Origin of the sequence: Rhizobium pisi (genome assembly GCF_003938655.1) — a bacterium.
GTDB classification, from domain to species: domain Bacteria; phylum Pseudomonadota; class Alphaproteobacteria; order Rhizobiales; family Rhizobiaceae; genus Rhizobium; species Rhizobium pisi.
In genome coordinates, this window is sequence record NZ_RJJT01000017.1 from 1 (window position 1) to 56,790 (window position 56,790).

Genomic DNA, 56,790 nt, shown 5'->3' on the forward strand with positions numbered 1-56,790 from the left:
GAGTGGCTTTGGACGTATAACCACGAACGGCCCAACATGGGCATTGGCGGCATCACACCCGCTCAGAAACTGAAAATGGCCGCGTGAATTCTACCGCTGAACCCCGCTAAAACGGGGAGGACTACCGGAACAGGAAGCGGTTCTGGTGTTCCTCGAATTGTTGAAACAAATGCGTGCTCGCGGATATTTGCCAAGAATAGGGGTTCAGCACTCGCAAAGCTGACCTTATGGCATTCCTGCGGTTAAATTCTTCAACTATCTGCGCAACGGGATTGTAATGCTGTGCCGGGGATCTTCGATCCCTTTCAACGCGAAAACAACGTCTGCGATCTGACGAATAACCGATCGACAATCTTCAACCCGCGTGATTGGGTAAGTCTTGTAGACGTGCCACGTTCCCCGCAGCGAGAAAATCCTCCTTATGTAAGGATTCCGAGGCAATGCCTGCCAGTTCGCGGATGAAGAGGTCGAGAACGGTCGAGGGCTTTTCTGCGGAACGCGTGGCGATGACGAATGCGGAGTGAATTCGAGTTTCGTCCGGAATAAGCGCCCGGAAACAACCTTTCTGAACCCAGTCGCGTGCATAATGGTCCGGCAAGTAACCGAGATAGTGTCCGGACATCACGAACATTGCCTGTGCCTCCATATTGGAGGCGACAGCGCGAGCTCGTGCCTGCGGAAAGAATTGCAATTCACGCATGTTGGCGTATGGCCGTACAACGAAATCGAAGGCCTCGATGCGTTCTATCGTCAATTCGGCTTCCACTTGCTCAAAGAGCGGGTGCCCCTGGGCGCAGTAGAGCGAATGGATTTCCTCCCGAAGTCGGGAGAGCTTCAGACCCTGATAGGGTTGCGTTTCCGGTAGAAGCGCGATGTCTAGTCCGCCATTGGCGATTTCGGAAAGCAGTGCATCCGGAGAGTCGATTGCCAGTTCAATTCGCGCTTCAGGTGCCTTCTCGCTAATACGAGCGATAACTCGATGGATCGGCAGATCGCAGTCAGTGATGGTGTTGTCGATCAAGCCGAGCCTCAGTGTGCCGGTAATCCGGTTCTTGAGCGCACCAATGTCGCTCTCGAAGGCATTGAGCGCCAGAAAGAGTCCTTTCGATCGTTCAAGCACGATAGCGCCACGATCCGTCAGCTCGAAACCCGAGCGGCCGCGCCGGCACAGCTTGAAACCCAAACGATCCTCCAGAGCCTTGATGTGAAAGCTGACGGCGGATTGGCTAAGGCCGAGCGCGATCTGTGCGCCGAGAAAGCTCTTATGCTCGACGACTGCCCGAAACGCCGTCAAGGAGCGAAGGTCGGATTGAGCCAACAGCATCCGTCTTTCCTTACATTAATAATTCTGATGTAGACTTTATATCTTTCCTATTTTTCTGCGCTATTGTCCATGCTTTTCTCTTCTGCGGAGATCACTTAGCGATCCGAAAAAACAGGGGAAGGAAACTATGAAAGCGATTCGGAATTCGAAGATCGTTCTGGTGGGCGCGGTGCTTGCTGTCGCCCTTGCTGCGCCTGGCGCGCGCTCCGCCGATCTGCTGGAAAAGATCAAGACTGCAAGGGTTTTCACCGTTGCCACCGAGGCACGCTTTGCGCCGTTCGAATTTGTCGAGGACGGGAAGATCGTTGGCTATTCCGCCGACATCATGGAAGAAGTCATGAAGGCAATGCCCGGCGTCGAACTGAAGCGGCTCGATCTGCCTTGGCAAGGTATCCTGCCGGGTCTTGCGGCTAGCCGCTTCGATTATGTCGTCACTTCGGTCACGGTTACGCCGGAACGTATGAAGGCCTACCATCTTTCCGCACCGATCGCAGATGCCACGATGGCTGTCCTGAAGCGCAAGGGTGATGCCGAGATTACCAAGCCAGAAGCCATTGCCGGCAAGCCAGTCGGCTCGCAGGCAGGCTCGGCCCAGCTTGCAGCGCTTGAAAAATTCGCCGGCGAACTGAAGGCGGGCGGCAAGAGTGAGATAGCGGTTTCGACATACACCGACTTCTCAGAAGCCTATGCAGACCTCGGAGCCGGTCGTATCAGCGCCGTCGTCAACTCGTTGCCTAACCTCCTCGAAGCAGCGCGTCAGCGTCCGGACGTCTTCGAAGTCGTGCTGCCAACTTTCGGTCAAAAGACCTATTTTTCCTGGGCTGGCCGCAACGATGCCGACAGCGCCTCGCTCAACGCCCTGATCGATGCGGAGCTCGTCAAGCTCAACAAATCCGGCAAGCTTGTCGAACTGCAGAAGAAGTGGTTTGGCGCTCCAATGGAACTGCCGGAATCCCTTCCCGCCGCAGAGTAAGCCGGGCGAAGAGAACCGGTAATGAACAGGGAACTTGCAGGCGTTTGGCCACCGCTTCTGGACGGCCTTGTCACCACCGTCACGGTCAGTTTTTCGGCACTTCTTCTCGGTGCGCCATTGGCCATTCTCCTTGCCGCGGCTTCCCGCGGCGGCAAGGTCGTGAGCCGCGCGGCAGGGCTTTATATCTCCTTCTGGCGAGGGACCCCCATCCTCGTGCAACTATTGATCGTCTTCTATTTTTTGCCCTTTCTCGGACTGGTGATGGAACCCGCCGTCGCGGCAACACTGGCACTGGCATTGAACACCGCTGCCTTCCAGTCGGAAATCTACCGCGCCGGACTTCAAGCGATCCCGCAGGGGGAGATCGAGGCGGCTGAAATGCTTGGTCTGTCCGCCAGCCAGACGTTTTTCAGGATCGAAGCACCGCAGGCGGTGCGTCTGATGCTGCCGGCGCTGGTCGGGGAGATGCAGGCCCTCGTCAAGAACTCTTCGCTCGTCTCCGTGATCGCCGTTACCGACATTGCCCGCCGGGCGCAGCAAGTGGCCGCGTCTACGTTCCGTCCGCTGGAAGCCTATGCCTCAGCGCTGTTGCTTTACGTGACGATCGGAGCGGTGCTGGCATGTATCGGTCTTTTGCTCGAACGCCACTTGGCGCGGAGGGCAAAACGATAATGCCCGGTTTCGTCAACGATATTCCACTCTATGCCGCCGGCCTCGCCACGACGGTTGCGGTTTCCCTGCTCGGCATTGGCATTTCCATTCTCGTCGGCATCGTTCTGGCACTGGCGCTGCGTAGCCGCTTCCAGTTCATCGCGCTGCCGGTTCGATTCTACGTCGAATTTGCCCGCGGCGCACCGCTCGCGCTGGTGCTTTTCCTTCTCTATTACGGCGGTCCGCAATTTGGTTTGTTGCTCAGCCCCTATGTCGCTGGCATCGTCGGTCTCGGTCTTTATGGCGCGGGCCCTTTTGCGGAAATCTTTCGTGCCGGCTTCAACGCGATCCCGACGGGTGAGCGTGAGGCGGCCGAAATGCTCGGCCTCACGCCGGGCCAAACCTTTCTCAACATCGAACTACCCCAGGCACTGCGCCTCACGCTTCCTGCCTCCGTGGGGCAGACGATCAATCTGGTGAAAGAGTCGGCGGTCCTATCTGTCATCACGCTTGGCGAACTGACGAAGGTTGCCGGCATGATCAGTTCCATCACCTTTGCCGTCGTCACGCCCTATCTTACCATCGCCCTCCTTTACTGGGCGCTCGTCGAAATTATTTCGCGGTTCGGCTTTTATGCGGAGCGGCACTTTGCGGTGAAAGGCTCCTGACATGACGGCAAGAACAGCTGCGATCTCGGTGCGCGGACTTCAGAAGCGGTTCGGTGCGAAGACGGTGTTGTCCGGCATCGACCTCGACATTCATACCGGCGACGTCACCTGCATCATCGGCCCCTCCGGTTCGGGCAAGAGCACGCTGTTGCGCTCGATCGCCTTTCTCGACCCTTACGACAGCGGCGACGTGCAAGTTTTTGGAAAGATGATCGGCTGGCGGGAAACGCCACTCGGGCGGGAACGGGCCGGTGCGAAAGAACTGGCGGAAACACGCCGACCGCTCGGCATGGTGTTCCAGCATTTCCACCTCTGGCCGCATATGAGCGTACTCGACAATGTCACATTGGCGCTTCGGCTGGCGCATGGCGCTGCTCGAAAGCAAGCGGAGGAAACCGGGCGTGCAATGCTGGAAAAGGTAGGGCTTGCCACCTTCGCGGACCGCCGTCCCGACAGTCTGTCCGGGGGGCAGAAGCAACGCGTGGCGATTGCCCGGGCGCTTGCCTGCAAGCCAAAGGCAATGCTGTTCGACGAACCGACGTCCGCGCTTGATCCCGAACTGGTAGGCGAGGTGCTTTCGGTCATGAAGACGCTCGCGGCGGAGGGCATGACCATGGTCATCGTCACGCACGAGATGGGTTTCGCTGCCCATGCGGCCAACCGCGTCGTCTTCATGGATGGCGGTCGCATTGTCGAGGAAGGCTCGCCGCGAGCGCTTTTCGCCGAGCCGAAGAGCATGCGTCTTGCGCAATTTCTACAAACCTGGCGCGAACGCGCGCTTTGATACCTTGAAAGGAACGATCATGGCTGCTCACGGTTACGACAATGGCCGGCTCAACCTGCCCTTCGTCGGCATTTCTACCTTTGCCAAGAGCCCTTATGTCGAGAACTGGGATCAGATCGCAGCGGATGTCGCTATCCTCGGCGCGCCCTTCGACTTCGGCACGCAGTGGCGTTCCGGCGCGCGCTTCGGACCAAGAAGCATCCGCGAGGCGTCTACGCTGTTTGCGTTCGGCCACGCGGGAGCTTACGATCATGAAGACGACGTAACCTATCTCGAAGGGGTCAGGATCGTCGATATCGGCGATGCCGATATCATTCACACCGACACGATTTCGAGCCACGCCAATATCGAAATCGGTGTCCGCAAGATTCTTGCGGCGGGCGCGCTCCCGGTCGTGCTTGGCGGCGATCATTCCATCAACATACCCTGCATCAATGCCTTCAGTGACCAGGCGCCGATTCATCTCGTGCAGTTCGACGCGCATCTCGATTTCGTCGACGAGCGTCACGGCGTGCGCTACGGCCACGGCAGTCCCATGCGCCGTGCGTCGGAAAAGCCTTGGGTCACCGGCATGACGCAGCTCGGCATCCGCAATGTGTCATCCACCGCCAAGGAAGGTTACGACCATGCCCGCGCTCAAGGATCGGACATTCTATCGGTGCGTCAGATCCGTAATCTCGGCGTCGAAGGCGTTCTGAACCGAATTCCTGCAGGTGAACGCTATTACCTCTCCATCGACATCGACGGTTTCGATCCATCGATCGCGCCAGGTACAGGCACTCCAAGTCATGGAGGCTTCATCTACTATGAGGTGTTGGAACTGATTGCCGGTCTTGCGAAGCGTGGCACCATCGTCGGCGTTGATCTGGTCGAAGTCGCGCCCGACTACGACCATACCGGCACAACCACTATTCTCGCCGCCCAACTTCTGCTCAACACCATCGGCCGTATCTTTGCGGTTAGCGGCAGAGCGGTCGTCAAGATCTCGCGGTGATTAGTGCTTCCGCGAAAATCCTGATTTTTCTGGGCAGATTTTGCAAGGCCTAAATTGCTCACCAATTCCCGTCGCAAATGTCAGACGCAAAAAGTCCGGCGATTGGAGGAGGCTTTTGCGACAACCCTGTAGCCATGTAACTTTTGGGTTGCGGGGGAAGTGCCCTAGCCCCCGCGCCGGCGCTTTCCCATCCCTCCCCGAGCTCGCTGGCGAAGCTGGCTCATTGGGTCAGGCGGCATATCTCCGACGACGAGTTGCGGACGTCGCAATTGCCGGATGTCGTCCCCGGGGCGTCGGCGGGCCAGCATCAAACCGCATTCATGGTGAAATCACATCACCTCGCGAAGATACTGGAGATGTCCGGCCCCGTGCTGCGCACCGAAGGCGAAGTCCTGAAATGGGCGCGCAGAGAGAGCGCATGCGGTCGAGGTTTTCGACTACATCGAAGCCTATATACGCGACCAGCTCGACAAGGCCGGCGATCAGGACGATTTGTCCTCGAAATCCTGAATTTCACGGGTGGGAAGGGAGTGCCAGGGATGGGGCTTCGGGGCATCCCTCGTCCTGGCACGCGCCGCTTGGATAGCGGTGAAGGACAGGCAAACGGCAAACATCGGTGGCCAAGGCTCATCATCTTGCAAACAAAAGGGACCGCGCGCGGGGGCGTTGCGCCGCCTCTTGTGGCGGCGCATGTGCTTGCCCACTCACGCCTTCAACGCCGCCATCCTTTCGCCGAGGAGCCAAAGGGCTTTGTTGAGTTTGATATCCAGATCGATGCCGTTCACGGCGCGGGACTTCACACGGCGCGGCCTGCCGAGATCGTCGCGGCCCACGCCACGCAACCCGCCTTTGATGGCGTTTTCCTGAACCACGTTCCACACGGTCCAGAGATCATTGGCGCGGTCGTCGTGCCGGCGGGGAATAAGTAACTGTTGCGCCCGATCGGCGTGGTCGTCTCGCCTTCGTTGTCTCCGAAGCGCAGGACATGGGCGGCGTCTGCAAGAATATCGGCTTCCTCATGGTCCAGCCGCAAAGTCGACCAATCCTGCGGAGCGGCGAGGGTGCGTTCTCTGGCGGATGCCTGCACCGAAAGAACCCGGCCGCCGGATAGCCTGACGCGATATCGCACGGTTCGGCACCATAGCTCGGAAAGTTCCTTAGAAACATTGTCCGGGAGAAGAACGGCAAGCCGTCCTGAACACCGCAATGAAGGCGCTGAGCCGAGCGAGAAGGCGATATCGCCGACGCTTCGGCCGGCGGCGAGCCACTCCACTGCTTTGAGGAGTTTCGCCTGCTAGGCGCGGAAACTCATGCCGAAGCGCGTTTCCTCGGCCACATCGAATGGGGTACGGAGGGGGAAGACCGGCTCCGTACCGCCGATGGTCAGAATTTTGTCGCGAAGTTCACCCAGACGGCATCGCCCTGGGATCTGTTCTCGGCAATGACGTCGTGCTGCCACGAAGCACTCAATTGCATGCCGGGATTGAAGCTGTAGGTAAGGGACGGGCCGATTGCGAGGCCCTCGCCTCTGTGTCCGTCCGAAGCGACAGCCGGGCCTTCATCGTCTGTCAACTGCTTCAGGTAGTAGCCGGTTGCCCCGATCTTCACCTTGCCCAGATTCCAGCCCACTGCGTAGTCGATGACGAGTTCGGTGCCGCTTGTGTAGTGGGTATCGGTATTTTCCGTGTTGAAGATGAGGCGCGACGACAGCGAGACATCGAGGCCCTGCGGATCGAAATATTTGTAGGCGATCGTCGGCTGCACCGACCAGTGATTGAGGCCGGTGTTCGCAAAACTGTCGGCTTCGTAGCTGCCGGTCGGCATCGCCAGATCAACGCCGAACGCGAATGTCTGCATCCGATCCGGATGCCATGCCAGCCCGAGGGTGGCAGTGACATCGGCGAGACCAAATCTATCGTCGCTTGCAAAACGCGAGTCCAGATCCAGATTTAGCAAGGGAATGATGAGCTGGCCCCAGAGCGTGGCATCGCCGATGTGAATGTCGCTGACGTAGAGAAAGCGCAGGGTTTCGGCCGTAGCCCGCACCTTGAAATCGATGGGAACTTCGTTCCCCTTGCCGTCATTCACCCGATCGGCACTGAAATGGCTGGTCTGCGACAGAAAGAAAAGACCTTCCATCGGTGGGATGGCGCCGGCATAAAATTGGGATGCACCGGGTGCATACTGGGTGTTGCCGTTTTCGGCGGCCTGCGCCTGCGCTGCCGCAAGACATGCGATCGCCGCTGCCGCGATAGATATGTTTTGTCATGCTTCTCCTCCTCCGCAATCGATGAAGGCATCAAGACCCGGCGACGGAATCTCGCGCTTCGTGGCTTCGGAGGGCAGCGCATACGCAAGGCCACAGCGATGCCTGCGTCCCATCGGCACAACCCCACCTGGCGATTAGACTCGCGATTTTTCGGATACGTCTAAAAGAGTTCCGCCCGCCCCGTCGAAGCAACTGCCTCCCTGCATAAGGTTGCTAGGGAACGGGGCGCTCTTCGAGTGACCATCGAACCTTCAGCCATATGATCGCGACCAACCCCGATGGCGGTGCTTGCCGATGATTTGTTGTATCAAAGGAAAATCCCGTTGATTGTGACCCGGCATTGCCGGATAGGGGATGCGGACGAAAACTTGGACCACCAGGAGGTAGTTCATGTCTTCCTACGCAGACAGGATCCGAGCGGTTGAGTTGTATATAAAGCTTGGCAAGCGGGTTAAGGCGACTATTCGTCAGCTGGGTTATCCCACCAAAAATGCTTTATGGAAAGCGAGGGAGAGAATCCTGATGGCGGGACAAGATACAAGCCACCTCTTGGAGAGGTTTACGATAGTGGGTGATCTCGAGGCAGCCTGCTTTGTACCCTGGATCCGCCGCCACGCAGCCAAGCTTGGGCTCTCGCCCACCATCGCATATACGAGTTCGAGGCGGATCGAAATCGAGGTCGCCGGGCCGGAGGAGCTGATCGATATGATGGAGATGGGCTGCTCTCTTGGACCCATCGAGGTATGGGTCGAGAGGATAGTTCGCACGGCGATCAGCGGTGAAAGGACCTAGTACCGGACTCCGGTGCATTTCGGTCGTGCATATTATTTACTCAATATTGCCAATGCGAAAAAATTATGCAAGCCTGATAAGGTTGAGCGGAATTGCCTCGCTGCGGAGGTGAGGCGTGCTCGGCAAGCATATGATTTTGTTTAGGAACTTTGCCATGCCATCCGATCAGGCCGGCTTTTGGGCGCCAGTCGCCTTTTCTCGGGATTTGCCGGCCGGTACCGTCATGCCGGCACGGACGGCAGCCGGACCAATTGCCCTGTGGCGCAGCGTTTCGGGGCGAATATCGGCATCGGCGGATCGCTGTCCGCATCGTGGCATGCGCTTGTCTCATGGCTTCGTCCGCGGCGAGACGCTCTCCTGCATCTATCACGGCTGGAGCTACGGACAGGCCGGAAATTGCCTCCGCATTCCGGCCCATCCGGGGCTGACGCCACCAGAAACCATCCGCGTCGCCACCTTTGACGTCGAGGAAACGGACAGCGTGATCTGGGTGGCCGTGGGCGCGCCTGTTGCGAAACCGCCGACGCTTGAGGGCCTCATTCCCCTGCGCTCCCTGACAGTGTTTGCCGGCATCGCGGCGATCAAGGCGGCAGCCGGTGCGGAGGCAAACCTTGAAGGTTTGCTTGAATTCGACGCGTTCAACGGGACCATCTGTTTGTTATTATCCTCGTGGGAAGACGGACAGACGCTGATCCATGTGCTGCTGAAGGGGAACGCCGGTCCCGCGGCGGGCATTAGCGCTTCGCGAGCCGCTGAGAGTCTGCGCCGCCGAGCTGAGGATCTTCAGAAAAAGGAGATCGCGCAATGACCGTGCAGGCGATGATCGACGAATGGTATCCGGTTGGGATTTTCAGCCAGCTCGACGGCGCAGGCCGCACGACGGCGCTGATGGGCGAGCCGATCGACGTAGCGTGCGATGCCGATGGCAATGCGAGGGTCACGACCGGCGACGGCCGTGTACTGCCGGTGCGCATGCGTTACGGTCACGTCTGGTCCTCCCTCGGCGAGCCGAAGAAGGAACTTTTCCCGATTCCCGAGGCCGATCAGCCCGGCCGCCGCTTCGTGGCTGTCGGCGTGGTCCGGGTGCGCTGCTCGCCGCTGCGTGCGGTCGAGAATTTTCTCGACATCGCCCATTTCCCCTTCGTCCACACCGATATTCTTGGCGCTGAACCGCACACCGAGGTTCAGAATTACAAGGTTGAGATTCGCGAGGAAGAAGACGAGGTCTGGGCAACGCAGGTAAAATTCTACCAGCCGCAGGCCGCCAAGTCGGCAAGCGGCGGAATCACCACCGAATATATGTATCGCGTGCCGGCACCGACCTGCTCTGTACTTTACAAGACCTGTCCGCCGCGCCCGAACGAATGGGATGTCATCACGCTCTTCGTGCAGCCGCTGGCCGAGGACCTCTGTGACGTCTGGCCATGGATGGCGCTCTTCGACGACGAAACCTCGATGACCGACCTCATCCATTTCCAGCAAACGATCTTTCTGCAGGACCGATCCATCCTCGAAAACCAGATCCCGCGGCTCCTGCCGCTCGACCCCGGCATGGAAATCCCCACGCGCGCCGACCTGACATCGATCGCCTACCGGCGCTGGCTGAAGCGTCACAATTATACCTACGGTGCACAGCTGGTGGCGCAATGAAACTCTACGACTACATTCTCTCGCCGAGCTGCTACAAGGTTCGCCTAATGGCGGCGCTGACCGGTGTGAAGCTTGACCTGCGCCCGGTGGATTTTCATCCCGGCGGTGAGCATCGCAGCCCCGAGCTGCTTGCGCTCAACCCGGCAGGTTCCATTCCGATCCTTGAGGATGGCGACCTGATCCTGACCGAATCCTCGGCGATCCTCGTCTATCTCGCCGCCAAGGCAGCACCCGAATGGCTCGGCAGCGGCAAGGCAAAGGAAGCGGCACGAGTGCAGCAATGGCTGTCATTCTCCGGCCGGCTGACGGCAAGCCTCGGGGCAGCGCGGCTCCATGAAATGCTGCTGCGGCCGGGCGATATCGGCGCGCTGCAGGCCCAGGGCACCGCCGCCCTTCGCGAGCTTGAAGCCGGGCTGGTCGAGCAGGGCCTTCGCGGCATGCGCTTCCTCGCCTCCGACCGGCCGACAATTGCTGACATCGCCTGCTTTCCCTATGCGGCGCTGGCCCCTGACGGCGGCGTCACGCTGGACGCTTATCCTGCGATCCGGCTCTGGTCCCGCGCGTTGCGCGCCCTCGACAAGTTTATCGAGATGCCAGGCATTCACCGGCTGCACGAATTGAAGCCGGAACCCCAGATCGAAGCGGGCGAGGCGTGACATGGCTGGATATCTCCTGAAGAATTGCGCAGCCGTGATCGTCGATGAAGGCAACGGGCCGGTCGTTCACCGCAATGTCGATCTCCTGACCAGCGGACCGGCGATCGTGGCGATTGGCGGAAATCTCGGGGCGGACGCGCTGCCTGCCGGCACGATCCTTGAGGATGCTGCCGGCTGGTTCGTCTATCCCGGTCTGGTCAATACCCATCATCACTTCTTCCAGTGCTTCGTGCGCAACCGCGCCGATCTCGACTGGACGAAGCTCTCGGTGATCGAGTGGCTGGACCGCATCTACCCGATTTTTTCGCAGCTCAACGAGGAGTGCTTTTACCACTCCTCCGTCACGGCGATGGCCGAGATGGTCAAGCATGGCTGCACCACGGCTTTCGACCATCAGTACAATTTTCCCCGGCACGCTGGAAAGCGGCTGATCGACCGGCAGTTCGAGGCAGCCGAGCTGCTCGGCATGCGTTTCCACGCCGGCCGTGGCGGCAACACCCTGCCGAAGTCGGAAGGCTCGACCATCCCCGATGAGATGCTGGAAACGACCGACGAATTTATCGCCGACTGCGCCCGACTGATCGACACCTATCACGATACCAGCCCCTACAGCATGCGGCAGGTCGTGGTTGCGCCCTGCCAGCCGGTGAACTGCTACCGTGAGACCTTCGTGGAATCGGTGGCACTGGCGCGTGATCGCGGCGTCATGATGCATAGCCACGTGGGCGAAGGCGAAAGTCCAGTCATTCAGGCTCGCCATGGCATGCGCACGGTCGACTATCTGGAAGAACTCGGCTTTGCCGGACCCGACGCCTTCTATGCCCATTGCTGGGAGTTGACCCACGACGAACTCAGGAAGATGGCGGCCAGTGGCACCGGCGTCGCGCATTGCCCGGAACCGGTCTATCTGGTCGGCGCAGAAGTCACCGATATTCCCGCCATGGCCGCTTTCGGCCTGCGTGTCGGCCTCGGCTGCGACGGCGCTGCTTCCAACGACAATTCCAACCTGATGCACTGCCTGCACTCCGCCTATATGCTGCAGTGCCTCGTATCCTCCAGCCGTGCCCATCCCGTGCCGCCTCCGGTCGATTTCCTCGGCTACGGCACCACCGGGGGTGCCAGCCTGCTCGGCCGGCGCGATATCGGCCGGCTCGCGCCTGGCATGGCCGCTGACCTGTTTGCGATCGACACACGCCGCATGGACTATGTCGGCACGCGGCACGACCCGCTGAGCCTGATTGCCCGCGTCGGGATCGGCATGGCGACCGACATGACCATGATCAATGGCCGCATCGTCTGGCAGAAGGGCGAATTCCCCGGGCTCGACGAGGCCAAGCTCGCTGCCGATGCGGAGGCCGCACTATCCGCCGTGGAATTTTAAAAAAACCAAAAGAGGGAACTGAGACCATGACCAAACTGACCCGCAGAAACCTGATGACGGCCGCTGCCGCCACCGGCCTTGCCGGTGTGCTCGGCAGCCGCCTTGCTTTGGCCGCGGACGAGCCGCTCGGCATCACGCTCGTCGTCCCGTCGCCGATTGGCGATGTCGGCTGGGGGCATGCACTGGCCGCCGGTCTCGAGCCGATCAAGGCTGCTTACGGCGATAAGGTGAAGGTCACCGTGCTTGAGAATATCGCGGAGGGTCCGGATGCGGACCGCATCATGAACAAGACGGTCGCCGACGGAAACAAGTTCCTGATCGCCGGCTCATTCGGTTATCAGAACGGCGCCCTGCAGATCGCCCGCCGCGATCCGAGGGTTACGGTCCTGCATGCTTCCGGCTTCCAGGTTGCTCCGAACTTCTCGCCTTTCGCCGCCAAATATTTCCAGGGCACCTATCTGCTCGGCATGGCTGCCGCAGCACTTTCCAAGACCGGCAAGCTCGGCTCTGTGTCCGCTTTCGCCATTCCCGAACTCATCACTTCGATCAACGCCTTCACCCTCGGAGCCCAGGCCGTCAAGCCCGATATCGAGGTCTCGGTGGTGTGGGTGAACTCCTGGTTCGACCCGGCCAAGGAGCAGGAAGCCGCCAAAGCCCTGATCGCGCAGAAGTGTGACGTGATCTTCTCAAACGCCCAGGACACCCCGTCCGTCATCTCGGCCTGCGAGGAAGCCGGCGTCTACGCCTTCAACCTCAATTCCTCGATGAAGAAATATGCACCGAAAACCTATCTCGGATGCATCTCGACGGACTGGTCGCCGTTCTTCAAGGCATCGGTCGACGCCCACCTTGCCAGCACGTTCAAGGGCGCCAATGCGTTCCTCGGCGTTGCCGACAAGGTCGTCGAAGTGGTCGACTGGAGTGCGGATGTTCCGGCTGACGTGATGACCAAGATCAAGGAGATCGAGGCAAAGATCGCTGACGGCAGCTTCTCGCCCTTCACCGGGCCGATCATCAAGGCCGACGGCAGCGAAGGTGTCGCATCCGGTGCAACCATGGCCGACGCCGAGATCATCGCCATGAATTGGCACGTCAAGGGCGTGTCCACGCCACTGCCGAAATAAGTCATGACGACCCCGCTCCTGTCGCTGCGCGGCATTTCGAAGAGCTACGGCCAGATCCACGCCAATCAGGCCATTGATCTGGACGTGGCTCCGCAATCGATCCATGCGATCCTCGGAGAAAACGGGGCGGGAAAATCGACGCTGATGAAGCTGATCTACGGCGTCGAGCAACCGGATGGCGGAGACGTCATCTGGGAAGGAAAACCCTTGCGCCTTGCCTCACCCGCTGAGGCAAGGCGCAAGGGTATCGGCATGGTCTTCCAGCACTTTTCGCTGTTCGAGACCTTGACCGTCTTGGAGAATATTCGGCTGGTCGTGCCGGGGCGGAAGGCTGAGCTCAAGGAACGCATTCGGGCTCTTGGACGGGAGTTCGGCCTTGAAGTCGATCCGCTCGCCCATGTGCATGCGCTGTCTGTCGGCGAGCGGCAGCGGGTGGAGATCATCCGAAGCCTGATGACCGATCCGAAGCTGCTGATCCTCGACGAGCCCACTTCCGTCCTGCCGCCGCAACTGGTGGAGAAGCTCTTCGATACACTACGCCGGCTACGCGACGGCGGCGTGTCCATACTGTTGATCTCCCACAAGCTCGAGGAAATCCGGGCAATCTGCGACCGGGCGACGATCCTGCGCGGCGGGCGGGTGACCGGGGACGTCGACCCGCGCGAACATGATGCCCATGACCTTGCCCGCATGATGATCGGCCGCGACATGCCCGCCCCCATCTCGGCGCTACCGCTGTCTGGTGGCGAAAAGCGGCTGGAGATCATCGGTCTGGACTATCAGCCCGACGATCCCTTTGCGGTGTCGCTCTCCGGCATCAACCTCGAAGTGCATGCCGGTGAAATCCTCGGGATCGCCGGTATTTCGGGAAACGGCCAAAGCGAGCTCGCCACGTTGATTTCGGGCGAGACGGTGCTGGGGCGCGACCAACGCGATCGGATCTACATGATGGGGATCGACGTCGGCAGGCTCGATGCCGCCGCGCGACGGACGCTGGGATTTGCCTTCGTGCCGGAAGACCGGCTCGGACGCGGCGCTGTGCCCGAAATGTCGCTCGTCCTCAACAGCCTGCTGACGGCCCATCCGCTCAAGCTTTTGCGATACGGTCTGGTCGACGGGACGCGAGCCACTGCGTTCACCCATGATTGTATCCGTCACTACGATGTCCGTACACCCGGCCCGGATGCCGAAGCCGGGACGCTTTCCGGCGGCAATCTACAGAAGTTCATCGTTGGCCGGGAAATCATGCTGGCACCCAAATTACTGTTCGTGGCGCAACCGACGTGGGGTGTCGATATTGGCGCCGCATCCGCCATCCGCAGCCGCCTGGTCGCATTGCGCAATCAGGGGATGGCGATTCTGGTGATTTCCGAGGAGCTGGAAGAACTGTTCGAGCTCTGCGATTGCATCCAGGTACTGTATCACGGCCGGCTCAGCCCGCCGCTAAAAACGCGGGACACGGAGCCCGAGGAGATCGGCCGATACATGATCGGGGCACAAGCCTCGCCTGAGAAAGTCCAATGATGAGTGCTTGGTTCCTTGCTTTCGTTCCCACCCTGGTCCGCCGGGAGCGCGCTTCGCTTGCCGCGACCTTGCTCGCGCCCGTCATGGCGCTTGTCATAGCGATCGCCCTCAACCTCGGCCTTTACATCTTGATGGGCCGTGACCCCGTCGCGGTCGTCTATGCGATGCTTTTCGAGCCCTTTCTCTCCTGGGCGTCATTTTCGGAAGTGCTTTTGAAGGCAGGTCCGCTGCTCCTGATCGCCCAGGGACTGGCGATCGGCTTTCGCGCCAAGGTCTTCAACATCGGCGCCGAAGGCCAGTTCATTCTCGGCGCGATCTTTGCCTCTGCCATTCCGGTCTGGTTTCCTCAGGCAACGGGCCAGTGGATTTGGCCGGCAATGCTGCTGCTCGGCGCCATCGGGGGCGCACTTTGGGCTTCTCTCACCGCCTTCTGGCGCATGCGCCTCAACGCCAATGAGATCCTCGTTTCGCTGATGCTGAGCCTCGTTGCGGCGCAGCTGTTGAACTACCTGCTGCTCGGCCCCTGGAAGGATCCGAACGGCTTCAACTTCCCCCAGTCCGTGATGTTCCAATATGATGCGATGGTGCCAACGCTGATTTCCGGCACGCGCCTCAACGTCTCATTCCTGATTACGCTCGCCTTGTCGGTTGCGGCCTGGGTTTTCATGCAGAAGAGCTTCATCGGCTACAAGCTACAGGTTGGCGGTCTGGCTCCTCGGGCCGCCGGCTATGCCGGCTTCAAGGAGGATTGGGCAATCTGGCTTTCGCTGCTGATCGGCGGTTTTGCTGCCGGCCTTGCCGGGGCCGCCGAAGTTGCCGGTCCACTCGGCCAGCTGCAGCGTTCTGTCGCGAGCGGCTATGGCTATGCGGCCATCATCGTCGCCTATCTCGGTGGCTTGAATCCGATCGGCATCGTGGCCTCGGCGCTGGTCATGGCGGTCATTTACATCGGTGGCGACAATGCCATGGTCTCGGCCAACCTGCCGATCGCCGCTGTCCGGGTCTTCCAGGGCAGTCTGTTGCTCGCTTACCTGATCGCCGTCGCCTTCGTGCGCTACCGCCTTGAATGGCGCCGCGCCGCCCACCGGAGCCCGTCATGAACGCCATCGAGTTCATTCTTGCCGGCATGCTTGCGGCTGCGACACCGTTTCTTCTTGCGGCCCTTGGCGAACTGGTGGCCGAGCGCGCCGGCGTTCTCAACCTCGGGGTCGAGGGATTGATGGCCTTCGGCGCCGTGCTCGCCTTCATCGTCGTCTATCAGGGCGGCGGACATCTCCTGGGCTTCGTCGTCGCTGGGCTCGGCAGCGCTGTCCTTTCCCTGCTCTTCGCCTTCGTCACGCTCGGATTCCGGGCAAATCAGGTGGCAGCGGGCCTTGCCATCGGCATTCTCGGTCAGGGCCTCTCCGCGCTTTTCGGCAAGACCTATGAAAGCCTCACGGTCAGGGGACTTCCCAAGCTTGCCCTTTCCGGGCTTTCGGAATTGCCGGTTGTCGGCGGCCTCTTCGTCCAGGACATCGTCGTGTGGATTTCGCTCGCCGCGACTCTCGCTCTCTGGGCCATATTTGCCCACACCAAGCTTGGCCTCATCGTCCGCGCCGTTGGCGAGAACCCCAAGGCCGCCCACGCCATCGGCTATTCGGTAATCTCAGTCCGCGTCCTCGCCATCGCCTTCGGCGGTGCGATGGCCGGTTTCGCCGGCGCCTATGCGTCGGTGGTCTATACGCCACTCTGGGCCGATGGAATGATTGCCGGGCGCGGCTGGATCGCCATCGCCCTCGTTGTCTTCGGGACTTGGCTTACCGGCCGGATCTTCCTCGGAGCCTGCCTCTTCGGGGCGGTCTCGTTGATGGGGCTTGCAGCCCAGGCAACCGGACTGGACGTTCCCTCGCAACTGCTCTCGAGCCTGCCATATCTCGTCACCATCATCGTGCTCGGCATCATCTCTGCGGACCGTCGTCTACTGAAACTGAACGGCGTCGCTTCGCTCGGCGAACCATTCGAGCGATAAAGACACGGGCGCGCTGTGGCACGCCTGCAAGACGCCCCTGGTTAGCCGCGATCACGCTTCTTTCGGCCGTGCGCCTCAAATTGGACGAGCAGTGATTTGAGTTCGATCTCACGAATGCGTCGCGCCGCTTCATCAGGGCTTACCCATTCGAGAACACGCTGGCCCTGCTCCTTGAAGTCACCCCTGATCTCCGTGACTTCAACCTGAAACACGTCGACGATGCAGGGCGCTACGTCGCCATTCTCGAGTTCTTTCAGATAGGTATAGTAGCCAACCGGCTTCCTCCTCACCGCCCCGCGCACGCCTGCCTCCTCCCACGCCTCGATCGCCGCAGCTTCGAAGGGTTTCTTCCCTTTCATCGGCCAACGGTCGCAAGCTGCCGAAGCAATGTCTGGGACTTGTCTGGTCGGGGCTCCGGGCTTTTTTTGGTAGACTTCATAGTGATTGGCTTGCCGATTTGCCCGTTGCTTCAATTGCCTGAGCGTGTTTATGACAGATTTATGACAGTTAGCCACACTGAAGGGTCCGTTGGCATGATGAGTATTTCTCGCAAGCTGATGCCACGGGAGGACAGGTTCTTTGAATTGCTCACCGCTTCGTCGAAGCCGCGGAGGAGACGCTGCGAAACAACTGGGCGTTCTTCGTAAGAGGGCTAATGGGGCCTGATTTTAGGCGTCAACCCCCTCTACTCTCCGGCCGTTGCAAATACCGCGCTGGCATCGCTGACAACTTCTACATGAGCATATGCCGCCTGCCCCGCGGCCGCGGCTTCCGCGTGAATGATCGCGGTCACGATCCGGCCGTGCTCCTCATAGGATTTTGCCAGACGCCCGGGTAAACGGAATTGTGCCCGTCGAAAAGGTGCCAGGCGCGCCCGCGTCTGCATCACCATCTCGAATATATGATGAAACAGATCGGACCGCTGGCGATATTGAATCGTTGGAGGGAGCCGACCAATCGCGGCATCGCGGTTGGCAAGTCTCGTCCCGATTTGGCCCTGTCACTCAAAGAGGTCTAAGCGGCCTTCATTGCCAATGCCAGTTGTCGATGCGCAATAAGATCTTCGATCGTGATGAGATGCAGGCCGTGGCGTTTTGCAAACACCTCCAGATCCGGAAGGCGGGCCATACTGCCGTCATCGTTTGCGACCTCGCAGATGACGCCCGAGGCAGAAAGACCGGCGAGCTTAGCAAGATCGACAGCCGCTTCTGTATGTCCGGGGCGAGAGAGCACGCCGTCTGGGTGCGCCCGAAGAGGAAAGACGTGACCAGGACGCGCGAACTCTTCAGGACGTGACCCATCGCCGACCAGCGCTCGAACCGTCGCGGCGCGATCGGCGGCCGAGATGCCGGTGGTCGTCTCGGGAATGTAATCAACCGAGACGGTGAAGGCAGTCTTCAACATTTCTGTATTATTGGGCACCATCAGCGGGATCTGCAGTTCGTCCAGCCGTTCGCCTTCCATCGCCACACAGATGAGACCGCGGGCGTAATTCATCATGAAAGCGATTGCCTGTGGGGTAATTGCTTCGGAAGCGATGACGAGGTCGCCCTCATTCTCCCTGTCGCGATCGTCTACGACGACGACGATTTCGCCGCGCGCAATTGCGGCGACCGCATCTTCGATTTTGGAAATTGCCATCTTCTCTGCCTTTCAAGGGTTAGCCGCAGCGTGCGGCATACATGGCCTATCAAAAGCCACCAATTTCCCTTGGGCGAACAAGCATATGAAACACCGCGAGCCGAGCGGTGCCCTCTGCGTTGCTCTCTTCCATCCGGACTATGACCGTCGGCTCCGGCATCTCACCGGATCTGCTGACCCTTCGCTTTCACGAAGGCGCTCGCGGGCTCCGAGTTGCCTCGATACCGCCGGTGGGGAATTGCACCCCGCCCTGAGAACATTACCTAGATAGATGATGAAGGCCTTGTTCTGCAAGAGGTTGTGTATAGATTTCGCCGCGGGAATTGCCTCGCAGGGGTGAAAGCACCGTTTCCTATTGCCGAACGGAGCTAGGACATGATCAGGCCCCCATCGACATTGATGGTCTGACCGGTAATGTAGGCTGCATCGTCGCTGGCAAGGAAGGTGACGAGACCGGCGACGTCTTCGCCGGAACCGGCGCGCTTCATCGGGATGCCTTCGACCCATTCCTTCATCAGTTCGCCGGGTCCGTAATTGCCGAGCAGCTTGCCCCATGCGTGGTCGTTATAGGCCCACATGTCGGTCTCGATGATGCCCGGGCAGAAGGCGTTGACGGTGATGCCGTCGGTCGCGACTTCCTTGGCAAGGCTCTGGGTGATGCCGACGACGCCCATCTTCGAGGCGGCATAATGCGGCGTATAGATGAAGCCGTCGCGCGCCTGGCCGGAGGCAGTGTTGATGATACGGCCGCCGCGGCCGTGCTTGCGTATGCGGGCGATCGCCTCCTGGGCGCAGAGGAACACGCCTTTGGTGTTGACGGCCATGACCTTGTCCCACTCGCCCTCGGTCAGATCCTCGATGCGGGCGATAGTGATGACGCCGGCATTCTGAATGGAAACGTCGACAGCGCCGAATGCCTGCTCGGCTGCGTCATATAGGGCCTTGACGCTAGCCTTGTCAGTGACGTCGCCAACGAAGGAAATTGCCTTGCCGCCATCGGCCTTGATCTGTTCGGCCACGCCATGCACGCTGTCTTCATTGGCCGAAACGACGAGATTGGCGCCTTCGCGCGCAAAGCGTTTGGCGATCCCAGCCCCGATACCGCGGCTTGCGCCGGTAATGATGACGGTCTTGCTTTCAAATCGTTGCATTCTCTTTTCCCTTCAACGGTGCCGGCATGAGCGCGCCGATCTGTAGGTCGGCGGTACATGCCTGCTCACTCAGGCTTCAAACGGCCGCAGAAATAATCCCAGCGAATTCCGACGCCTTCAGCGAAGCGCCGCCGACCAGCGCTCCGTCCACATTGCGAAGCCCGAATATCGCTTGGGCATTGGATGCCTTGACCGAGCCGCCATAGAGGATCTTGACCGAACGACCATCGCTGCCCAGCCGCTCTTCGAGTATCTGCCGGATCGCGGCATGGACCTCCTCGATCTGTTCGTTGGTCGGCACCAACCCGGTTCCTATCGCCCAGACGGGTTCATAGGCGATGACGAGATCCGCACTCGTCGCTCGCTCTGGGATGGATTCCCTCAGCTGCCCGCCAACCACTTCGATCGCCCGGCCCTCGTCTCGCTCATGCCGCGTTTCACCGACACAGAGGATCGCAATCAAGCCCGCTCTATGCGCGGCAATAGCCTTTGCAAGGACGATTTCATCATCTTCGCCGTGAGACAGACGGCGCTCGGAGTGTCCGAGGATGACATAACGCGCACCGATATTGGCGAGCATTTCGGCAGAAACATCGCCCGTATGGGCGCCTGACTGTTGAGCATGGCAATCCTGCGCGCCAATCGCCAGTTTCGAATCCTTGGCGCGTTCGACAGCGCGGTCGATCAGCGTGAAGGGCGGGCAGACGACGATATCGCACGCCGCCTTGCCCGTTAGTTCCCTCAGCGCCGCGATCTCTGCCAGGGAGGAGGCGAGACCGTTCATTTTCCAGTTGCCTGCGATCAGCCTGCGCATGGGCATCACCAGCAGCAGAAGCCACCGTCGACGAGCAGATCGACGCCCGTCACGAAGCTTGCGGCATTCGACAGCAGGAAGACGGCCGGACCGACCATCTCGTCGACGCCAGCCATGCGCTGCATCGGCGTCTGCTCTTCAAAGAGCTTTGTCTGATGCACCATCTCCGGCCGGGTATTCATCGGCGTTGCGGTATAGCCTGGCGAAATCGTGTTGACGCGGATGCCACGCCCCACCCACTCCATCGCCAGCGATTTGGACATGTGGATCACGCCCGCCTTGGAAGCGTTGTAATGGGCCTGACTGAGACCTCGATTGACGATGACACCGGACATGGAGGCGATGTTGACGATTGAACCGCGGCCGTTCTTCAGCATGGCGCGTGCTTCGGCCTGGCAGGACAGGAAGACGCCTTTCAGGTTGATGTCCATCAGCGTCTGATACTGGTCCTCTTCCATTTCCTCGGCGGGGTTGGCATTGGCGATGCCGGCCGCATTGACGGCAAGCGAGAGGGCGCCGAGATCGGATTCGGTGCGGGCGACAGCATCGGCCAAAGACGACTTGCTGGTCACATCGGCGGCGATTTCAATCGAGCGGCGGCCGACAGCCCTGATATGGCTGGCGGTATTGGCAAGACCGTCATCGCTGCGGCGATCGAGAAGTGCCACGTCGGCGCCGCACTGGGCAAGACCGATGGCGATCCTTTGCCCGATGCCGCTGCCGGCGCCCGTCACGATGGCAACCTGGCCACTGAGATCGAATAGTTTCGGTGCGTTCAGAGAGATGTCGGACACCGCTCTTCCTTTCTGTCTTTACCTAGATTGTCGCCAGTTCCATGACCGAAACGTCGTTCGCTTCGTCACGCTTCAAAATGCCTGCCTGTTTGCCCTGCGCCAGCACGAGAATCCGGTTTGATACGCCGAGAACCTCTTCGAGATCGGAGCTTACGACGATGACCGCGACGCCCTGTTTGGCGAGGTTCACAATAATATCGTAGATTCCGGCGCGGGCTCCGACATCGATGCCTCGCGTAGGCTCATCCAGCACCACGACTTTCGGATCGCGCATCAGCCATTTGGCGATGACGACCTTCTGCTGGTTGCCACCCGAGAGGTCGGAGGCAAACTGCTCCGCACGCCCCTTGACGCCGAATTTCGTCACCGCCTTTTCGGCGAAAACGCGTTTCACGCCGGAGGTGAGCCAGCGCCCGCCAAGCTTGTCGAGATTGGCGTAGATGATGTTTTCGCTAATCTTGTGCGCAACGACGAGGCCCTGGTCCTTGCGATCTTCCGGGACCATCACGATGCCCTTGGCGATCGCATCCGCCGGGCTGCGCAGCTTCAACGCCTGGCCTTCCAGCCGGACCGAGCCGGCGCTGATTGGATCGGCACCGGAAATCGCACGCACGAGCTCGGTGCGGCCGGCACCGACGAGGCCGGCAATGCCGAGGATCTCGCCCGCATGAACGTCGAAACTCACATCCCGGAAGGAATCGTCCGGCGACGTCACCCCAGAGACCTCAAGGACGGGCCTGCTGGTCGGCTCGGGAAGCGTCGGAAACATGCGATCGAGCGAGCGGCCGACCATGCTTTCGACGATCGTGCGCACCGGCGTCGAGCTGTCAGCAAATTCATGGACACGCTCTCCGTCGCGAAGCACGACGATACGGTCGGTGATCTGCTTGATTTCCTCCATGCGGTGGGAGATGTAGATGATGCCCACGCCCTCGGCGCGGAGCTTGCGTATCTGCTCGAACAGGGCTTCCGTCTCAGCCCCGCCAAGGGCTGCCGTCGGCTCGTCGAGGATCAGGAGTTTTGCATTGTGCGCCAGCGCCTTGGCGATCTCGATGAGCTGCTGGTTGGCGGTCGAAAGACCGGCGACCCTTCGGGTCGCGGAAATATGCAGGTTCAGCCGCGCGAGCTGTTCCTGGGCGCGGCGGACCATCTGGGTGCGGTCGACTACGCCATTCTTCATCGGCCAACGTCCGATAAAGACATTTTCAGCGATGGATAGATGCGGCAGAAGCTGCAGTTCCTGATGGATCAGTACGACGCCCTTGTCGATCGCCTCACGTGGAGCGGCCGGGGCATAAGGCTGCCCCAGCCATGTCATCGTACCCTCGGACGGTGTGCGTGATCCGGCGATGATGCCCGATAGCGTCGACTTGCCGGCGCCGTTTTCGCCGAGAAGTGCCACCACCTCACCGGGATAGACGTCCAGGTCCACGTTTTTCAGAACCTGGAGCGCTCCGTAGCGCTTGGATATCCCCCTCAGGGAAAGAACCGGCTCGGTCACAGCACACCTCCTCGAGATTTCGACTGATTACGGATGGTTGGCGATGAAGCCTGCCACGTTTTCCTTGGTCGTCAGGGTGGCATCGAGAAGCTGGACCGGGGGAACCTTTTCGCCGGCGACGAGCTTGATGGCGTTGGCAACCGCATCGCGGCCCATCTTCTGTGTCTGCTGTGTCGCGGTCACGTTGAAGACGCCCTTGCTGAGCGCTTCGAGAGCTGCGGTGTCGCCATCGAAGCCGCCGACGACAATCTTCTGGGAAGGATTGGCAACCTTGATCGCCTGCGCGGCACCAAGGGCGAGGCCGTCGGCTTGGGCGAATACGATCGAAACGTCCGGATTTGCCTGCAGCATATTCTGCATGATCTGAAATCCTTCATCCTGGCTCCAGATGTTCGAAAACTGCTCGGCGACAACCTTGACGTCCGGATATGCCTTGAGAGATTCACCGCAACCCTTCGAACGATCAACTTCCGGCGTCGTGCCCTTCTGGCCGTGGATGATGACCATCTTCCCCTTGCCGCCGGCTTCCTTCAGGATGTAGTCGCACACCGCCTTGGCAGACGCGACGGAATCCGTTGCAAGGAAGGTATCGCCGGGTGCTCCCTCGGCGTTGCGGTCAACGTTCACGACCGGGATGCCAGCGCTCTTGGCGAGTTTGACCGGCACGGTCGCAGCCGCCGCACCTGCCGGAATGTAGATCAGCGCGTCGATTTTCTGGGTGAGAAGATCCTGGATTTGATTGACCTGCGTCGGTCCGTCGCCCTTTGCGTCGACCGTGATGACTTCGATGCCGCGCTTCTTGGCTTCGGCTTCGACCGATTGCTTGATCTGGTTGAAGAAGTTTGCCTGAAGGTTGGCAACGGCCAAGCCGAGCTTCTTCAGTTCCGCCGCGTGTACGGGGCCGAGCGTGAGGCCGAGCAGTGCAGCAGACGCGAGCATGGTGCGCGCAATTTTCATTGTATTTCCTCCGTTGTTTGATGGAACCCTCGGGTGTGTCCTCCCCCTCGGGGTATTGATCCGCCCCAAACCTTTAGAGCGGAATTCCAGGCCCGCCGACGTGGGCGCCCCCGTTCGTCAGGCGCGACGCCGACGAATAGTCTCCGTGCCGACCGCGAGCACGATGACGATGCCGATGATCACCTGCTGCAGGAACGGCGACACATTGAGAAGATTGAGCCCGTTGCGAAGGACGCCGATGATAAGAACACCGATAAGTGTTCCTCCGATACCGCCCGCGCCCCCCGAGAGCGAGGTCCCGCCGATGACGACGGCCGCGATCGTGTCGAGCTCATAGCCGAAGCCACTGGACGGCTGGGCGGAGTCGAGACGGGCGGCAAGAACGATGCCGGCAAGACCCGCCAGAACGGCGCTGGCGACATAGACGAGAATGGTCACGAGCTGGACGTTGATGCCGGCAAGGCGTGCCACTTCAGGATTGCCGCCGACCGCATAGAGCATGCGGCCTTCCGCGCGGAAGTGAAGGAAGATCCAAGCGGCCGCCGTAACGGCAAGCATCAGGAATACGGTTGCGGTCAGAACGCCGAAATGACGATCGATCGCCAGCATCATGAACCAGTCTGGAAAGCCGACGATCTGCTGGCCGTCAGTGATCATGTTCGCCACGCCGCGTGCGGCCGACATCATCGCTAGCGTCGCGATAAAGGCGGGCACCCTGAACCAGGTGACCATGATACCGACGATCAATCCGCTGATCATCGAGGCAATGAGCGCTAACAGGATCCCGACGCCAAGCGGCAGGCCGGCGATATTCGCCGTCCAGCCCATCACCATCATCGCCAAAGCGAGAACCGAACCGACCGACAGGTCGATGCCCCCGATCAGAATCACGAAGGTCATGCCAACTGCCATGATCCCGAGCACGGTGATCTGGTCGAGAATGTTCAGACCATTGCGGACGGAGAGAAATGCATCGGTGCTGAAGGTCAGGAACAGGCAGAGCAAGAGCAGCCCGATGAGCGGGCCGGTTGCTCCCGTGAGCTTGCTGACCCACGTGCCGGACGGACGGCTCTGTTCATTCACGTCGATCGCCACCATTGTTCCTCCCTGGGATTAAGGCCGGCGGCCAATATTTCCTCAAGCAAGAATATTTATTCATGCCTGCTGGAAAATTCATTAACAACTTGCTTAGATACTGTCAACTGGCTTTTCGGACGCTGGACAAAGCACAATGGCCAATAAGGGGCTTGACTAAGGCTGGTTGTATGCAAAAATATAACCATGTGAATATTTATGCAAGAGGAACCGATGGAGCCTTCCGAACTTGAACATGTTGCTCGCCAGATACGTCTGCGCGACCTCCAGGCCGTATACGAGGCAGGTGCCGGCCATATTGGTGGCGAGATGTCGGTGATCGATCTGCTCACCGCGCTTTACTTCCGCGTGCTGCGTATCTGGCCCCATCAGCCCAAACATCCTGATCGCGACAGGTTCGTGCTGTCGAAGGGTCACACGGCCTGCGCGCTCTACGTGGTCCTCGCCAAGCGGGGCTTCATTCCGGAAGAGGAAATCGCAACCTTCCTTAAGCCGCATTCCCGGCTGAACGGTCATCCGAACTGTAACAAGGTGCCGGGCGTCGAAACCAATACCGGGCCTCTGGGACACGGACTGCCGGTCGCTGTCGGCATGGCCAAGGCGGCGAAACTCTCAGGCGCGAAATACCACACCTATGTCATCACCGGTGACGGTGAGATGCAGGAAGGCTCCAACTGGGAAGCCATCATGGCCGCCTACCAGTTCCGCCTGGACAACCTGACGCTGGTGATCGACCACAATCGATTCCAACAGGGCGCCTCTCTCTCGGACACCAACGATCTCGCGCCGCTTCGCCCCAAGCTCGAGGCCTTCGGCTGGGAGGTTAGCGAAATCAACGGGAATGACATGCACGCGATCGTGCCCGCTCTCGAGCATCGCAGTGACCGTCCCCATTGCATCGTCGCGCACACCAACAAGGGCCATGGCATCTCGTTCATGCAGGATCGCGTCGACTGGCATCACAAGGTTCCGAGCAAGGAACAGTATGAAACCGCATTGGCAGAACTGTCGGAGGCACTCCAATGAACGCGCCCGTAAACCCACCGAAGCTCTTTGATTGCCGCGATGCCTTTGCCGCGACGCTCGAACGGCTGGCGGCCGAGAATGAAACCATCGTTGCCGTCTGCAACGACTCGGTCGGCTCCTCCAAGCTCGGCGGTTTCAAATCGAAATTCCCTGATCGCCTCGTCAATGTCGGCATTGCCGAACAGAACATGGTCGGCGTCGGCGCCGGTCTCGCCAATGGCGGACGCCTGCCCTATGTCTGCGGCGCTTCGCCGTTTCTGACCGGCCGGTCGCTCGAGCAGATCAAGGCCGACATTTCCTACTCCAATGCCAACGTCAAGCTCGTCGGCATTTCCTCGGGCATGGCTTACGGCGAACTTGGTCCGACCCATCATTCGATCGAGGACTTCGCCTGGACCCGCGTGCTGCCGAACCTGCCCGTCATCGCGCCATGCGACAGGATAGAGACTGCCGCCGCCGTGGAATGGGCCGCAAGCTACGATGGTCCCTGCTTCCTGCGCCTGTCGCGCGTCGGCGTCCCGGATCTGCTGCCCGAGGGCCACAAGTTCGAAGTTGGCAAGGCGAACCTGCTGCGCGAAGGCTCCGATGTCACGCTGATTGCCAACGGCACGCTGACCCACCGCATGGTGAAGGCTGCCGAAATCCTGGCAAAGCGCGGCATCAAGGCGCGCGTGCTCAACATGGCAACCGTTCGTCCGATCGATGAGACCGCCATTATCGCGGCTGCCAACGAGACCGGTGCAATCGTGACGGCTGAAGAACATTCAATCTTCGGCGGCCTCGGTTCCGCCATCGCGGAAGTGGTCGTCGACAACGCGCCCGTGCCGATGAAGCGTCTTGGCGTTCCCGGCATATACGCGCCGACGGGTTCGGCCGAATTCCTCCTCGACGAATTCGGCATGGCGCCGGCGGCGATCGCCGACGCGGCCCAGGCGCTGATCACGCGCAAATAATCTGATAGCAGGTCTATTGGGCCGGGGCGTGCATCCGCCTTGGCCATTGTCCGAGGAGACGATGATGCGGGCTATTCTGGCAATCGATCAGGGCACCACCAATTCGAAGGCAGTTCTGGTTTCCGAAACAGGGGAGGTGTTTGCCAGAGGCTCGGCCACAGTCGGCATCTCCTATCCGCAGCCAGGCTGGGTCGAGCAGGATGCCCGCCGGATCTTTGCCTCCGTTTGCGAAGCAATCGAGTCCTGCCTGAAGAAAGTTTCCGACGTCACTATCGAGGCAGTGGCGGTGTCCAACCAGCGTGAATCTGTCACGATGTGGGATGCAGAGACCGGCGAGGTGCTCGGCCCCGTGCTCAGCTGGCAGTGCCGCCGCACCGCGCCGGACTGCGCGCGCCTGATCGCCGAAGGGCATTTGGACCGCGTGCAAGCTCTTACCGGTCTGCCGCTCGACCCCATGTTTCCCGGGTCGAAATTCCGCTGGCTGCTCGATCGCGTTCCGGCCGGGCACCGGGTGCGTCTAGGCACGATCGACAGCTGGCTAATTCATTGCCTGACGGATGGACGCCGCCACGTCTGCGATGCCTCCAATGCCGCCCGCAGCCAGTTGTTCGACCTCAATGGCCAGGTCTGGAGCGAGGAACTCGGCCAAATTTTTGGCGTCGATATCGCCCTGTTGCCCGAAGTGCTTGACAGTGCTGCCGATTTCGGCACGACGCGGGGGCTTCCCGGCATCGCAGATGGCACGCCGATCCGCTCCGCCATTGGCGACAGCCATGCGGCACTCTTCGGTCATGGCGCCTTCAAGCCCGGCGATGGCAAGGTGACGTTTGGAACCGGCTCCTCCGTCATGACGACATTGCCGCGCTTCATCGCGCCACAAAACGGCATCACCACGACGGTCGCCTGGCGGATCGCTGGCGTGCCGACTTTTGCCTTCGAAGGCAATATCCTTGTTTCGGCCGCGAGCCTTCCCTGGATGGCCGGTATTCTGGGACTCGCCGATGTGGCCGCCCTCGTCGACCTTGCGGCAACGGCCGAGCCGGGCGGACCGGGATTCGTGCCGGCCTTCGTCGGCCTCGGCGCCCCCTATTGGAGCTCCGACGCGCGCGCTCTCTTCGCTCGGATCAACTTTTCCACAACCCGCGCCCAGATGGCCCGCTCAGTGACGGATTCGATCGCCTGCCAGGTGCATGATGTGATCGCCGCAATGCGCGCCCAGAGTGGCGGAAAGCTCGGCGCTCTGTATGTCGACGGCGGCCCGAGCCAGAACCGCTTTCTGATGCAATGCGTTTCGAATCTGATCGAGCATGCTGTGATCCAGTGCGAGGCACCGGAGGCCTCCGCTCTCGGTGCCGCCTATCTCGCCGGGCTTTCACTCGGGCTGTGGAAGGATCTCGACGCAATCGAGGCACTGCCCCGAAGCACCGCAGTCATCCGCCCCGAAGAGATCGATCGCATCGGCCTCCTCAATACATGGAATGATGCGCTGGCCCGCTCGACGTTGCGACCGACACCGGTTAAATGTGAATAAAAATTCAAGCCGGTATCGCCCATGTCCCGACTCAACGAACTCCGCCTGATTTCCAGGGTTGCCCAGATGTACCACATCGAAGGGCGGCGGCAGGCGGAGATAGCGCAGCATCTGCGGCTTTCCCAGGCGACGGTCTCGCGAATGCTGAAGAGGGCCGAGGCCGAGGACATCGTTCGCACGAGCGTCATCCCCCCCGTCGGGACCTATAGCGAACTTGAGGGCGGGCTGCGCGACAAGTTCCAACTACCGGAAGCCATCGTCGTCGAATGCACCGAAGACCGGGACGGGGCCATCATGGCCCGCATTGGGGAAGCCGCGGCCCATATGCTCGAAGTGACGCTTTCACCCGGTGAGATCATTGGCGTGTCGAGTTGGAGCCAGACGATCTTCAAGATGGTCGAAAACATCCATCCGCAGAAAAGTGCCCAGGCGAAATATGTCGTCCAGACGCTCGGAGGGATGGGCGATCCGTCAGTGCAAACACACGCGACACAGCTCACCACGCGGCTGGCACGCCTTACCGGAGCTGAGCCGAAGCTATTGCCCGTGCAGGGCGTCACGACCTCGCGCGAAGCCAGGCTGCTGATGCAGTCCGACCCTTACGTGCGCGAGACCATGGACCTCTTCGGCAGCATCACTCTTGCGATTGTCGGCGTTGGTGGTGTTGAACCATCCGAATTGTTGGCGCGATCCGGCAACATCTTCTCGTCGCGTGAACTTGCTGACCTCGAGGAGGCCGGCGCGGTTGGAGACATCTCCCTACGATTCTTCGACAAGAATGGCCGATTGGTGAAAACGCCCCTCGATGACCGCGTCATCGGTCTTCCCATCGAAGATTTAGAGCGGGTCGATCGGGTAATTGCGCTCGCGGGGGGTGCAAAGAAGGCTGCTGCTATTGCAGGAGCCCTTCATATCGGCGTCATTGACATGCTCGTGACCGACAAGTTCACTGCTGAACGACTGATCAGCTACTAGGATCAGGGCGTCCACCGCGGCGATAGATTGGACATCCCAATTGAGAAATTTGTCCGGCAGCTATCTCCAATACCGGTCGCCTTGAAAGGAGATGAACCGGCGACCCGCGCGTTAGGCACGGATTATTTGTGCTACTGTCCGTCATCATCACTCGAATTTATGGGCTTAGGAGCCGTTCTTGCTCATTGAACACATGGCGAACTTTTGTCAGGCCAGATCATCGGCCGCGATGTGAGCGACCTCGATGATCCGAAGCAAGGGTATTTCCGCGAGCACATTCGCCTCGCGGACGCGTTCGGCAGAAGGCGCTTCGAAGAGACAGAAAGACTTCTCCTCTGAGGGAACGAACGTCGAGCGCAAATAGCGCACCGGCTTACCTTCGTCCGTCAACTTGGCGGTGACAGCCTTCGCACGAGACGCGGCTGCGGTGAGTTGTTCCGGAGTGATGCCAGGCAAGTGTCTTTCAACCATATACTGTGACATGATAGTCTCCTTCGGCGTGAGACAGGCGGCGGCGAAATATTCACGGCCACCATCGTCCAAACTATAGCTTTTCGCGGTAGAAAACGGAATGAATATCTATTTCGCCGCCGTGTTTACCGATCTGGTCCGCCACTCAGTAGCGTGGGCCAGAATGCCTCGCGACAACATCACCCACGTCATCGCGGAGCACCGCTACTTGTCGCAGTCCCTGGCAAGCCAATATGGCCGAAGACACGAGAATTTCACCGGCGACGGACACCTCTATTTGTTCGAATCCGCGGACGTAGCAGTGCACTTCGGGCTGAAGCTCATTGCCTATTGGAAGCAGCGCCGTCGGTCGCTGGTGGCCGCACCGAGCGCACAGGACATGCCGATGCGTGTAGGATGCCATTTCGGCGAATGCTTTAGGATGGCGGACGAGGACGCGTGGATTGGACGTGCGATCAACATCGCAAAAAGGGTGGAATCGAACGCTGAGGCGGATTCGCTGTTCGTGACCCAAACGATCCTCGAACTGATCGACCTCCCCGTCTATCAATTTGTCGAGGCTGGCTTTTTTGAACTCCGGGGTGATTTCCTTCCGCAGAGGCAGCTTTACAGAGTGTCATCGATAGACAGCTTGGCACTTTCTGCGCGATCGGAAGAGGCGATGACGGCGGAGGACTGGTTCCTCAAGGGCGTAAGCGTTGCCAACCAATCGACTGCAGGCGTCGATGAGGAACTGCGGTGCTATAATCGAGCTGTCCAACTTCGAGCATCGTATCCGGAAGCCCACAATAACCTGGGGGTTCTGCACAAAACGATCGGAAATCCCGTTTTGGCTGATGAGCACTACCAGGAAGCGCTCCGCCACTGGCCTCAGTATCCTGAGGCACATTACAACTACGCGATCCTTTTGGAGGCGCTTGGCGAACACGCCGAAGCGGCTGCGCACTATCGCGAGGCTATCCGGTCGCGGCCGGATTACGTCGACGCCTGGCTGCGGTATGCGGGCCTTTTGGAAGCGACGGGCAATCGGTTTGAAGCGGAGCGGCATTTTCAGGAAACCCTGCGCTTACGACCGGGCTTCGCTGAGGCCCACAACAATTATGGCGTCTTCCTTGAGCGGAAGGGTAATACGGCGTCGGCGCAGTCACATTATGCAGAGGCCTTGCGATTACAGCCCGACTACGCCGAAGCCCACTACAATCTCGCGTCGTCCCTCGAGTTGAGCGATCCAAGCCTGGCCGAGGATCACTATCGCGCGGCCATCTTCGCCGATCCAGATTACGCCGAGGCCCATAACAATCTGGCCGTTTTGCTTCACGAAGCCGGTGATCTGGATGCCGCCGAGGAGCACTATGCCAATGCCTTGAGGCTTCGACCTGACGACCAACAGACGAACTACAATCTCGGCCTGCTTTCGCAAGCTAAGGGGGACAATGACCGGGCGGAAATGTTCTTCAAGCGCGCAAGAGTGGCCAACGCTCGACAATGAGCTCCTTGACGCTGTCCGGAGCTTCCGCCACACAAACGCGACGGTTTGTGGGCGTTCACCGCTCCCCGGCGAATTTCCGCATTTCGGCATCGCACCACTGCTGCCTCAGCTTGCTCTTGGACAGGGCGTCGCAGACAGGCGGGTCGTTTACGACGGGTTCGTCCATCGAGTGGTAGGCATTCCCGATCGTCACAGACCAGGTGAGGGCCAGTTTCCGGGCTCAGAGTTTCGCCCAACGCGTAACAGTTCATCGGAGATCTGCGCCAACATCGAAAAGGTAGTGAAGAAAAACAGCTAGTCGAGCTTTACGGGCTGCCCATGAGGCGTCCGCAAATAAGCTTCCTCCCACGCGTGCTCCCGTTCGTGAAGCTCTGCCGCAGACACCTTCCCGTCGTTGGCCAGCAGCCGTTCCAGCGCAGAAAGGACAGCTCCAAAATAGGCTTCCGAGTTATCGGCCGCCCCCCTTGCAGCTGACGCGCTAATCTGCGCGCCGAGCGCCTCGGCCCACGATTTAGAAGAAACCTGTCCGGACTTGACAAGCAGGTCCGCCATGGCCATCGCCTGCGCATGCCACGGCTCAAGAAACGGCGGCTCCCCGTCGCGCATCCTAAGTCGCTCCGGCGCGTGAAGGTCATACGGGGTCAATATAGCTCTCCCAGAGATCGACAAACACCTGGTCCATCGCGCGCTCTGCTTCAGGCCATAGCTCGCCGGCTTCGAACATCACTGTGTAAAGGTGTTCTGCCTTCGTCTCGCCGCGCGTCGATGCGTCTGGAAGCAGATGGCCGCCGTGATGCGCGTGGACGACGCCTCTGCGGCCTCGAACATATCCGGGCAGCCTCGTATGGCCGGGCCGCCCCATCGCCGAACAACAGACAGAATCGCCGGGAGAGAACCTGGGAATCGTTCCAACTTCCCTAGCATAGCTCTTCGGCGCTTTGACATAAGCGCGCGACGCTTCGGCAGTGTCAGGGGGATGTGCGGGCTGGGGGATGAAGGACGACTGTCCGGACCGGATTTCATCGAGCGTGATGTAGCCCTCATCGACCATCTGAGCGGCAAGCGTTGTGATCCACTGGTCAAAATACGGCCGGGTCAGGTAATCCGTCGGAACGATCAGCTCGCGGCAGTGCCGGAACCAGTCTATGGACCATCCCGGCCCAAGGGCAGACGATTGGACGATACCGAACGCACGGGTCTCCCACTCGGCATGGAAAGGCTTGCCATCTTCCTGGTTGGGGACGGAGCCAAAGCCCTCACGGCCGCCTAGGTCATGGACACCGTCCATCAGCTCGTCATCCCTGACGGATAAAGATCGCGCTGCGTGCCGATCATCGAATTGCGCGTCACCAACTCGGCTAGAGCGCCCTCCTCCCAACCGTCGAGGCCCACGGGCCGTTGCGGAACGACGAGATAGCGGCGTTCGGACGTCGAGTCCCAAACGCGCACCTGTGTTTCTGCGCCTAGTTCGACGCCGAACTCCTTGAGCACACCCCTTGGGTCCCGCACCGCGCGTGCCCTGTATTCGTTCGATTTGTACCAGGCGGGCGACATGCCGAGCAGTGAAAATGGATAGCAGGAGCACAATGTGCAGACGACGAGGTTGTGGACCGTCGGCGTGTTCTCGACCGCCTGGAGATGGCCCGTGGCATGTCCGGCAAAGCCGAGTTCGGCGATGGCTGACGTTCCGTCAGCAAGCAATCTTTCCTTGAAGGCCGGATCGATCCAGGCGCGCGCGACCACGGCCGCTCCCCGCTTCGGTCCGATTTCATCGTGGTACATCTCTATCCAAGCGTCTATAGCTGCGGCGTCAAGCAGCTTCTTCTCGGTCAGCAAGCTTTCGAGAGCCTTGGTGCGCAAGGCGGGCTCAGACGGAAGGTCGCTGTGGAGCGCGTGGTGAATGTGCGACAGTTTTTTTGGGTCGAACTCCGTCATGGCGTCATCCCAGTTTTGGTGTCCGGTAGTCTGACCCTCTTCCAGGGCCTCATGACAGGCCTCCGCCGAACCGACCGCTAAAAGAAATAACATCAAAACTATCCTTGCGATACTGCGAAGCGAGGAACGCCGATAGTTCTGCGTCGGAGTGGGCCATCTTGCCCCCTCTTAGCATACCTCAACTGCCTCCGGCCGATTCTCAGGGTCTGCCGGCGATCACCGACCTTGACGAGATAATTGGCCTGCTGCTTTCGCCGTTCTTTCCGCCGCGAAAAGGCATCCGCCTGCTCGGTGTCTCCCTCTCCTCGTTGGAGCGGACCTCCGGAGTAGAGCCGCAAGCGGCGGCCTCTCACCGGCGCTGCGTGATAGATCGCTGTCAATCGGATCGGGTGGGGGGCCCGACTCGTACTATCCAGGAGAAGCCGCCCATTTCAAGGCGGTCGCTGCTGCCGACGCAGGTGCTAGGTAGCCTACCTGCCAACGGTATGCTATTCTGGCGGAAAACATTATGGTGACGCTATGCGCCGGTTTCTTACATCGGTAGCGTTGTTTTTTTCTGCGACAGTCGCGGCCGCGGGTGATCCCTTGTTCGACGCCGTTTCAGCGGGAAACACCGTTGCCGTGGAGCAGTTCCTGGCTACGGGTGCCGATGTCAACAGCCGCAGTCGCGACCAGGCAACACCACTCATCAACGCCGCACTTGAAAATCAGCTTGCCGTTGCCGAGTTGCTAATAGACAGAAATGCCGATGTTATGGCCAGGAATTCAGGCGGCTTTACGCCCCTGCATGCTGCGGCATTTTCGGGTAGCGTACCCATCAGCAAACTGCTCCTAGAGCACGGAGCAATTCTCGACGATGCTTCCAATAAAGCGGGTGTTACGCCGCTCATGGTTGCAGGCGAAGAGAACCGTGTTCTCCTCGCGGAGTTTTTCCTCGCCAAGGGCGCCGATGTCACCCACGCCGAGGTTCACGGCTATGCACCAATCACGAGGGCCATGTGGAAAGGCAATTTCGATATTGTCCGGCTCTTCAAGCGACATGGCGTGGCATGTCCTCCGGCCAGCGTTCTCGGCGCGGACAATTACGCTAAGTGCATGGAAATACACGAATAAGACAGGAGGCGCAGATGCATTTTGGAAACGGGACACGATGCATTGGTCGATCTTTGGCACTGATCGGTCTGGCTGTCGCGGGAGTTGTCAGCGGATCGCCAGCCATGGCGGACGACTCGGTAAACACGGGGTACTTCGGCGGTGTCGCAATCATGGGCTACGATACTGTCGCCTACTTTACCGAAGGCAAAGCGACGAAAGGTTCGGAAAAAATCTCCTACGAATGGATGGGGACGCCCTGGCATTTCGCAAATGCCAAACATCGCGAGATGTTCATGAGCGAACCGCTTAGATACGCGCCTCAATACGGCGGCTACTGCACGGGCGAAGTAAGCGACGGATCTGTCACGGTCAACATCGATCCGGAAGCCTTCAAGATTGTCGAAGGCAAGCTTTACCTGATGTATGACAAGGCGGATGCGGAGGACTTTGCCGCGCATCCGGCGGACACTGTGGCCAAGGCGGATGCCAAATGGGCGAAGGTCGCGGCCGATCTCGAACTGGATCAGTATCACTGACCGCTTAACAAGGCTCTATTGGGCAGCCGAAAAGTAAAAAACCTTGGTCGAATTTACGTAAGCATAGCTGGTTTGGTCGGCCGGGTTTGCGTGTCTATAGACCGGGCCGCAATCGGGTCGGCCAAATGCGTTTTCACTTTGCTCGCAAAGCAGGTCCCCTTTGACAGAAACCTTCTCGGTCATCATCTGGGATGCCGAGCGGAATGCGGCCTTTCCGTCCAGTTGGACTTGCATGAGCGCAAGGCTTTCGGACGGTTCGGTCTTTCCTCGCAGAAGTTTGCCCATGACAGTGGCGGCGATCTCGGCACCCTTCAACCGACTTTGTTCGTCGCCCTGGAAGCCAAACGGCCATTCCGGCAGCCCGGCCTCGCGCAGCGCGTCTAGGATAAATGCTAAGTCCTCGTCCCTGAAATGCGCATTGCCGATACGCCAAGCCGCAAGGCAGTCGCGTCCCCCGAGAAGACGTTGGGCCTCGGCGACAGTCGCTCGGGCCTCATCAATGCGACCGACACGGACATACGCCATGGCGAGAGGGGTAACGAACTCGCCGTTGCCTTGAGAGCCGTAGCCCGCGCGTTTGAAACTGTCTATCGCCCTCTCGTAGTCGCGTTGCAGATAAAAAATCATGCCAGCCGTATATCGGTCGACGGCGGAGGGGTTCGGATCGAACCTGAGCGCCTTCTCGACAGCCGCAACAGCATCGGCGTGATTGCCCGATATCAATTGAACATATGCGAACGCCATATGAGCTTCGGCGTCGGAGGGGCCGAGTGCCACGGCCTTCTGGGCCGAGGCGATCGCCTGCTCGTAGCGTCGGTCCACCACCTGCATGATCGCGAGGACCGCATAAGGCGACGGAAGTTCGGGATCGAGGGCAAGGGCGCGACTTGCCTTGTCGTAGGTTCTTTTGCGCGCCAGGGCACTCTGGAGGACATCGTCATAGGCGCTTCGCCAGACATAGGCCGTCGCGTGCGCATCGGACGCGAAGGCTTCGGCAAAGCCGCTGTCGAGGTCCTCGGCCTTGTCAAACAGCGCCAACGCCTCCAGCATCAGAGAACGACGTCCCGTCCGGGCGGCCTGCTCGGCACGCAGATAATAATCATATGCCTCGAGATTGGCGGTCGGCGGACGCGCAATTCGCTCTGCCTCGGACGGGGTCAGGTTCAAACCGAGCGCATTGGCGATCTGACGGCTCATCGAATCCTGGACGGCAAACACGTCCGTCCCCCTGCGGTCAAACCGATTGGCCCACAGATGGTCGCCGCTCTCAGTGTCGAGCAGTTGCGCGTCGACGCGCATCAAGTCGCCCATTCGCTGCACGCTGCCCTCGACGACATAACGCACGCCGAGATCACGGCGTATGTCTGCAAGTACGTGGGGCTTGTCCCTATAGGCAAAGACGGAATTCTGGGAAATGACATCAAGTTTCGACAGCCTGGTGAGATCGGTAATCAGGTTGTCGGTAATGCCATCGGCGAAATAATCTTGGGTCTGGTCGCTCAAGTTGGCGAACGGTAGTACTGCAATCGATGCGCGTTGTTTATGAGGCCACTGCCATGCGACGACGGCCGCAACGGTGGCGATCGATAGCCCTACGAGTGCTAACAACCCCATAGCGCGCGACCTTGCCCGCGAGGCAAAGACGACCTTGCCGAGGTGGGATGGGTCAAGCAGAACGCGGTAGACGCGAACGGGGTCGGCGATGTTTTTCAGGTGATGCTCGCCGAGCGCCGAGAAACCGGCATCGACCTTGTGCACGACGTGGTCGAATGCGGTGCCGGATATGAAAATTCCGTCAGGTTCGGCGATTCCCTGCAGACGGGCGGCGATGTTGACGCCGTCGCCATAGATGTCATCGCCTTCAACAATAATGTCGCCGAGATTGATCCCGATGCGAAACCGGATGCGCTGTTCCGCAGGAAGTCCTCGCTCTCTGCTGGACATTCCCCGCTGGATTACGGCCGCGCATTGAACCGCGTCTACAACGCTAGCAAACTCGACCAGCGCGCCGTCACCCATGAGTTTGATGATCCGACCATGGTGCTCTTCGATGGTCGAATCGACCAGTTCCCGACGGCAGGCCTTCAAGCGCTCAAGCGTGCCGCCCTCATCCACTCCCATGAGGCGACTATAGCCTACCACGTCAGCGGAAAGTATCGCGGCGAGACGCCTCTCCATTTCTCTGCCCCCTTTTGAAACAGGGAATTGGGCATCTTACCACGACCGGGGCCGCGCTGGCACACGAGCCCGGTCTTTTCCGCTATTTTGGTCCGCGTTTAAGCTGCCCCTGAGGGCTCGATCCTAGAGGATCCTTCCTTGCTTTCGAAACGTGAAGACACCCGATCCGGTTTATTACTGCGTGATTTTGTGGGGTTAACCAGGGATGCGCGAGAAAAGTCTGTTGCGATATGTTGTGTTGCGCAGTTAGCGCTTCTTTTTGCGGATGGGTTTTGGGGGAACGTGTCCTGCAAATGGGCAAATGAAGAAGCTGCGTGTCTGAAGCGGCGATTTATCGCTTCAGTAACATGACGGTGGTCACGGAATGATGATGACGCGTCGGCACTTCTTCATTAGTATGTCTTAGGGCGAATTCAGGCGAAGGGGGCTGTCGTGGACATTGCCTCTTGGTTGCGACGCCTCGGCCTCGAGTAATACGAACAGGCGTTCCGCGAGAATGCGGTCGATGCAGAAGTTCTGTCCGACCTGAGCTCGGACATCGCAAGCGGCTTCTCAAGGCCATCGCGGAACTAGGGCGGTCTACAAACCACTCCGATTCGAGCGCTGCCGAGCCTGATGCCGAGCGCCGGCAGCTTACTGTCACGTTCGTCGATCTCGTCGGCTCGACGGCGCTCGCTTCGCGTCTCGATCTTGAGGATCTGCGGGAGATCATCCGGGCCTTCCATCGCTGTGTCGCTGATACCATCGCCCGCTTCTCCGAACACGGCTTTTTTTCGGCTTCATCCTGTGGCCAACGAATTGGCAGGCGAGCGTCCCACCTGTCCGGCTCCCCATTTTCGCTGCAGGACCGGCCGCTTTCCATTCGGGTGGCGGCCGGTGCTGTCTCTCAGCAGATCAGGCGAAGGCGTAAGAGCCGTCCGGCCGCTTCGGCACGCGCCGCTGCCAGTGAATGTAGCCTTCCTCCTCCATCGCCTTCTCGTCCATTTCGACGCCCCAGCCCGGCCGGTCGGGACGCAGTTCGAGATAGCCATCCTTCGGCAGATAAGGATCGACGACATAGCGGGTTTCCCCCTGTCGCTTCTCGACGTCGAGGCCGCCATAGACATAGGCCTGGCCCTTCGGCAACCGGTATTCGAGGATGCGGAAATTCTGCGCCGCGGCCGAAAAATGAACATTGACCGCCGTCGCAAGGGGCCCCATCGGGTTGTGCGGCGCGACCCCGACGAAATAGGCTTCGGCCAGCGTCGCAATGCGGCGCATTTCGCTGATGCCGCCGACGACGCAGATATCGGGTTGGATGAGATCGGCGCCTTTGACCTGCAGCAGGCGCAGGAACTCATTTCTGTTGTAGAGCGACTCGCCGGTCGCGAGCACGCAGTTGAGTCCTTGCTTCAGATCGCCCCAGGCCTCGATGTTCTCAGGGCGCAGCGGTTCCTCATAAAACAAGGGATCGTAGGGGGCCAACGCGTTGCCGAGTTGCCTTGCGGCGACCGGCTCGAAAATCTTGGCATGGGCATCGAAGGCGATCTCGTATTCGTCGTTGACCGTCTCGCGCAGCGAGCGGAAATAATCCGCCGAGGCTTTGACGACATTGCCCCAGCGATGGGCATGCATATCGATCCGCCAGGGACTGAGCTTGAAGGCGGTGAAACCCCATTCTTCCTTCAAACGATCGAATTCGTCGCGGGCCGCCGGAGCATCTGGTGCGGTGTAGACACCGGCATAGACCTTGATGCGGTCGCGCACCTCGCCGCCCAGCAGCTTGTAGACCGGGACATTCGCTGCCTTGGCCGCAAGATCCCATAGGCAGTGGTCGAGCGCGGAGATCGCGGCAAGGCCAAGCGCGCCAGGCGGAAACCGGCTTTGCTGGATCAACAGATTGACGAGATAGTCGACGCGCGTCGGATCCTGGCCGGAGAGAAAGGCGTAGAGATAATCCAAAAGCGGCGGAAGCGCCTTGTCGGGGCCATGATTGTAGCATTCGCCCCAGCCCGTCAGCCCGTCATCGGTGTCGAGCGCGACGATCACGCGGGGACGGTCCTTGTCGCGGGTCATGAAAACCCGCATGCGGTCGATCTTCATCTTTCTGTCCTTCTAGAGATTGAAATAGCTGCGGCGTGCGACGCGCGTCTGCACGTAGAGATGCTCTTTGTAGGTTCCGGGATTGTAGGAGCCGGCAGATTCCGGCTCGGGAACGGAGACATTGCCGCCGCTCGGAAAGCGAGCAACGAACGCTTCGTCGATATCGCAGCCGAGTCCCGGCCCGTCGGGAACCGCAATCAGGCCGTCGACTTGGACGGGGTGCGGCACGATCGTCTGGCGGCGGCCGTCCCAGTCGTCGTCAAGACGCTCGAGAATGAGGGCGTTCGGGATCGCCGCAAGCAGATGCAAGGCGGCATATTCCGCCACCGGCCCAAGCGAGCCCGAATGCGGCGCCATCTGGATATGATGCGCCTCTGCCATGGCGGCGATTTTCTTCATCTGGGTGATGCCGCCGGCCCGGCCGGTATCCGGCTGGATCACGTCGACCAGTTCCTTCTCGATGAGCTCGCGCTCGCCGAAGATAGTCGCCGAGCGCTCACCGGCCGCAAGCGGCACATGGGCTGCGTCGCGGATGCGCCGGTAGCCGTCGATATTGTCGGGCGCGATCGGATCTTCGACCCACATCAGCTCGTAAGGTTCGAGCGCCCGCACCAGCCGGCAGGCATCGGCTGGCGTCAGCCATGGCGGCCCATGCAGATCGATGGCGATGTCCATGTCGTCACCGACGGCGTCGCGAAGAGCTGCGACCTTACGGACGGGATCGGCGACCCCGCCGCATTTGATCGCCTTGATGCCGCGCTCCTTGATGGCAAGCGCGCGCTCGGGCGTATTCGCATGCGAATAGATCGGGATCCGGTCGCGCACCTTGCCGCCGAGCAGCATCCAGACAGGCACGCCGAGCGCCTTGCCCTTGATGTCCCAAAGCGCCATGTCGATGCCGGTCATCGCACCGCCGCCCACCGTCCCGAGCATGCCGTGACCCATCATGGCGATATGCATCTTCTGCCACAGCCGTTCGATATGGGCCGGATCCTCGCCGATAAGCACGGGCACAAGATCGTGGATCGCCGTCTCGATGACGCGCGGCCAGCCGGAGCATTCACCGATGCCGGTGATGCCCTCGTCGGTATCGATCTTCAGAAAGAGCCAGTTGCGGGTGCCGGCGAGCTGCCTGGACGCACCGTCTCCGGAGCGCTCGTCCGAGGCCCATTTCGAGGGATCGGGCTGACCGGCATGCATGAGAAACGTGCGGATCCCGGTGATTTTCATCGCTGAGAACTCCCATTCTTCAGAATGTCCGGCGCGACGTAGCGGAAACGCCCCGAATGATCCCGGTCACGAGGATCGGGGTGTGGAATGGCTGAGATGAGCGCCTGCGTATAGGCGTGCTCGGGCGTGCGGCAGACTTTTTCCGCATCGCCGATTTCGACGAGTTGGCCTTTGTACATGACGCCGACACGGTCGCACATGTAGCGGATGACGCCGATGTCATGGCTGATGAAGATATAGGCGAGGCCGAGTTCGTCCTGCAGGCGCATCAGGAGATCGAGCACCTGCGAGCGCACGGAAACGTCAAGCGCCGAGGTTGCCTCATCGGCAACGATGACACGCGGATTGAGCGTGATGGCCCGCGCAATGCCGATACGCTGGCGCTGACCGCCGGAGAATGCGTGCGGATAGCGCTCGCGCGCCCTCGGGTCGAGGCCGACCTGCTCCATGAGATGGCAAACGCGCTCGTCCAGCACCCGCCCCTTTGCCACGCCATTGACGAGCAGCGGCTCGCCGATGATCTGGGAGACGGTCATGCGTGGGTTGAGGGAGCCGAAAGGATCCTGAAACACCATCCGCAATTCCCGCCTTGCGGCGGCGAGCGTCTGGCCCTTTGCCGTTGCCAGATCGATGATGTCGCCGTCGGCGCGGCGATAGAGGATTTCGCCCGCTGTGGGATCGATCAGCCGCATGATCGAGCGGCCCATCGTCGTTTTGCCGGATCCGCTCTCGCCGACGATGCCGAGCGTCTCGCCCGGAAGAAGCGAAATGGAAACATCGTCCAGCGCCCTCACCTCGCCGAAATCCATCGAGAGATTGCGGAGTTCGAGGATCGGCGGCACCGTCGTGTCGAGCGGAGCGCGGGCCAGCCGGATTTCGGCCTTTGCTTCCAGCTTCAGCACCGAGCCGATCAGCATGCGGGTATAGTCGTCTTTCGGCGCATGAAAGATCTGCTCGACCGGCGCATATTCCTTCGCGACGCCGTTGTGCATGACGAGCACATCGTCGGCGATCTGCGCCACGACGCCCATGTCATGGGTGATGAAGAGGACGGCCATGCCCTTGTCCTTCTGCAGCCGGGCGATTAGGTCGAGAATTTCAGCCTGCGTCGTCACGTCGAGGGCGGTGGTCGGCTCGTCGGCGATCAAGAGCTGCGGTTTGCAGGCGAGAGCCATGGCAATCATCGCGCGCTGGCGCATCCCGCCGGAATATTGAAAGGCATATCGGTCCAGCGCTTTTTCCGGCGAGGGAATCTCGACCTGCTTGAGCAGCGATATGGCTTCAGCGCGTGCCTCTGCCTTGCTCATCCTGGTGTGAAGGCGGAGCGCCTCGACGATCTGGTTGCCGACCGTGTGGATCGGCGACAGCGACGACATCGGCTCCTGGAAGATCATGGCGATGTCGCGGCCGCGGATCGCACGGATCTGGCGCCCGCGCGGATTGAGGCTGGTCAGATCGATCGAGCCGCCATCCTGATCGTTCAAGATGATCGATCCACCGGAGATGCGGCCGGGCGCATCGACGATCTGCAGGATCGAACGCGCCGTCACCGACTTCCCCGATCCGCTTTCGCCGACCACGCAGAGCGTCTTGCCCGGCTCGATCGAGAAGGACAGATCGCTGACGGCGCGAAAGACGCCGGTGCGTAGAGGAAACTCGACGGTCAGGTTTTTCACCTGCAGCAGCGGCCTGCCGGCAATGGGTACGATATCGGTCAATGCCAGCCTCATTTGTTGTAGGGATCGGCCGCATCACGCAAACCGTCGCCGAGGAGGTTGAGCGCCATCACGGCGACCACGACGGCGCAGCCCGGCATGAAGAGCCAGGGTGCCGTGGCGATCGAGCGAATGTTCTGGGCCTCGCGCAAAAGCACGCCCCAGGAGATGGTCGGCGGCTGCAGCCCGAGTCCCAGGAAGGAAAGAGAGGTTTCGGCAAGGATCATCGCCGGCACCGCAAGCGTGATGGACGCGATGATGTGGCTCGCAAAACTCGGCAGCATGTGGCGAAAGATGATGCGCCTTTCGCGAACGCCGTCGAGTCTTGCGGCGGCGACGAATTCCTCGGTGCGCAAAGACAGGAAGCGGCCACGAACGACGCGGGCAAGCTGTGCCCAGCCGGTCAGCGACAGGATGATCGTGATCATCATATATTGCAGCGTCGCAGGCCAGTCTTGCGGCAGGGCCGCGGCCATTGCCAGCCAGATCGGGATCGTCGGCAGCGACAGTACGAAATCGATCACCCGCTGCAGGAAGAAATCGATGCGGCCGCCGTAATATCCCGAGATGCCGCCGAGCACGATGCCGAGCATCAGCGAGAAGAAGACACCGACGAGGCCGATCGACAACGAGATCTGCGCGCCCTGCACCGTTCGGCTGAAGACATCGCGCCCAAGCCTGTCGGCGCCGAAGAGAAGCAGCGGCGTGGTCTTGTCGGGCGAAGCGATCAGATGAATGTTCGACCTGAAGAGGCCGAGCACCGAATATTCGTAGCCTCGGCCGAAGAGCTTGATATCGACGCGCTTCGTCATGTCTTCCTTGAAGATGGCGGCCAGCGTCTCCGGATCGCGGGTCAGCTTCATCGGATAATAATGCAGGCCGAAGGATAAGCCGTTCTGAGTATCGATCAGATGCACTCTCTGCGGCGGGTGAAAGGTCGCCCGCGCATTCTGCAGGTTCGGATCGTTGATGGCGAAAAAACCGGGAAGCAGGGCGACGATATACATCATCACGGTGACGACGAGCGCCACCATGGCCAGCTTGTGCCGGCGGAAAGCCCACCAGATGAGCTGCCATTGCGATGCGACGGCGGCGCGATCCGGCTGCAGATTTGTAATGCTGATGTCGGCCATGCCAGCCTCCTATTCCAGCCGGATGCGGGGATCGACCAGCGCCAGAAGAATGTCGCTGATCAGGGAGCCGATCAGCGTCAGCGCGCAGATCAGCAGAACGAAGGCGCCGGCAAGATACATGTCCTGGGCCATGAGCGCCTGCAGCAGCAAGGGTGCGGCCGTCGGCAGGTTGAGGACGATGGCGACGACGACCGAGCCGGAAATCAGATTGGGAAGCAGCCAGGCAATCGTCGAAATAAACGGATTGAGCGCGATCATCAGAGGATATTTCATCAGCAGCCGGAACTCCGAGAGGCCCTTTGCCCGCGCGGTGACCACGTAAGGTTTCGGCAGCTCGTCCAGCATGTTCGCGCGCATGACGCGGATGAGGCTCGCCGTCGAGGAGACGGCGAGAATGATGACCGGAAGCCAGAGATGCGTCAGGAGATCGAGCATCTTGGCAAAGCTCCAGGGCGCCGTCTCATAGGCTGGCGAAAACAGCCCGCCGACATCCTGGCCGAATTCGACCGCCGCGACATACATCAGCACCAGCGCCAGCAGGAATGACGGAACCGACAGGCCGAAGAAGGCGAAAGCCGTGAACAGATAGTCCCCGATCGAATATTTCTTTACGGCGGAAAAGACGCCGATCGGCAGGGCGATCGCCCAGGTGGCGATCAATGTCGAAAGGGCGAGCACCAGGGTCAGCGCCATGCGCTCCCAGATCAGATCCGAGACCGGTTGCTGCCACTCGAATGAAATACCGAAATCGCCGCGCGAAAGGATGCCCCAGATCCATTTGAAATACTGGATGAGCATCGGATCATCGAGGCCGAAGCGCTCGCGCAGCTGTGCGGCCGTGTTCTGGTCGACGATCTCGTTGGATGCCGCAAGCGTCGCGATATAGGTCGTGACATAATCGCCCGGCGGCAGCTGGATCAGCACGAAAGCCAGGAAGCTGACGGCAAAAAGCGATGGAATCATCCATAAGAAGCGTTTGGCGATGAACACCAACATGAGGCGTCTCCCGGCTTGGACGCCGCCCTCTGGCCCTTGCGGCTTTCACGACCGCAAGGGGAGAGCGAACCTGAAAGAAAGCACCGTGCCTGAGGGTGCGGCGCTTGAGATCGAAATCAGCTTGTGAAGGTGAATTGCTGCGGCAGTGCCGGCCCCGGATTGGGCCAGGACCAGCTGTCCGGCTCTTTCTCGGGAACATTGCGCAGATTGTTGCGGATGATGCCGAAGCCGCCGACGGCAAGGCAGAGGCCGACCGTTTCGAATTCCTCCGCCGCGATATCGAAGATCTGCTTCATGATCGCGCCGCGCTTGTCGAGATCGGCCGTCGAACGCGCCTCGTCGAACAGCTTCATGCGCTTCTTCTGGCTTTCCGGCGGCTCCTCGCCGCGCGCGCCATTCGACGTATACCAGAGCGTCCACGGAATGGCGTAACGCGACCCTTGCGGATGAAAAGCGAAGAAATCGCGGGGATCGAGCATTGGGTCGAGACCGCCCGGCCCCGGCCATACCTGCGCATCATGGGCATTGTCGTCGCCGCGGGTGTAGTAGAGCGCCCGTTCGATCGTGTTGACCTTCATGTCGATGCCGATCTGGGCCCAATGCGTCTTGACCAGTTCCAGGGCATCGACGAGGTCGGGATAGAGCGTCGGAATGACGTCGACCGAGAAGAACACCTTCTGCCCGTCCGGGCGAAGGCGGAAGCCGTCGCCGCCTTTCTTGTAGCCGGCCTGATCGAGCATCGCGCCCGCCTTGTCGGCATCGAATTCGGTGAACTGGCGCGCATATTTCTCATGATACCAGGGATGGGTCGGACGCGGTCCGGCCTGATAGGGCTCGCTCTGCCCGAAATAGACGATGTCGATGAGTTCCTGGCGATTGAGACCGATCGACAGCGCCTGCCGGAACGACTTATCCGCAAACATCTTGCGCATGGCAGGATCTTTGTGGGTGATGTTGAAATAGATCTGGCACTGCTGCGAGGCCGAAGGCACGAGCGTCAGCAGGCGGTAATCGCCCTTCTGCATGTTCTGGGAGAGCGTCGGCTTGTTGGCGAGCACGCTGATGTGGCGTTCCTGGATATCGATCTTTCCGGAAATGACGTTCAGCATCAGCGATTCGACGTCCTGCGAGATGCCGAAGTTGATCTCGTCGATATAGGGAAGCTGGTTGCCTGATGTATCGACCTGCCAGAAATAGGGGTTGCGGGTCATGACGACGCGCGTCGCACCGCCGGCATAGGGCTCCTTGACGACCCATGGATCGAGCGTCGGCTTGTCGACATTGCCCCACCGCGACGGGATTTCGATGTCGCCGCAGCGGCTGCGGAACAGCTCCGTCCAGCTGGTAACGCCCGCCTTCTTCGCATCGGCTTCGACGTTTGGATTGTATTTCGGCAGGAACTGGCTGCAGTAATGCTTCGGAAAGAGCGTCGGATGCTGGCCGAGCGGCGTGGCGAGGTTTTCCAGATAAAGGGCGTTCGCCGCCGCGAAGGTGAATTTCACCGTATGATCGTCGATCTTTTCGACCGTGACCGGCTTGCCGGCGACGGAAAGCTGGGCCGGCGTCGAGCTGTAAAGCTCGGTATTCTTGACGCAATCCTCGATCGCGAAAACGATATCGTCTGATGTAAAGGGATGGCCGTCGGACCAGCGCACGCCTTCGATCAGATGGAAGGTGAATTGCGTTGCGTCGTCATTGACCTCCCAGCGCTCGGCAAGGTTCGGCTGCACGGCGGTAAAATCCAGGTTCCAGCGCACGAGGCTCTGGTTGCCGACCATGCGCAGGATGCCGTTATGGTCCGACGAGCCGCGCAGGCCGCGACGCAGCGTGCCGCCATAGGTACCGACCTTCTCGAACGGCGTCACCACCATCGGCTTTTTCGGCAGGCGCTCGGCCAGCGGCGGCAGCTTGCCGTCCTTGACGAGCTGCGCCAGATCAGGCGCTTCGCCGCCTGCGGCAAAGGCGCGGCCGGCAAGCGACAGTGCCGCGACACCAGCCATGCCGCCGAGCACGGCGCGGCGGGTGACGCCGCCAGACAGTATTTCATTGGACATCGAGTTCCTCCCCTTTTTATGCCGGCCGCTTTTATGCCGGTATGGCCTTTGTGCCGGCTGCTGCGGCGGGCTCCCGACCTGCCGTTTCGCGCCCTCCTCGGCGCTGCGAGGGAACCATAGACACGTTCTCAAATGATTACAAGAGTTGACAGATAATTACAGATTCTATAGCGATGCAGCATCAAACGAGGCGCTCAAGCCATTGGCAGGAAAGCCTCGCGGAAGGAAAGACGGCAGATCTGTCAGATGTTGTCCACAACAACATCGCAGCAGCTGACTGCATCGCGCCATGCTGGCGCATGGTCGAGGAGGCATATCTGGCTTCTGCTCGCCGGGCGAAGAGCCGATGGGGTGAATGGGCCATGTGGCGGGAGAGAAAAGGACGATAATGACGTTTGCAGTCGATGCCGTTTCGAACAGGGGCGCAACGCGCTTCAGCGACATCATCTACGAGAAGATCGTGGGGATGATCGCAGACGGCAAGTTTCCTGTGAACGAGCGGCTGCCATCGGAGACGAAGCTCGCCGCCGATTTCGGCGCGTCGCGGCCCGTTGTGCGCGAGGCCCTGGAGAGGCTCAGAACCGACGGCCTCATCGTGTCGCGCAAGGGGTCCGGCTCCTATGTCAGGCAGCGGCCGGATTCGTCGATGCTGAAAATGGTTCCGGTCGGCTCGCTTGCGGATGTACAGCGGTTCTTCGAGTTCCGCGCCGGCCTCGAAGCGGAGGCGGCCGAGCTTGCGGCGCGAAACTGGCAGCCGGCTGACAAGGAGCGGATCACGGCCGCCCTTTTGGCGATCGAGCAATGTCTGAAGAACGGCGAACTCGGCGCTGAGGAGGACCAGGCTCTGCACGATGCGATTGCGATGGCGACGGGCAATCAGTTTCACATCACCGTGCGCGAATGGTTCAGACCGCATTTCGCCATCGGCCATTCGGTGACGCGAAGCCTGAGCCTGAAGCGCACGCCGGAGCAGATCCGCAGTGTGCAGGACGAGCACGCGGTGATCGTGGAGGCGATCTTCGCGCGGCGGGAAACCGAAGCGCATGACGCGATGAAGAGACACATACTGAATGCACGCGCCCGCATGTTCCAGGGCGTTTGAACGATGATGGGAGGACGGACGATGAGACGGATCGCTGTGACGGGTGCTGCCGGACGTGTCGGAACGCTGCTGCGCCCGCTCCTTCGACCTGATGTCGAGCACCTCCGCCTGATCGACGTTCGCGAACCCGCGGAACTGGCTGAAAACGAAAGCTTCGTCCAGGCCGATCTTGCCAATCTCGACGAGGCGACCGCCGCTCTCAACGGCATCGACGGCGTCGTTCACCTTGCCGGCATCGCAAGCGGCATCGACATGAACGCGATATTGCAGGCAAATGTGCTCGGGACATACAATCTCTACGAGGCTGCCCGGATCAACGGCGTTGAGCGGATGGTCTACGCCTCGAGCAACCATACGACCGGCTTTTATCCGCGCGGCGAGGTCGTATCGCCTCTCGATCCGATGCGGCCGGACAGCCCCTACGGGCTTTCCAAATGCTGGGGCGAACTGGTGGCGGGGCTCTATTACGATACGTCAGGCATCCGCACGCTTTCCATCCGCATCGGCAATGCGGGCACTTATCCCAACAGCGAGCGGGCGATAGCGATCTGGATCAGCGCGCGGGATCTGGCGCAATTGGTTCGCATCGGGCTTACCCACCCGCTGATCGCCGCAACTGTCGTCTACGGCGTTTCCGATGCAGACGAGAAATGGTGGGACAACGATCTGGCGACGCGCCTTGGCTACCTCCCGCAAGACCGCCCGCGCGATCACGCCCGCATCGAGCAGGTTGCCGAGGGCCGGATAGCACTGACGTTCCAGGGCGGGGGTTTCTGCGAATACAATCACGACGGCGACATCCACATGCGCGATGCCGAGGGGCTCGTCAAAGGCTTGGAGACGGTCTCGTGACGGCGCCGCGTGTCATTGAGCCGAAGGTTCGTTCGATGTTGCAGCAACCGCTGACGGTCGGTGAGTCGCCGGTATGGGACGAAGAGACCGGCGCCCTGTGGCTCACCGATATCCTGGCGCCGGCACTCGTCCGGCTTTCGGGCGAAGGCAGGATCGACCGCTTCGACATGCCGGCTGAGATCGGCTGCCTCGGACTTTGCCGCGACAACAGGATCGTCGTCGGCCTCCAGACCGGCGTTCATCTCTTCGATCCCGTCTCCCGCCATCTCGAGTTTCTTTCCGATCCGGTCGGCCGCGAGATCAATGGCCGCCTGAACGATGGAAAGGTCGGGCCCGACGGGCACTTCTGGGTCGGCTCGATCAGCGAAGCCAAGCCGCAGACCGACGAGGCCGCATTGTATCGCGTGGGCGCCGACGGCAGCACGCGGACCGTGGCAACCGGACTGACGAGCTCCAATGGCCTTGCCTGGTCGCCGGACGGCCGGCGGATGTATCACTCCGACAGCCGGCAATGCTTCCTGCAGGCTTTCGATTTCGATCCTGAGACCGGCGCGATCGGCGCCGCGCGACGGCTGCGCAGCTTTACCGAAGAACAGGGCCGCCCCGATGGAGCGACGACCGATCGCGACGGGTTTTACTGGAGCGCCGGCGTCTCTGCCGGCCGTCTCAACCGCCTGTCGAGCGAAGGCGAAATCGTCGAGATCTACATTCTGCCGGTCGCAGCACCGACCATGCCGTGTTTCGGAGGGCCTGACCTCAGCACCCTCTACGTCACGAGCCTGTCGACCGACCGCACGGGACGTTTCGAGGCAGGCACAGTCATTGCCTTCGATGTCGATGCTGAGGGGCTGGCGCCCTTCCGCTTCGGATGACGACCATCTGGAAGAAAAGCGAACGGGGGAGAACAATGAGCATCGCGATCATGCGCAAGGCGCTCACCGGCGTGTCGGGCGTTCCCGTCACGGCCTATGACGGAAAAGGCGAAGTCGAGCCTGGGATCACGGCGAAGGTCTATGCACGGGTGGCGGCTGCAGGCATTCACAACATCGTCGCCGCCGGCAATACCGGGGAATTCTATGCCCTGACGCCGCAGGAGATCCGGCTCGTCCATGAGGCGGCGGTATCAGGTGTCGATGGCAGGGCGCCGGTGACGGCAGCGATCGGCCGGTCGCTGCGCGAGGCGATCGGCATGGCCAGGGATGCGGCCGCGATCGGCGCCTCGGCCGTCATGTCGCATCAGCCCGTCGATCCTTTCGCAGCACCTTCGGCTCAGATCGACTATTTCTGCAATCTCGCCGATGCGTCCGCCCTGCCGCTCATCGCCTATGTCAGGGCCGAGGGTTTCACCGTTGCCGACATCGTTCGGCTGGCCAATCACGGCAACATTGCCGGCATCAAGTTCGCCACAACAGACCTGATGCTGCTGTCGCGAGCGATTCCCGCGGCCGATCCGGCCGGCGCGCTGTTCGTCTGCGGCCTGGCGGAAAGCTGGGCGCCGACATTCACCGCAGCCGGCGCGCGCGGCTTCACCTCGGGCCTCGTCAACGTCGCGCCGAAGCTCTCGCTTGCCGTCCACGACGCGCTCGAGAAAGGCGATTTCGCCGCGGCGAGAGCCATCGTCAACAGGCTCGAACCCTTCGAGCGGATGCGGACCAAATTCCGCAACGGCGCGAACGTGACCGTCGTGAAAGAGGCCGTCACCTATTCCGGCCTTGATGTCGGCCCCGTGCGCGTGCCGGGATTGCCGCGCCTCGACGAGCATGACCGCGAGGAACTCCATCGGCTGCTCCATGGCTGGGAGGCCGAAGGCGACATTGAAACGGACCGGCAGAACATCAAGGCAGCCGGCTAAGTCAAAACATCATTCCCCGCAAGCAACAGGATTGGGAGGTCTTGAGATGCTCAAGCAGCTATTGACGACGATCGCAATGACAGGCGCCCTGATGACGGCGCAGCCCACCCTCGCGGCATCGCCGCCGAACATGCTGGTCATCGGCACCAATCTCACCGGTATCCGCACACTCGACCCGGCTCAGAACAATGCCCGCACGGTCTCCGAGCTGATCTCGAATCTCTACGATAACCTCGTGCAGCTGTCGCCGGACGATCTGAAGACCCTGAAGCCGATGCTTGCGACGCAGTGGAGCGTCTCCGAAGACGGCAAGATCATCACGCTGACCTTGCGCGACGACGCCATCTTCCAGAGCGGCAACAAGGTCACCGCCGAGGATGCGGCCTGGTCGATCCAGCGCGTCATCAAGATGGGTCAGGTCGGCTCAACTGACGTGGCGCTCTGGGGCTTTAAGCCCGAGAATGTCGAGAAGCTCGTGCGGGCCAAGGACGAACATACGCTGGAGATCGAGCTGCCGCAGGCGGTCAACACGGATCTGGTGCTCTATTCGCTCGCCGGCTCGTCGCTCGGCATCGTCGACAAGAAGACGGTGCTCTCGCATGAGGCGAACGGCGATTTCGGCGGCGCCTGGCTTTCAGCCAATTCCGCCGGCAGCGGCCCGTTCAGCCTCGCGCAGTGGCGGCCGAACGACGTGGCGATCTTCAATGCGCAACCGAAATATTGGGGCGGCAAACCTGCCATGGCTCGCGTCGTTGCCCGCCATATCCCTGAATCCGGCAATCTCAGACTTCAGCTCGAAGCAGGCGACGTCGATGTCGGCCAGTATGTGGCAAGCGGCGATCTCGATGCGCTCGCCACCAACAAGGAAATGGTCATCGACAACGTTCCGGGGCTCGGATTCTACTATATCGCCCTCAACCAGAAAGACCCCGATCTGCAGAAGCCGAAGGTGCGTGAAGCCTTCCAGCACGCCTTCGACTGGAAGGCGATCTCCGGCAACATCATGCGCTATACCGGTTTTCCCTGGCAGTCGATGGTCCCGCGCGGCATGATCGGCGCTCCCGGGGAGGCTGCGGCCCACTACGATTACGATCCCGTCAAGGCCAAACAGCTGCTGGCAGAGGCCGGATATCCCAACGGGCTGAAGAAGGTCCTCAATCCGTCGGGTGCGGCGACCCTGCCCTTTGCGGAAGCGTTGCAGGCAAGCGCGCGGGCTGCCGGTCTCGATCTCGATCTCGTGCCCGGCGAATTCACGCCCGCCTTCCGCGAGCGCAAATTCGAAGTGCTGCTCGGCAATTCCGGCGCCCGGCTGCCCGATCCCTTCGCCGTCGCCACTCAATATGCCTACAACCCCGACAACAGCGACGAGGCGCGCCTCGGCAGCTATTATCTCTGGCGCACGGGCATGAAGGTGGACGAGCTCAACACGCTCATCGACCAATCGATGAAGGAGCGCGACACGGAAAAGCGCACCGACATCTTCAAGAAGATGGACGGCATCTATGCCGGCATGGCCTCGCCGCTCGTCATCTTCTTCCAGCGAACCGACCCCTATGTCATGCGCGCCAACGTCAAGAACTATCACGGGCACACGACCTGGTCGACGCGTTGGCATGACGTGACGAAGGAGTAGAGCGCGTGGCGAGCGCCGATCTGACATCGAAGCAGGAGAGCAGCGGCCGTTCTCAGGCGGGCGGGTTCGCTAATGCGGCCCCGCATCCGTTGATGGGCTTGCTGCGGCGCCTGGCGGGGCGTGGTGTAGCTGTCGTGACCACGCTGCTCGGCCTGCTCTTCCTGACCTTCTCGATGGGCCGCCTGCTTCCCGCCGACCCGGTGCTCGCCATCACCGGGGCGGAGGTCAGCAAGGAGGTTTACGACCGCGTCTATAACGAGCTGGGGCTCGGAGAACCGATCTGGATGCAGTTCCTCGCCTATGTCGGGAAGATCGCCACCGGCGATCTCGGCATGTCGGCGACAACAGGTCAGCCGATCCTCACCGATCTCATGACGATCTTTCCCGCGACCATCGAGCTTGCCATCATCGCCATGATCATCGGCGCCATTATCGGCATTCCCCTGGGGATCACGGCTGCGGTCAGGCGCGGAACGATCATCGATCATATCGCCCGGATCGTTGCGCTTGCCGGCCATTCCATCCCGATCTTCTGGACCGGGCTGATGGCGCTCTTCGTCTTCTATGCGAAGCTGAAGCTGGTCGGCGCATCGGGCCGGATCGACGTCTTCTACGAGGGCCTCGTCACGCCGATAACCGGCTTTCTTCTGATCGACGCGGCAATCCAGGGCCAATGGGACGTGTTTTATAACGCGCTCGGCCACATCATCTTGCCGGCGGCGATCCTCGGCTATTATTCCGTCGCCTATATCAGCCGCATGTCGCGAAGCTTCATGCTGGAGCAGCTGAGCCAGGAATACATCATCACCGCCCGGGCAAAAGGGCTTGGCACCCGCAAGGTCGTCTGGCGCCATGCTTTCAGGAATATCCGCGTGCAGCTCCTGACGATTCTGGCGCTGACCTTCGGCGGGCTGCTCGAAGGGGCGGTGCTGATCGAGACGGTTTTCGGCTGGCCTGGGCTCGGCCAGTACCTCACCCGCGGGCTGCAGATGAACGACATGAACGTCGTCATGGGGTCGGTGCTGACGATCGGCGCCGTCTTCCTGATCATCAACATCCTGTCGGACTTCCTCTATCGCATTCTTGATCCGAGAACACGGTGACGCCATGACGATCTCCACCGAAGACGCAAACAGCGCCGACGCCGGCGGCTTTCGCAAATGGCTGCTTGCACCGGAGCCTCAGGGCTGGTTTCAGTCGTCGACGCAGCAGATCCATCAGGGATGGCTGAAATTCAGCCTGCACCCGCTAGGCTTGGCCGGCCTCGTCATCATCGTGCTCTTGATCGTGGTCGCTCTGGCTGCCCCTCTGCTCACCAGCTACGATCCGATCGTGCAGGACATGGCGGGGCGGCTTGCTCCCCCCTCGGCAACCCATGTTCTCGGCACCGATAATTTCGGTCGCGACGTCTTTGCGCGAGTGATCTACGGCGCCCGCACGACGCTCTACATCATCATGCTCGTCACGATCATCGTCGCACCGGTCGGACTGCTGATCGGCACGTTCTCCGGCTATTTCGGCGGCATCGTCGACGAAATCCTGATGCGCATCACCGATATCTTCCTCTCCTTCCCAGGGCTGGTGCTGGCACTGGGTTTTGCCGCAGCCCTCGGGCCTGGCATTACCAACGCGATCATCGCAATCTCGCTGACGGCCTGGCCGCCGATCGCCCGCCTGGCGCGCGCCGAGACGCTCAGCCTTCGCAAGGCAGATTATATCGCCGCCGTGCGCCTGCAGGGCGCGACATCGATTGCGATCATTACCCGCCACATCCTGCCGATGTGCATTCCCTCGGTGATCGTCCGCGTTACCCTGAACATGGCCGGTATCATCATCACTGCCGCCGGCCTCGGCTTCCTCGGCCTCGGCGCACAGCCGCCCTGGCCGGAATGGGGCTCCATGGCCGCCAGCGGCCGCGAGTTCATGCTCGACAGTCCGTGGGTGATCGCAGCACCCGGCGTTGCCATCGCGCTGGTCAGCCTGGCCTTCAACCTCGTCGGCGATGCGCTTCGTGATGTACTTGATCCCAGAGGTTCGGAATGACTGACACCCTGATCGACATTCAAAACCTCGAAATCGCTTTCGGCAGTGGTCAAGTACGGGCCGTGCGCGGCGTCAGCTTTCAGCTAGGACAGGAAAAACTTGGCATCGTCGGTGAATCCGGATCGGGAAAATCCACCGTTGGTCGCGCGATCATGAAGCTGCTGCCCCCGACAGCAAAGGTCAGCGCCGAACGGATGCGCTTTCGCGACGTCGACCTCATGAAGGCAGACGAACGGACGATGATGACCGTCAGGGGGCGGCGGATCGGCCTGATCCTGCAGGACCCAAAATATTCGCTCAATCCGGTCATGCGGATCGGCGAACAGATTGCCGAAACCTACCGCTTCCATCATCCAAAGGTGAGCAAGGCAAAAACCGATAGCCAAGCGCTCGACATGCTCGAAGCCGTCCAGATCCACGATCCAGAGCGCGTGGCCCGCCTCTATCCGCACGAGATATCGGGTGGGATGGGCCAGCGCGTGATGATCGCCATGATGCTGATTGCCGAACCCGAAGTGCTGATCGCCGACGAGCCGACCTCGGCGCTCGATGTCACAGTCAGGCTGGAGATTCTGGCTCTGCTCGACGAACTTGTTGCCCGCCGCAATCTCGGCCTGATCTTCATCAGTCACGACCTCAATCTCATCAGGCATTTCTGCGACCGCGTCCTCATCATGTATGCCGGCCGCGTCGTGGAAGTGCTCGAGGCGCGCGATCTCGACAAGGCCAGACACCCTTATACGCAAGGGTTGCTGGCATCCCTGCCGACGATCGAGGATCCGCCTGCCCGACTGCCGATCCTGAAGCGGGATCCCGCCTGGCTTGACGACCTCGCACTGGAGCGGCCGCGATGATCAGGATCGACAACCTCACCATCCGTTTCGCACACGGCCAAAGGCCGGTTGTCAGAGACGTAAACCTCGCCATCAAAAAGGGAACGGCGTTCGGTCTGGTCGGCGAGTCCGGCTGCGGAAAGTCCACGGTCCTTAGAGCTCTCTCCGGCCTCAACGCCAATTATGACGGTCGCATCGAGCTCCAGGGCGAGACGCTGGACCGGCAACGCAGCCGACCCTTCTTTCGCCGGGTGCAGATGGTGTTCCAGGACCCCTATGGATCGCTTCACCCGCGCAAGACCATCCGTTCGCAGCTGAAGGAACCGCTGCGCAACCAGGGACTGGCTGCGAACTCCGTCGATATCAACGCGGTGCTGAGATCGGTCGGGCTCGATCCGGCGCTGAGCTACAGGTTTCCGCATCAGCTCTCCGGCGGGCAGCGCCAGCGCGTCGCGATCGCCCGAGCATTGATGCTCAACCCGGACGTTCTGCTTTTGGACGAACCGACGTCGGCGCTCGATGTGTCGGTGCAGGCCGAAATCCTTAATCTCCTGCAGGATCTGCGTACCGAGCGCGGCCTTACCTATCTGCTGGTCAGCCACGATCTTGCCGTCGTCTCCCACATGTGCAGCCGCGTCGCCATCATGAAAGCCGGCGAGATCGTCGAGGAGGTCGATATCGAGGCCTTGCGCCGAGGTGCAGTCGAGCATCCCTATTCGCAGCGACTGCTGCGGGCGAGCAGGATGTATGGTCGGGCGTAGCACCTCTCCCGAGATTTTTTAGAAAGGGCGGCCAGATCGCGCCTACCGTCCAGTTGCCTCCATCCAGTATGTTGCGTATCTCTCGGAGAACGACCGAGCAGCGTGAGAGAAACTCCTTTCCGACAGCAGGACTGAGTGGTTTTCTGAAATCGCGGCCGGCGACGCATTTATTCTTTCGCCCAAGTTGTCATCTCCGTCGCTTTGTCGGCAGTTTCACAATGAAGGCCGGAGAATGAACGTGATCGAAGTACGCGTTGCAATGGCGCGGTCGGAACAAACCCATCGCCTCGTAACAGAAATCACCCAGACCGTTTCCGGAAATGCGATGAGCTGATGGCGGATGCTTTCGATCGGGTGGGGGTTTTGGTAGTCGAGCTCTTTCGGGCGGCGAACAGCGTTGGACGGCTGCCGCCCGTCGAACGCCGACGTCCTCTCCGAGGACGAGTGGCGGCGTCGGAAGCGCTTACAGGCGCTGCTCGTCGAGACGGGGAAAGTCTAGGGCCCGCGGCTACAGAAAGCCGATAGAGGCGTTGCACGCCTTAAACGGATGCGAACCGTTGATCCAGCTTTCGAGAAGTCCGCCTACAATTGCCGAAGCCGGGGAATACATGGCTGCTTAGGCGTTTGGCCGATCGATTTCGGTGATAGCGATGTTTACCCCGGCAGCGCGGGTCCGGCATACAGGTCCACGGTCGCAGGTCCAAAGACTTTTCTACATGCGTCGGCGCAAAAATATTCCCAACCACGCATCCAAACGGAATGACCTGTCTTTCTCTCAAGGGTTTGCCCGCATAGAAATCTCTCTCGCCGCACTCGCATGTTAGGGCGCGCTGTTTCGAGAAGGCTCCGCAAGCAGTTCGATGAAAGCTTCCATTTCAGATCACATCCTCGCGTCTGCCGGCGCCCTCTTCTATCGCGAAGGCATCCGCGCTGTCGGCATCGACCGCATAATCGAAGAAACCAACGTCGCCAAGGCAACGCTCTATCGGCATTTCCCCTCCAAGGATCATCTTGTCGCGGCCTATCTTCAGGACCGTCACGAGCGGGTTATCCGTTCGCTGGAAGAGGTTCTGAACGAGGTCCCAAGCCCGCGGGATCAGCTCAATCTCATCTTCGAGCGGCTGCATGAGAAAGCGGACAGCCCCGAGTTTCGTGGGTGCGCGTTCGCTCTGGCAGTGGCCGAGCACGGCGATTCAGAACGCGTTGTTACCGTCGCGCGCACCCACAAGGCGGCCGTCAGCCAGATGTTTCGTGCGCTGATGGAAAGGTCGGGTGCCGGGACCGCTCAGCAGGCCGCTCATCTTTCCCTTCTTTACGAGGGCGCCCTGGCGACAGTTGCCGTCGGGCGCGATCCCCAGGCTGTGTTGACCGCCAGGGACTGCGCGCTTTTCGTATTCGACGCGGCGCGTCCTTCAACGAGGTCATGAACAGGCGGAACATGGCAAAGGTTATTGATTACTTCTTCGGTCTCGGCTCGCCGTGGGCTTTCATCGGCCTTGATGCCTTTTCAGAAATGGCCTCCAGGCATGGTGCCGTGATCCGGCCGCACGTCATCTCTCTGATC

54 protein-coding genes, 4 pseudogenes and 1 riboswitch (1 of these 59 only partly in view) are annotated in these 56,790 nt (G+C 60.5%); of the genes and pseudogenes, 33 read left to right on the top strand and 25 right to left on the bottom strand.

Features of this window, described 5'->3' with window-relative positions; translation table 11 throughout:
• Positions 1–355: 355 nt before the first annotated feature.
• Positions 356–1,324, bottom strand: coding sequence for a LysR family transcriptional regulator (locus EFD55_RS22500; protein WP_245438520.1), 969 nt, complete (start codon positions 1,322–1,324; stop codon positions 356–358).
• A gap of 127 nt (positions 1,325–1,451) precedes the next feature.
• Between EFD55_RS22500 and EFD55_RS22505 the strand changes: the two genes are divergently transcribed.
• The 5 genes from EFD55_RS22505 to speB are packed head-to-tail and all read left to right on the top strand — an operon-like array spanning position 1,452 to position 5,394.
• Entirely contained in the window at positions 1,452–2,297 is an 846-nt protein-coding gene (locus EFD55_RS22505; protein WP_125847537.1) for a transporter substrate-binding domain-containing protein, read from the top strand.
• A gap of 21 nt (positions 2,298–2,318) precedes the next feature.
• A complete protein-coding gene (locus EFD55_RS22510) occupies positions 2,319–2,969 on the top strand; it encodes an amino acid ABC transporter permease (RefSeq protein ID WP_125847539.1) in 651 nt (216 codons plus the stop codon).
• The gene (locus EFD55_RS22515; RefSeq protein WP_210276305.1) at positions 2,969–3,616 is read left to right on the top strand and encodes an amino acid ABC transporter permease; all 648 of its coding nucleotides are present in this window, start codon (positions 2,969–2,971) and stop codon (positions 3,614–3,616) included. Before EFD55_RS22510 ends, EFD55_RS22515 begins: the two co-directional genes overlap by 1 nt.
• Position 3,617: 1 nt before the next feature.
• Entirely contained in the window at positions 3,618–4,400 is a 783-nt protein-coding gene (locus tag EFD55_RS22520; protein WP_125847541.1) for an amino acid ABC transporter ATP-binding protein, read from the top strand.
• A gap of 19 nt (positions 4,401–4,419) precedes the next feature.
• A complete protein-coding gene (speB, locus tag EFD55_RS22525) occupies positions 4,420–5,394 on the top strand; it encodes an agmatinase (protein WP_125847543.1) in 975 nt (324 codons plus the stop codon).
• Between the two features lie 704 nt (positions 5,395–6,098).
• On the opposite strand, the gene EFD55_RS33865 is transcribed toward speB, so the two are convergent.
• The 3 genes and pseudogenes from EFD55_RS33865 to EFD55_RS22540 form a co-directional block, all read right to left on the bottom strand.
• A complete protein-coding gene (locus tag EFD55_RS33865) occupies positions 6,099–6,266 on the bottom strand; it encodes a hypothetical protein (RefSeq protein ID WP_376774105.1) in 168 nt (55 codons plus the stop codon).
• A 285-nt stretch (positions 6,267–6,551) separates the two neighbouring features.
• Positions 6,552–6,688, bottom strand: a pseudogene (locus EFD55_RS34225) (AraC family transcriptional regulator); the annotation flags it as partial.
• Between the two features lie 89 nt (positions 6,689–6,777).
• Entirely contained in the window at positions 6,778–7,533 is a 756-nt protein-coding gene (locus tag EFD55_RS22540; RefSeq protein WP_125847545.1) for a SphA family protein, read from the bottom strand.
• A 652-nt stretch (positions 7,534–8,185) separates the two neighbouring features.
• On the opposite strand from EFD55_RS22540, the gene EFD55_RS22545 reads away from it, so the two are divergent.
• The 9 genes from EFD55_RS22545 (at position 8,186) to EFD55_RS22585 (ending at position 16,798) form a co-directional block, all read left to right on the top strand.
• The gene (locus tag EFD55_RS22545) at positions 8,186–8,455 is read left to right on the top strand and encodes an acylphosphatase (protein WP_125847767.1); all 270 of its coding nucleotides are present in this window, start codon (positions 8,186–8,188) and stop codon (positions 8,453–8,455) included.
• A 154-nt stretch (positions 8,456–8,609) separates the two neighbouring features.
• Positions 8,610–9,263, top strand: coding sequence for a Rieske 2Fe-2S domain-containing protein (locus tag EFD55_RS22550; protein WP_125847547.1), 654 nt, complete (start codon positions 8,610–8,612; stop codon positions 9,261–9,263).
• Complete coding sequence (locus tag EFD55_RS22555; protein WP_125847549.1) at positions 9,260–10,105, top strand: aromatic ring-hydroxylating oxygenase subunit alpha; 846 nt, start codon at positions 9,260–9,262, stop codon at positions 10,103–10,105. Before EFD55_RS22550 ends, EFD55_RS22555 begins: the two co-directional genes overlap by 4 nt.
• Positions 10,102–10,761 (top strand): glutathione S-transferase family protein, encoded by a 660-nt coding sequence (locus tag EFD55_RS22560; RefSeq protein ID WP_125847551.1) that lies wholly within the window; start codon positions 10,102–10,104, stop codon positions 10,759–10,761. Before EFD55_RS22555 ends, EFD55_RS22560 begins: the two co-directional genes overlap by 4 nt.
• 1 nt (position 10,762) lies before the next feature.
• On the top strand, positions 10,763–12,142 hold the full coding sequence (locus EFD55_RS22565) for an amidohydrolase (protein WP_125847553.1): 1,380 nt from the start codon (positions 10,763–10,765) through the stop codon (positions 12,140–12,142).
• 26 nt (positions 12,143–12,168) lie between these two features.
• Positions 12,169–13,266, top strand: coding sequence for a BMP family ABC transporter substrate-binding protein (locus EFD55_RS22570; RefSeq protein ID WP_125847555.1), 1,098 nt, complete (start codon positions 12,169–12,171; stop codon positions 13,264–13,266).
• 3 nt (positions 13,267–13,269) lie between these two features.
• Positions 13,270–14,790: an ABC transporter ATP-binding protein gene (locus EFD55_RS22575; protein WP_125847558.1), complete on the top strand. Its 1,521-nt coding sequence runs from the start codon at positions 13,270–13,272 to the stop codon at positions 14,788–14,790.
• Complete coding sequence (locus EFD55_RS22580) at positions 14,790–15,890, top strand: ABC transporter permease (RefSeq protein ID WP_125847769.1); 1,101 nt, start codon at positions 14,790–14,792, stop codon at positions 15,888–15,890. Before EFD55_RS22575 ends, EFD55_RS22580 begins: the two co-directional genes overlap by 1 nt.
• A complete protein-coding gene (locus tag EFD55_RS22585; protein WP_125847560.1) occupies positions 15,887–16,798 on the top strand; it encodes an ABC transporter permease in 912 nt (303 codons plus the stop codon). The genes EFD55_RS22580 and EFD55_RS22585 overlap by 4 nt, the downstream gene beginning before the upstream one ends.
• Positions 16,799–16,839: 41 nt before the next feature.
• Here the strand turns inward: EFD55_RS22585 and EFD55_RS22590 are convergent.
• The 9 genes and pseudogenes from EFD55_RS22590 to EFD55_RS22630 form a co-directional block, all read right to left on the bottom strand.
• A pseudogene (locus tag EFD55_RS22590) lies at positions 16,840–17,237 on the bottom strand (NUDIX hydrolase).
• 246 nt (positions 17,238–17,483) lie between these two features.
• Positions 17,484–17,702, bottom strand: a pseudogene (locus EFD55_RS22595) (FCD domain-containing protein); the annotation flags it as partial.
• Between the two features lie 110 nt (positions 17,703–17,812).
• Positions 17,813–18,439 (bottom strand): 3,4-dihydroxy-2-butanone-4-phosphate synthase, encoded by a 627-nt coding sequence (gene ribB / locus EFD55_RS22600; RefSeq protein WP_125847563.1) that lies wholly within the window; start codon positions 18,437–18,439, stop codon positions 17,813–17,815.
• A 117-nt stretch (positions 18,440–18,556) separates the two neighbouring features.
• Positions 18,557–18,701, bottom strand: a riboswitch (FMN riboswitch).
• Between the two features lie 106 nt (positions 18,702–18,807).
• Positions 18,808–19,590, bottom strand: coding sequence for a glucose 1-dehydrogenase (locus EFD55_RS22605; RefSeq protein WP_125847565.1), 783 nt, complete (start codon positions 19,588–19,590; stop codon positions 18,808–18,810).
• Between the two features lie 76 nt (positions 19,591–19,666).
• Positions 19,667–20,404 carry a triose-phosphate isomerase gene (gene tpiA / locus EFD55_RS22610; protein ID WP_125847567.1) on the bottom strand — a complete coding sequence of 246 codons (738 nt, stop codon included), beginning with the start codon at positions 20,402–20,404 and terminating at the stop codon, positions 19,667–19,669.
• Between the two features lie 5 nt (positions 20,405–20,409).
• Positions 20,410–21,198 (bottom strand): SDR family oxidoreductase, encoded by a 789-nt coding sequence (locus EFD55_RS22615; protein ID WP_125847569.1) that lies wholly within the window; start codon positions 21,196–21,198, stop codon positions 20,410–20,412.
• Positions 21,199–21,220: 22 nt separating this feature from the next.
• Positions 21,221–22,699 carry a sugar ABC transporter ATP-binding protein gene (locus EFD55_RS22620; RefSeq protein WP_125847571.1) on the bottom strand — a complete coding sequence of 493 codons (1,479 nt, stop codon included), beginning with the start codon at positions 22,697–22,699 and terminating at the stop codon, positions 21,221–21,223.
• Between the two features lie 27 nt (positions 22,700–22,726).
• Entirely contained in the window at positions 22,727–23,656 is a 930-nt protein-coding gene (locus EFD55_RS22625) for a sugar ABC transporter substrate-binding protein (RefSeq protein WP_125847572.1), read from the bottom strand.
• Positions 23,657–23,773: 117 nt separating this feature from the next.
• Entirely contained in the window at positions 23,774–24,754 is a 981-nt protein-coding gene (locus EFD55_RS22630; protein WP_125847574.1) for an ABC transporter permease, read from the bottom strand.
• Positions 24,755–24,964: 210 nt separating this feature from the next.
• Here EFD55_RS22630 and EFD55_RS22635 point away from each other — a divergent pair, with 210 nt between their 5' ends.
• The 4 genes from EFD55_RS22635 to EFD55_RS22650 all read left to right on the top strand — a co-directional run bounded on the left by EFD55_RS22635 (position 24,965) and on the right by EFD55_RS22650 (position 29,236).
• Positions 24,965–25,777 (top strand): transketolase, encoded by an 813-nt coding sequence (locus EFD55_RS22635; protein WP_125847576.1) that lies wholly within the window; start codon positions 24,965–24,967, stop codon positions 25,775–25,777.
• Positions 25,774–26,730 (top strand): transketolase family protein, encoded by a 957-nt coding sequence (locus EFD55_RS22640; RefSeq protein WP_125847579.1) that lies wholly within the window; start codon positions 25,774–25,776, stop codon positions 26,728–26,730. The genes EFD55_RS22635 and EFD55_RS22640 overlap by 4 nt, the downstream gene beginning before the upstream one ends.
• A 64-nt stretch (positions 26,731–26,794) precedes the next feature.
• Positions 26,795–28,261 (top strand): FGGY family carbohydrate kinase, encoded by a 1,467-nt coding sequence (locus tag EFD55_RS22645; protein ID WP_125847581.1) that lies wholly within the window; start codon positions 26,795–26,797, stop codon positions 28,259–28,261.
• Between the two features lie 21 nt (positions 28,262–28,282).
• On the top strand, positions 28,283–29,236 hold the full coding sequence (locus tag EFD55_RS22650; RefSeq protein ID WP_125847584.1) for a sugar-binding transcriptional regulator: 954 nt from the start codon (positions 28,283–28,285) through the stop codon (positions 29,234–29,236).
• Positions 29,237–29,443: 207 nt separating this feature from the next.
• On the opposite strand, the gene EFD55_RS22655 is transcribed toward EFD55_RS22650, so the two are convergent.
• A complete protein-coding gene (locus EFD55_RS22655; RefSeq protein WP_125847771.1) occupies positions 29,444–29,719 on the bottom strand; it encodes a DUF4242 domain-containing protein in 276 nt (91 codons plus the stop codon).
• A gap of 88 nt (positions 29,720–29,807) precedes the next feature.
• Between EFD55_RS22655 and EFD55_RS22660 the strand changes: the two genes are divergently transcribed.
• Complete coding sequence (locus EFD55_RS22660; protein WP_125847586.1) at positions 29,808–31,196, top strand: tetratricopeptide repeat protein; 1,389 nt, start codon at positions 29,808–29,810, stop codon at positions 31,194–31,196.
• 294 nt (positions 31,197–31,490) lie between these two features.
• Here EFD55_RS22660 and EFD55_RS22665 read toward each other — a convergent pair whose 3' ends face one another.
• From EFD55_RS22665 to nthA, 3 genes are read right to left on the bottom strand one after another with little or no spacing between them, the layout of a single operon-like run.
• Positions 31,491–31,802, bottom strand: a complete 312-nt coding sequence (locus EFD55_RS22665; protein WP_125847588.1) for a nitrile hydratase accessory protein — start codon at positions 31,800–31,802, stop codon at positions 31,491–31,493.
• Positions 31,803–31,827: 25 nt separating this feature from the next.
• Positions 31,828–32,484 carry a nitrile hydratase subunit beta gene (gene nthB, locus EFD55_RS22670; RefSeq protein ID WP_125847590.1) on the bottom strand — a complete coding sequence of 219 codons (657 nt, stop codon included), beginning with the start codon at positions 32,482–32,484 and terminating at the stop codon, positions 31,828–31,830.
• Positions 32,484–33,131, bottom strand: coding sequence for a nitrile hydratase subunit alpha (gene nthA, locus EFD55_RS22675; RefSeq protein WP_125847773.1), 648 nt, complete (start codon positions 33,129–33,131; stop codon positions 32,484–32,486). Before nthA ends, nthB begins: the two co-directional genes overlap by 1 nt.
• A gap of 206 nt (positions 33,132–33,337) precedes the next feature.
• Between nthA and EFD55_RS33870 the strand changes: the two are divergent.
• The 3 genes and pseudogenes from EFD55_RS33870 to EFD55_RS22690 all read left to right on the top strand — a co-directional run.
• Positions 33,338–33,469 (top strand): annotated as a pseudogene (locus EFD55_RS33870) (DNA polymerase IV); the annotation flags it as partial.
• 181 nt (positions 33,470–33,650) lie between these two features.
• On the top strand, positions 33,651–34,244 hold the full coding sequence (locus EFD55_RS22685; protein WP_125847592.1) for an ankyrin repeat domain-containing protein: 594 nt from the start codon (positions 33,651–33,653) through the stop codon (positions 34,242–34,244).
• Between the two features lie 14 nt (positions 34,245–34,258).
• A complete protein-coding gene (locus tag EFD55_RS22690; protein WP_183736817.1) occupies positions 34,259–34,762 on the top strand; it encodes a YHS domain-containing (seleno)protein in 504 nt (167 codons plus the stop codon).
• A gap of 15 nt (positions 34,763–34,777) precedes the next feature.
• On the opposite strand, the gene EFD55_RS22695 is transcribed toward EFD55_RS22690, so the two are convergent.
• From EFD55_RS22695 to EFD55_RS22730, 8 genes are all read right to left on the bottom strand, one after another.
• Positions 34,778–36,940: an adenylate/guanylate cyclase domain-containing protein gene (locus EFD55_RS22695; RefSeq protein WP_125847594.1), complete on the bottom strand. Its 2,163-nt coding sequence runs from the start codon at positions 36,938–36,940 to the stop codon at positions 34,778–34,780.
• Between the two features lie 569 nt (positions 36,941–37,509).
• Positions 37,510–37,704, bottom strand: coding sequence for a hypothetical protein (locus EFD55_RS22700; protein WP_125847596.1), 195 nt, complete (start codon positions 37,702–37,704; stop codon positions 37,510–37,512).
• A gap of 130 nt (positions 37,705–37,834) precedes the next feature.
• Positions 37,835–39,022, bottom strand: coding sequence for a galactarate dehydratase (locus EFD55_RS22705; protein WP_125847598.1), 1,188 nt, complete (start codon positions 39,020–39,022; stop codon positions 37,835–37,837).
• Positions 39,023–39,034: 12 nt separating this feature from the next.
• The gene (locus tag EFD55_RS22710; protein WP_125847600.1) at positions 39,035–40,252 is read right to left on the bottom strand and encodes a mandelate racemase/muconate lactonizing enzyme family protein; all 1,218 of its coding nucleotides are present in this window, start codon (positions 40,250–40,252) and stop codon (positions 39,035–39,037) included.
• Complete coding sequence (locus EFD55_RS22715) at positions 40,249–41,970, bottom strand: ABC transporter ATP-binding protein (RefSeq protein WP_125847602.1); 1,722 nt, start codon at positions 41,968–41,970, stop codon at positions 40,249–40,251. The genes EFD55_RS22710 and EFD55_RS22715 overlap by 4 nt, the downstream gene beginning before the upstream one ends.
• An 8-nt stretch (positions 41,971–41,978) precedes the next feature.
• Complete coding sequence (locus tag EFD55_RS22720) at positions 41,979–43,100, bottom strand: ABC transporter permease (protein ID WP_125847604.1); 1,122 nt, start codon at positions 43,098–43,100, stop codon at positions 41,979–41,981.
• A 9-nt stretch (positions 43,101–43,109) separates the two neighbouring features.
• Positions 43,110–44,096, bottom strand: a complete 987-nt coding sequence (locus tag EFD55_RS22725; RefSeq protein WP_125847606.1) for an ABC transporter permease — start codon at positions 44,094–44,096, stop codon at positions 43,110–43,112.
• Between the two features lie 116 nt (positions 44,097–44,212).
• On the bottom strand, positions 44,213–46,150 hold the full coding sequence (locus EFD55_RS22730) for an ABC transporter substrate-binding protein (protein WP_125847608.1): 1,938 nt from the start codon (positions 46,148–46,150) through the stop codon (positions 44,213–44,215).
• 388 nt (positions 46,151–46,538) lie between these two features.
• Here EFD55_RS22730 and EFD55_RS22735 point away from each other — a divergent pair, with 388 nt between their 5' ends.
• From EFD55_RS22735 to EFD55_RS22785, 11 genes are all read left to right on the top strand, one after another.
• On the top strand, positions 46,539–47,252 hold the full coding sequence (locus EFD55_RS22735) for a FadR/GntR family transcriptional regulator (protein WP_125847610.1): 714 nt from the start codon (positions 46,539–46,541) through the stop codon (positions 47,250–47,252).
• Positions 47,253–47,273: 21 nt separating this feature from the next.
• On the top strand, positions 47,274–48,104 hold the full coding sequence (locus EFD55_RS22740) for an NAD-dependent epimerase/dehydratase family protein (RefSeq protein WP_125847612.1): 831 nt from the start codon (positions 47,274–47,276) through the stop codon (positions 48,102–48,104).
• The gene (locus tag EFD55_RS22745) at positions 48,101–48,976 is read left to right on the top strand and encodes an SMP-30/gluconolactonase/LRE family protein (protein WP_125847614.1); all 876 of its coding nucleotides are present in this window, start codon (positions 48,101–48,103) and stop codon (positions 48,974–48,976) included. The genes EFD55_RS22740 and EFD55_RS22745 overlap by 4 nt, the downstream gene beginning before the upstream one ends.
• 35 nt (positions 48,977–49,011) lie before the next feature.
• A complete protein-coding gene (locus tag EFD55_RS22750; protein ID WP_125847616.1) occupies positions 49,012–49,956 on the top strand; it encodes a dihydrodipicolinate synthase family protein in 945 nt (314 codons plus the stop codon).
• A 46-nt stretch (positions 49,957–50,002) separates the two neighbouring features.
• Positions 50,003–51,589, top strand: a complete 1,587-nt coding sequence (locus EFD55_RS22755) for an ABC transporter substrate-binding protein (protein ID WP_125847618.1) — start codon at positions 50,003–50,005, stop codon at positions 51,587–51,589.
• 5 nt (positions 51,590–51,594) lie between these two features.
• Positions 51,595–52,692 carry an ABC transporter permease gene (locus tag EFD55_RS22760; protein WP_125847620.1) on the top strand — a complete coding sequence of 366 codons (1,098 nt, stop codon included), beginning with the start codon at positions 51,595–51,597 and terminating at the stop codon, positions 52,690–52,692.
• Positions 52,693–52,696: 4 nt separating this feature from the next.
• A complete protein-coding gene (locus EFD55_RS22765) occupies positions 52,697–53,632 on the top strand; it encodes an ABC transporter permease (RefSeq protein ID WP_125847622.1) in 936 nt (311 codons plus the stop codon).
• Positions 53,629–54,486 carry an ABC transporter ATP-binding protein gene (locus EFD55_RS22770; protein WP_125847624.1) on the top strand — a complete coding sequence of 286 codons (858 nt, stop codon included), beginning with the start codon at positions 53,629–53,631 and terminating at the stop codon, positions 54,484–54,486. The genes EFD55_RS22765 and EFD55_RS22770 overlap by 4 nt, the downstream gene beginning before the upstream one ends.
• Positions 54,483–55,226, top strand: a complete 744-nt coding sequence (locus EFD55_RS22775; RefSeq protein WP_125847626.1) for an ABC transporter ATP-binding protein — start codon at positions 54,483–54,485, stop codon at positions 55,224–55,226. The genes EFD55_RS22770 and EFD55_RS22775 overlap by 4 nt, the downstream gene beginning before the upstream one ends.
• An 860-nt stretch (positions 55,227–56,086) precedes the next feature.
• Complete coding sequence (locus EFD55_RS22780) at positions 56,087–56,653, top strand: TetR/AcrR family transcriptional regulator (RefSeq protein WP_125847628.1); 567 nt, start codon at positions 56,087–56,089, stop codon at positions 56,651–56,653.
• A gap of 11 nt (positions 56,654–56,664) precedes the next feature.
• A protein-coding gene (locus tag EFD55_RS22785; RefSeq protein WP_125847630.1) for a 2-hydroxychromene-2-carboxylate isomerase crosses the window boundary here: on the top strand, positions 56,665–56,790 show its start. The gene runs 477 nt beyond the window's last position; 126 of the gene's 603 nt are visible here — the first part of the coding sequence; the start codon lies at positions 56,665–56,667; its stop codon lies beyond the right edge, outside the window.

Excerpts from the sequence above, each read along its gene's own strand:
- EFD55_RS22575 (WP_125847558.1), top strand. The coding sequence starts at position 13,270 with ATGACGACCCCGCTCCTGTCGCTGCGCGGCATTTCGAAGAGCTACGGC.
- EFD55_RS22500 (WP_245438520.1), bottom strand. The coding sequence starts at position 1,324 with ATGCTGTTGGCTCAATCCGACCTTCGCTCCTTGACGGCGTTTCGGGCA.
- EFD55_RS22585 (WP_125847560.1), top strand. The coding sequence starts at position 15,887 with ATGAACGCCATCGAGTTCATTCTTGCCGGCATGCTTGCGGCTGCGACA.
- EFD55_RS22520 (WP_125847541.1), top strand. The coding sequence starts at position 3,618 with ATGACGGCAAGAACAGCTGCGATCTCGGTGCGCGGACTTCAGAAGCGG.
- EFD55_RS22605 (WP_125847565.1), bottom strand. The coding sequence starts at position 19,590 with ATGCAACGATTTGAAAGCAAGACCGTCATCATTACCGGCGCAAGCCGC.
- EFD55_RS22705 (WP_125847598.1), bottom strand. The coding sequence starts at position 39,022 with ATGAAGATCGACCGCATGCGGGTTTTCATGACCCGCGACAAGGACCGT.
- EFD55_RS22780 (WP_125847628.1), top strand. The coding sequence starts at position 56,087 with ATGAAAGCTTCCATTTCAGATCACATCCTCGCGTCTGCCGGCGCCCTC.
- EFD55_RS22730 (WP_125847608.1), bottom strand. The coding sequence starts at position 46,150 with ATGTCCAATGAAATACTGTCTGGCGGCGTCACCCGCCGCGCCGTGCTC.
- EFD55_RS22735 (WP_125847610.1), top strand. The coding sequence starts at position 46,539 with ATGACGTTTGCAGTCGATGCCGTTTCGAACAGGGGCGCAACGCGCTTC.
- EFD55_RS22635 (WP_125847576.1), top strand. The coding sequence starts at position 24,965 with ATGGAGCCTTCCGAACTTGAACATGTTGCTCGCCAGATACGTCTGCGC.
- EFD55_RS22775 (WP_125847626.1), top strand. The coding sequence starts at position 54,483 with ATGATCAGGATCGACAACCTCACCATCCGTTTCGCACACGGCCAAAGG.
- EFD55_RS22725 (WP_125847606.1), bottom strand. The coding sequence starts at position 44,096 with ATGTTGGTGTTCATCGCCAAACGCTTCTTATGGATGATTCCATCGCTT.
- EFD55_RS22755 (WP_125847618.1), top strand. The coding sequence starts at position 50,003 with ATGCTCAAGCAGCTATTGACGACGATCGCAATGACAGGCGCCCTGATG.
- EFD55_RS22710 (WP_125847600.1), bottom strand. The coding sequence starts at position 40,252 with ATGAAAATCACCGGGATCCGCACGTTTCTCATGCATGCCGGTCAGCCC.
- nthA (WP_125847773.1), bottom strand. The coding sequence starts at position 33,131 with ATGACGGAGTTCGACCCAAAAAAACTGTCGCACATTCACCACGCGCTC.
- EFD55_RS22570 (WP_125847555.1), top strand. The coding sequence starts at position 12,169 with ATGACCAAACTGACCCGCAGAAACCTGATGACGGCCGCTGCCGCCACC.
- EFD55_RS22540 (WP_125847545.1), bottom strand. The coding sequence starts at position 7,533 with ATGGAAGGTCTTTTCTTTCTGTCGCAGACCAGCCATTTCAGTGCCGAT.
- EFD55_RS22505 (WP_125847537.1), top strand. The coding sequence starts at position 1,452 with ATGAAAGCGATTCGGAATTCGAAGATCGTTCTGGTGGGCGCGGTGCTT.
- nthB (WP_125847590.1), bottom strand. The coding sequence starts at position 32,484 with ATGGACGGTGTCCATGACCTAGGCGGCCGTGAGGGCTTTGGCTCCGTC.
- EFD55_RS22695 (WP_125847594.1), bottom strand. The coding sequence starts at position 36,940 with ATGGAGAGGCGTCTCGCCGCGATACTTTCCGCTGACGTGGTAGGCTAT.
- EFD55_RS22625 (WP_125847572.1), bottom strand. The coding sequence starts at position 23,656 with ATGAAAATTGCGCGCACCATGCTCGCGTCTGCTGCACTGCTCGGCCTC.
- EFD55_RS22720 (WP_125847604.1), bottom strand. The coding sequence starts at position 43,100 with ATGGCCGACATCAGCATTACAAATCTGCAGCCGGATCGCGCCGCCGTC.
- EFD55_RS22665 (WP_125847588.1), bottom strand. The coding sequence starts at position 31,802 with ATGCGCGACGGGGAGCCGCCGTTTCTTGAGCCGTGGCATGCGCAGGCG.
- EFD55_RS22640 (WP_125847579.1), top strand. The coding sequence starts at position 25,774 with ATGAACGCGCCCGTAAACCCACCGAAGCTCTTTGATTGCCGCGATGCC.
- EFD55_RS22510 (WP_125847539.1), top strand. The coding sequence starts at position 2,319 with ATGAACAGGGAACTTGCAGGCGTTTGGCCACCGCTTCTGGACGGCCTT.
- EFD55_RS22765 (WP_125847622.1), top strand. The coding sequence starts at position 52,697 with ATGACGATCTCCACCGAAGACGCAAACAGCGCCGACGCCGGCGGCTTT.
- tpiA (WP_125847567.1), bottom strand. The coding sequence starts at position 20,404 with ATGCGCAGGCTGATCGCAGGCAACTGGAAAATGAACGGTCTCGCCTCC.
- EFD55_RS22690 (WP_183736817.1), top strand. The coding sequence starts at position 34,259 with ATGCATTTTGGAAACGGGACACGATGCATTGGTCGATCTTTGGCACTG.
- EFD55_RS22685 (WP_125847592.1), top strand. The coding sequence starts at position 33,651 with ATGCGCCGGTTTCTTACATCGGTAGCGTTGTTTTTTTCTGCGACAGTC.
- ribB (WP_125847563.1), bottom strand. The coding sequence starts at position 18,439 with ATGGCAATTTCCAAAATCGAAGATGCGGTCGCCGCAATTGCGCGCGGC.
- EFD55_RS22565 (WP_125847553.1), top strand. The coding sequence starts at position 10,763 with ATGGCTGGATATCTCCTGAAGAATTGCGCAGCCGTGATCGTCGATGAA.
- EFD55_RS22655 (WP_125847771.1), bottom strand. The coding sequence starts at position 29,719 with ATGTCACAGTATATGGTTGAAAGACACTTGCCTGGCATCACTCCGGAA.
- EFD55_RS22630 (WP_125847574.1), bottom strand. The coding sequence starts at position 24,754 with ATGGTGGCGATCGACGTGAATGAACAGAGCCGTCCGTCCGGCACGTGG.
- EFD55_RS22740 (WP_125847612.1), top strand. The coding sequence starts at position 47,274 with ATGAGACGGATCGCTGTGACGGGTGCTGCCGGACGTGTCGGAACGCTG.
- speB (WP_125847543.1), top strand. The coding sequence starts at position 4,420 with ATGGCTGCTCACGGTTACGACAATGGCCGGCTCAACCTGCCCTTCGTC.
- EFD55_RS22560 (WP_125847551.1), top strand. The coding sequence starts at position 10,102 with ATGAAACTCTACGACTACATTCTCTCGCCGAGCTGCTACAAGGTTCGC.
- EFD55_RS22555 (WP_125847549.1), top strand. The coding sequence starts at position 9,260 with ATGACCGTGCAGGCGATGATCGACGAATGGTATCCGGTTGGGATTTTC.
- EFD55_RS22660 (WP_125847586.1), top strand. The coding sequence starts at position 29,808 with ATGAATATCTATTTCGCCGCCGTGTTTACCGATCTGGTCCGCCACTCA.
- EFD55_RS22650 (WP_125847584.1), top strand. The coding sequence starts at position 28,283 with ATGTCCCGACTCAACGAACTCCGCCTGATTTCCAGGGTTGCCCAGATG.
- EFD55_RS22580 (WP_125847769.1), top strand. The coding sequence starts at position 14,790 with ATGAGTGCTTGGTTCCTTGCTTTCGTTCCCACCCTGGTCCGCCGGGAG.
- EFD55_RS22750 (WP_125847616.1), top strand. The coding sequence starts at position 49,012 with ATGAGCATCGCGATCATGCGCAAGGCGCTCACCGGCGTGTCGGGCGTT.
- EFD55_RS22515 (WP_210276305.1), top strand. The coding sequence starts at position 2,969 with ATGCCCGGTTTCGTCAACGATATTCCACTCTATGCCGCCGGCCTCGCC.
- EFD55_RS22770 (WP_125847624.1), top strand. The coding sequence starts at position 53,629 with ATGACTGACACCCTGATCGACATTCAAAACCTCGAAATCGCTTTCGGC.
- EFD55_RS22645 (WP_125847581.1), top strand. The coding sequence starts at position 26,795 with ATGCGGGCTATTCTGGCAATCGATCAGGGCACCACCAATTCGAAGGCA.
- EFD55_RS22545 (WP_125847767.1), top strand. The coding sequence starts at position 8,186 with ATGGCGGGACAAGATACAAGCCACCTCTTGGAGAGGTTTACGATAGTG.
- EFD55_RS22550 (WP_125847547.1), top strand. The coding sequence starts at position 8,610 with ATGCCATCCGATCAGGCCGGCTTTTGGGCGCCAGTCGCCTTTTCTCGG.